Below are 54,626 nucleotides of genomic sequence, written 5' to 3' on the forward strand. Positions count from 1 at the left end.
TACCAGTTATCCACAAGGTTATTCAGCAAATCTGTGGATAACTTTGGGTGCTACCGGGTTATCCACCGGTTGCAACTTTCCAGATGGGTGCCTGCGCAGCCAGAAGCGGGCGTTTGGGTACCCGCTGCCGCCATCCCGTCCCGCTTTTGCCTATGATGGACAGTTCGTACCCTTTTGCGCGTCCAGCGCCTCACCTCAAGGAAGCGAACATGGCCTATCACATCGCAGTCGTTGTCGGCAGCCTGCGCCGCGCATCGTTCAACCGCCAGTTGGCGCAAGCCGTGATTTCACTCGCGCCCGCGGACTTCACGTTCGAATTCATCGAGATTGGCTCGTTGCCGCTTTACAGCCAGGATTACGACGCCGACTATCCCGACGTCGCCAAGCACCTGAAGCAACGCGTCGAAGCCGCCGACGGCCTGCTGTTCGTCACGCCCGAGTACAACCGCTCCATGCCGGGCGTCCTGAAGAACGCACTCGACTGGGGCTCGCGGCCGTGGGGCACCAACTCCTGGGCCAACAAACCCGGTGCGGTGCTCGGTACATCGGTCGGCGCGACCGGCACGGCGCTGGCGCAACAGCATCTGCGCAACGTGCTGGCGTACCTCGATGTCGCCACGCTTGGCCAGCCTGAAGTGTTCATCAAGCACGATCCCGCGGCCATCAACGAGAAAGGCGAGATCGTGAACGACGGCACCCGAAAGTTCTTGCAGACGTTCGTCGACCGTTACGTCGCATGGGTCAAACGTCAAACTGCTGCCTGACGGCCAAATTCAGGCGCCTTTGCAAAGGCATCTCCATACCGAAAGCGCCGGCATGCCGCAACTTCACGACACGCCGGAGCCTGCACGGCGTCCACCTATACGTGGTGATGCCCTGTCACCCTTTCCCAGCCATGCCGCACGGCGAGCTTGAAGCGCTCCCACGTGCTGTCGGGCGAGGTGGTCTCCCAATGACGCCGGGCTTCCGGCTCGACGTCGTCCCACGGCCGGTCGCGATAACGCACGTCCCGACCGATCTCCGCGCCGTAACGATAGGCCGGCACGTAATCTTCATAGCGCGAGGTCTCGGCCGCGTACTGCTCCTCGTAGTGCGTGCGGAAATCCTCCTCGTATTCCAGATACTCGTTCGGAATCTGGCCGCCTGAACCCTCGGTCGGCTGCTCCGCTTCGGAGATGACTTCCGGCGGCTGCATGATCGCGCCCGAGCCGGGCATCGAACCGGCCGCGATCGCGGTCCGTCCCGCATCGCCAACCAGCGGGTCCGTGACGGGCTCGTTGACCGGGTCGCGCATCGGCCGCTCAGCCGGCGGCGGTGGGACGAACGGCTCGGCGTCGGTGCCCATGAGCGGCGGCGGATAGCGTGGATCGGCCGCGGTCGCAGGCTGTGTGGTTGAACGGGCAGTCGCCACGCCGGGCGTCGCCACGCTCGATGTATGCGGCGTGCCGGGCGTCGCTGCGCCGATGCCGAGTTCGTCGAGTATTGAATGATCGCGGCTCGATTCCACTGGCGTGTCCCAATCGGGCGAGCGCTCGCCGATGTCGGTCGCGCCCAGCCTCTTCAAGGTATTGCGAGCGAGTTCCGCGTGCGATTCGCTGGCTGCGCTGACGCAGACCAGGACGGCGCCGCGGCGGACGGCTTCTGTGTAGCGAGCTGTTTCCGACGCGCGATGGCCGGTCGCAAACAGGCTCGAGATAAAACGCTCGATATTGGCGAGCACGCCGGAATTGGCAACTTCATCGGTTGCGGATCCGACAGAGGGTTCCGGATTCGCCTGCAACTCGATCGTTTCGCGTGCAAAGCCGGTCTGCACAAGCGTGTCGCGTGCGGTTTCTGCTTGAGAATAGGTGTCGAATAAACCAATCACAGTGTGTCGCATGGCTGTCTCCCGGCGGTTTCAGTTGGGACAGACGGCGCAAGCGCGCGTCGGCCTCCTCCCCTGGAAGCACCGCAACGATCATGCCGGGCCTACGCGATATGCCCGTATGCCCGCTGCTGGCCGCCCGCACCGATCTGGTTACGTAGAAACCGCGGCATACCGCTGCTGCGCTTTTACAACCGCCGGTAATGAGCGGCGACCCTGACAAGATGGGCTTTAGCCGGCTGGATGCGCCGCCGCGGCCGGATCGGTGCCCGTCTGCGTCAGATCGCGCTGGATTGCTTGCAGGAGCGTTTCCAGCAACGCGATATCGAAAGGTTTGGACAGCACTCGCACATTCACATGCCGCGCCCGGTCGAGTTCTTCCGCGTAGCCGGTGACCAGAATGACAGGCAGCCTGGTGTCGAAAGCCAGCACGGCTTCGGCCAGGTCGATGCCGTTCATCGTGCCGGGCATGTGGATGTCCGACAGCACCAGATCGAACGGCAGGGGCTCGCCAGTGCGCGCCTGTCTCGCGTGGGCGTCGTCGAACAGGCGCAGTGCGGTATCGGCGTTGAACACGCAGGTGACCTGGTGGCCCATCATCTGCAATAGAGCTTCGGTGCCGGCGGCGACTTCGTCGTTGTCCTCGACCAGCAGGATGCGCAAGCCCTGCGGCGCACCGCTTTCCTCGACGCCCGGCTCCGCCGGCAATTCGGCCTCGGGCGCCGCCATGGCGCGCGGCAGGTAGAGGCGCACGGAGGTGCCCGCGCCGATGGCGCTATCGATCGCGGCGAGCCCGCCAGAGCGCTCGCAGAAGGCGAAAACTTGCGGCAGCCCGAGACCGGTGCCCAGGCCTTTGGGCTTCGTCGTGAAAAGCGGTTCGAAGGCGCGCGCGAGCACGCCAGGCGGCATGCCGCCGCCGGTGTCTTCCAGCGACAGTTGCACGAAGTCGCCGGTCAGTGGAAAGCCGTCCTCGCGGCGAAAGCTGATATTGGCGGCTCGAACCGTGAAGCGGCCGCCGTTGGGCATGGCGTCGCGCGCGTTCACGGCGATGTTGATCAGCGCCAGTTCGAGCTCGGCGACGTCGACACGCATCGGCCAGATAGCGACGCCGATGTCCATCACCAGCGAAATCTTCGCGCCCAGCGATGCGCGCAGCAATTCGCGGCACGCCGGCAGCCAGCGCTCGAGCGCCAGCGTCTCGTTGCGCAACGGCTGCTTGCGCGCGACGCCGAGCAATTGCCGGGTGAGCGACTGGCCGCTCTTGAGCGCCCGCTCCATCGCCGACAATTCGCGGTCGAGCCCCGGCGTGCCGCGCCGCCGGGCGATCTGCACGTTGGCCGAGACGATCATCAGCAGGTTGTTGAAATCATGCGCCACACTGCCGACCAGATTGCCGAGCGCCTCCATCTTGCGCGACTGGCGATACGCGGATTCGATCGAGCGGCGCATCGAGGCTTCGGCCTGCCAGCGCTCCCACGCTTCCTCTTCGGCGCCAAGGCGGCGCAGCGACAGCCAGATCACGCACCACAGCACAAAGGACGGCGTGAACATCGACAGGATCAGCACGCTCAGATGCCGGTACCACGCGGCCCAGATCGCGGAGGTGCGATAGGCGCACGACACGTACACCGGATAAGCGCCGACGCGCCGGAATGCGAGGATCACATTGTCGCCGTCGATATCGGAATGCATCCGTACGACGCCGGCTCGCCGCCCTTGCGCCAGCGCTTCGGCCAGTGGCGAAGTCGGCGCCATCGCCGCCGGTTCGCGCGGGCGGCGCGGATAGTGCGCGAGGATCGCGCCGTCGGTGCGGATGAGGCTCATGATCATCGGCGTGCTGTCGGTGCCGCCGAGCAGTTCCCTGTAAAACGCGTCGAAATAGCTGGGCCGCAGTGCGACCGAAACGACCCCGGCGAACGAGCCGTCGGCGGCGACGCGCTCCACGCCCGTGTTGAACACCTGTTCGCCCACGACGTGTCCCGTCATCACCTTTGAGACATGTTCGAGGCCCTTGCCGTCGCGAATGCCGACAAAATCGTCGCGCTCGGCAATCGACAACACCGGCGCGGGATAGAAGCGGCTGGTGGCGAGCAGATCACCCTCAAGGCCGAAAATCGACACGGCCGCCACCTGCGGATAGCCGCCGCCCATCGTGCGCAGCTTTTCGTGAATCTCGCCTTCTTTAGCGCGAACGCCGTTGTCGTCCAGACCTTGTGTCAGATCGACGATGCGCGCGTCCAGCGTCTCATTCATGTCGAACACTTTCAGCGCGTGTTCTTCCGCCACGCGCACGGTGCGCAGCGTCACGTCGGTCGCGTCGGCCATGCGTCCGCGCAGGTCGCTGAACGCCATCGCCGCGACGTACACGCACGGCAGCACGATGGCTGCGATCAAGAGCGCGATCAGCGTGATGCGCCGGACGTGGAAATTCTGTTCCGGCACGGCCGGAAAGCGCGCCTCGTCCTGGCGGCTAGCGGGAAGGCGGCTCGCTTCGGGCGGGTCGAACCGGTCTGGTGTCATGGTCGATAACGCTAAGGTCGTTCGGGACGAAAGGGCCGGGAGTCGGCTTCATACGAAAAGCATAGACACGTAGCGGCGGTACTGGTTATGTGACAAATGGCCGGCCCGTGATTTGTCTGCTGTCTAAATCAGTGACAAATCGAGAAGCGCAAACGTACACAAAAGTATAATTGCAAAATAAAGCGGGAAGAATCTACCAAAATTTTTTCAAAAATAGTCATTGATGGGAAAAATTCTTTAATCAAATCGAAATTGGCGAGTTGCCTTTCCGCCGTTTTGCTTCGAGAATCGATGCCATTACAAATAATGCGTCCGCCATGTTCGGACGCATCTGCCGCGAGGGCCGCCAGATAACGCGCACAACGCGTGACCGAAGGCGCTCGTGGAAACAGGCGCGCGGCAAGGGGACCACCCCGATCCGTGAAGCCGCGGGGATTCATCTACGGGGTAGGCTCGAACATGCCGGTCATAGCCGTTGTCCACCGTGCTCGCACGCATCCATGCGCGCTCACGGGTTCCGTCAAAAGCAGCCTCGCTGCGCGCTCCCCCCGCTCGTTTGAAAGCCGCATTCTCGCAAGCTTCAGCCCGCTTTGCCGCTGGTCGACAGACCACGCGTTAAAGAAACCCACTCTACCCGCCGTTAACGCGTAAGAGCTAATTTCGCTTATTGACCCGCCCATGTCTCTGCCTATTGTGATCGCCGACGATTCGTTGCTTGCCCGCAAGGTGCTCACCAAGGCATTGCCGCCGGACTGGGATGTCGACGTGTCCTACGCGGCGAACGGGCGCGAAGCGCTCGGCCTGTATCGCGAAGGCAAAGCGTCGGTGATGTTCCTCGATCTGACGATGCCGGACATAACCGGCTACCAGGTGCTGGAAGCATTGCAGCATGAGGACCTGAACACCTTCGTCATCGTCGTCTCCGCCGATGTTCAGCCGATGGCCCAGGCGCGCGTGCGCGCGCTCGGCGCCGCCGCGTTCATCGCCAAGCCCGTGACGCCCGAGGCGGTACTACCCATCCTCAAGGAGTACGGGTTGTATGTCTGAGCCAGTCCTCAACGAAGACCAGCGCGACGCGCTGCAAGAGCTCGCCAATCTGGCGATGGGCCAGGCCGCGACGCGTCTCGCACGCCTGCTCGATGCGTTCATCGAATTGTCGGTGCCGCGTGTGAAGGTGGTGGCGGTGAGCGAGGCGGCAGAGGCGCTGCGCGAGATGACCGGGATCGACGACACGGTGAGCGCGGTGCGTCAGGGCTTTCGCTCCGACATCAAGGGCGAAGCGCTGGTGATCTGCCGCAGCGACAGCATCGACAAGCTGTGTTCGCTCGTGAGCGATCCGTATTCGCGCTCGAGCTACGAGACGGTGAGCCAGAAAGAACTCGTGTTCGACGTCGCGAACGTGCTGACGGGCGCGTGTGTCTCGTGCATTCTCGACCAGCTCGGCCGCACGCCGGTCTTCTCCGCGCCGGGCTTGCTCGGTGAAGCGATGACGCTCGACGAAGTGTTCCAGCCCGGCGTGCTGCAATGGGAAGTCGCGCTGCTGGTCGAAGTCAATTTCGCGCTCGAGGACCAGAGCTTCCGCGCACACCTCGTGATCCTGATGGCCGAAGAGTCGATTCGCCACATGAACGAGGCGCTCGACGAACTGCTGTCCAGCCTATGAATGCGCCCGTGGACTCGTTGAGCGATCTGGTGGTCGAACGTGTCGGTTTCGGCATCTTCGTGCTCGATCGCGAGATGAACGTGCTCATGTGGAATCGTTTCATGCAGGATCACAGCGGGTTGTCGCCGGACCAGGTGGTCGGCAAATCGCTCTTTACGCACTTTCCGGAATTGCCGCGCGTGTGGCTGTCGCGCAAGATCGAAAGCGTGTTTCAGCTCGGCAGTTTCGCGTTCAGTTCGTGGGAGCAGCGCCCGTATCTCTTCAAGTTCGATCACGACCGGCCGATTACCGGCGGCGTCGATTTCATGCAGCAGGACTGCACGTTCATGCCGCTCACGCGCAATCGTGAAGTGGTGGCCGTGTGCGTGACCATCTCCGACGTCACCCATGTCAGTATCGTGCAGCGCGAACGTGAAGAAGCGGTTGCCAAGCTGCAGGAATACGCGGACCGCGACGGCTTGACGGGCATCGCCAACCGGCGTTACTTCGAAGCGCGCCTGCACGATGAGTACACGCGCTGGCAGCGCTACGGCGGCGAGATGTCCGTGTTGCTGTTCGATCTCGATCACTTCAAGAAAATCAACGACCAGTTCGGCCACGGCGTTGGCGATACGGTGTTGCGCGTGATGGCGCAGCGGGTCGCCGGGGTGGTGCGGGCGCAGGATACCTTCGGGCGTTTCGGTGGCGAAGAGTTTGCCTTGCTGTTGCCGTGCACGCCGCTCGAAGATGCCATGCGGGTCGCGGAAAAGATCCGCTGCACGATCGCCGACACGCCGGTCGAAGTGCAGGGCACAAGCGTGCCGGTGACGGCCAGCGTCGGCGGTGCGGCGGCGCGCGTGGGCGTGCCGGCCTACGACGTGCTCATCAACGAAGCCGACGCGGCGCTGTATAGCGCGAAGCGGCAGGGACGCAACCGCTCGGTGGCTTTCTCCTGAATTCGGCTTGCCGAAACCCTTCTTCCGGCCCCCTATTCACCCCCAAAACTGCGGCATCTCACAAACGTTGTTATACTTTTCGCCGTTTCCGGCATCCCAGCCGGGTGTTTCGCGCGTGCCCGCGCGCGCGGGCCGCTTGCCCTGCGGGTAAGCATTAAAACTTCTTGAACGCCTTTCAGCGGGCGCCTCCAGCGGAGATCGTCTTGGCTGTTTCCAATCTTGTCGTGGACGAACCAGAAATCGACGCCGCTGCCGCCACGTCCGGCAGCTCGTTTTATCTCGCGATGCGCATCCTGCCGGCCGCGCAGCGCGACGCGATGTATCAGGTCTACGCCTTTTGCCGCGCTGTCGACGATATCGCCGACAGCGACATGCCGCGCGCCGAACGCGCCGCCGCGCTCGAGCGCTGGCGCGCCGACATCGACGCGTGCTATGCGGGTGCACCGCGCGCTTCCTTGCGCGCGCTGACGCGGCACATCCATACGTTTCACCTGCAACGCGAAGATTTTCACGCAATGATCGACGGTATGGCGATGGACGCCGCCGCCGACATCTGCGGGCCGGACGAAGCCACGCTCGACCTGTACTGCGACCGGGTCGCGAGTGCGGCGGGCCGGCTATCGGTGAGGATATTCGGGATGCAGGAAGAACCGGGCCATTTGCTCGCGCACCATCTGGGCCGCGCGCTGCAACTGACCAACATCCTGCGCGATATCGACGAAGACGCCGGTATCAACCGCTGCTATTTGCCGCACGAATTGCTGGCGCGCGAAGGCATCGCGGTGTCGAGCCCGGCGCAGATCGCCGACGATCCGTCGCTGCCGCGCGTCTGCGCCACGCTTGCCGAGCGCGCCAAGGCACACTTCGCCGCCTCCGACGCGATCATGGACCGCGAGCCGCGCAACCACGTGCGGGCGCCGCGCATCATGTCGGGCGTCTATCGCGTGATGCTCGAACGAACGCTTGAGCGCGGATTCGACATTCCGCGTACGAAGGTCAGCAAGCCGAAACTGCGCCTGCTGTGGATCGTCGCGCGTTACGCGCTCTTCTGAGCTGATGCCCAAGCTCATCCATGTGATCGGCGCCGGCCTCGCCGGCCTGGCCGCGGCGGTGCAATTGCAGCGCCGCGGCGCGCAAGTCGTGCTGCATGACGCAGCCCCGCAGGCGGGGGGCCGTTGCCGTTCGTATTACGACCCCAAGCTGGGCGCGACGATCGACAGTGGCAATCACATGGTGCTATCGGGCAATGTCGCCACGCTCAACTATGTGCGCGCGATCGGCGCCGCCGACGAGCTGGCCGGTCCGGCCCAGCCCGAGTATCCGTTCGTGGATCTGGCGACGCGGGCGCGCTGGACCGTGCGCATGTCGCCGGGCCGTCTGCCCTGGTGGATCTTCGACCCGAACGCGCGCGTGCCGAACACCGGCCCGAGCGATTATCTGGCGCTCGCGCCGCTGCTGTTCGCCAAGCCCGGGCGCAGTCTGGTGCAGACCATGCGCTGCAATGGCCCGCTGTGGGACCGCCTGCTGCGACCGCTGTTTCTCGCGATGCTCAATGTCGAGCCGCGTGAAGCGTCCGCGGAGCTGACGGGCGCGATGCTCAGGGAGACGCTGGTCGCCGGTGGTCTGGCGTGCCGGCCTCTGGTGGCGAAGAACGGTCTGGGCAGCGCCTTTGTCGACCCGGCGCTGCGGCTATTGCAGCATGGCGGCGCGGCGATCCGGCTCGAATCGCGCCTGAAGGACATGGTGTTTGCCGACACTGGCCCCGGTCGTGTCTCGGCACTGAATTTCGCGGACGAAAGCATCGCGATCGATGCCAACCAGGCCGTGGTGCTCGCGGTGCCGCCGGAGATTGCGCAGACGCTCGTGCCTGGCTTGCGCTCGCCGAATCGCTTCGCAGCGACCGTCAATGTGCATTTCGCGGTCGAGCCGCCGTTCGGTATGGCGCCGATCACGGGGCTGCTCAATGCGACAGCCGATTGGCTATTCGCCTCCGAAGGCCGCGTATCGGTCACGATCAACGCTGCGGAGCGCCTGCTCGATACACCGCACGAAGCGCTCGCGAAAACCATTTGGGCCGAAGTGGCTCAGGCTGCCAACTTGCCAGCCGAGCGGATGCCGGCCTGGCAGGTCGTGATGGAAAGACGCGCAAGCTTTGCCGCGTTGCCGGATCAGGAAACGCTGCGCCCCGGCACGCGCACTCGCTGGAACAACCTGATGCTCGCGGGCGACTGGACGGCCACCGGCCTGCCCGCGACGATTGAAGGGGCGATCCGCTCGGGCCAGAAGGCCGCGGACACGCTGCTGAATCAACCGATGGAACGCCGATGAACGACTTATCTCAAGCCCAGCCGCTGGACGCCGTCCTGCCTGAATTTGCCGAAGCGGCGCCGACTGTGCCAGACGCGGTGTCGAACGCTGCGCCCGTCGCTGCGCCGCAAGGCGCCGCAACGTCGCTCGACGCCGCGATCACGCGCGCCACCGACGCGATCCTCGGCGCACAGAAGCCGGACGGCCACTGGGTCTACGAACTCGAAGCCGACGCGACGATTCCCGCCGAATATGTGCTGCTCGTCCACTATCTCGGCGAAACGCCGAACCTGGAACTGGAACAGAAGATCGCCCGCTATCTGCGCCGCATCCAGCTGGCGGACGGCGGCTGGCCGCTCTTCACCGACGGCGCGCTCGACATCAGCGCCAGCGTGAAGGCGTATTTCGCACTGAAAATGATCGGCGACTCGCCGGATGCCGAGCACATGGTTCGCGCGCGCGAAGCGATTCTGGCAAACGGCGGTGCGGAAACTGTGAATGTGTTCACGCGGATCCTGCTTGCGCTGTTCGGCGTGGTGTCGTGGCGTGCCGTGCCGATGATGCCCGTGGAAATCATGCTGCTGCCCCAATGGTTCCCGTTCCATCTGTCGAAGGTGTCGTACTGGGCGCGTACTGTGATCGTGCCGTTGCTGGTGCTGAATGCTAAGCGGCCGGTGGCGCGCAATCCCCGCCGTGTCCGTATCGATGAGCTGTTCCGCGGCGCGCCGGTCAATACCGGCATGCGCGACCGGGCGCCGCATCAGCACCTCGGCTGGTTCCGCTTCTTTCGCGGCGTGGACGTGATGTTGCGCATGCTCGACGGTCTGTTCCCGAAGGCGACGCGCGAACGGTCGGTGCGCGAGGCCGTGCGCTTCGTCGACGAACGGCTGAACGGCGAAGACGGCCTCGGCGCGATTTTCCCAGCCATGGCCAACTCGGTGATGATGTACGACGTGCTTGGCTATCCGGCCGATCATCCGAACCGCGCGATCGCCCGTCAGTCGATCGAAAAGCTGCTCGTCATCAAGGATGACGAAGCATATTGCCAGCCCTGCCTTTCACCGGTGTGGGACACCTCGCTTGCGGCGCACGCGCTGCTCGAGACTGGCGAAGCGCATGCCGAGCAAGCGGCTGAACGCGGGCTCGCATGGCTGCGTCCGCTGCAGATTCTCGACGTGCGCGGCGACTGGATCTCGCGCCGTCCGGACGTGCGTCCTGGCGGCTGGGCGTTCCAGTACAACAACGCGCACTATCCGGACGTCGACGATACGGCGGTGGTGGTAATGGCGATGCAGCGCTCGGCGGCGCTGACGCAATCGGATGTCGATCGCGAAGCTATTGCGCGGGCGCGCGAATGGGTGGTGGGCATGCAAAGCAGCGATGGCGGCTGGGGTGCCTTCGAACCGGAAAACACGCAGTACTACCTGAACAACATTCCGTTCTCCGATCACGGCGCATTGCTCGATCCGCCGACCGCGGACGTGTCGGGCCGCTGCCTGTCGATGCTCGCGCAACTCGGCGAATTTCCGCAGGGCAGCGAGCCGGCGCAGCGCGCGTTCGACTACATGCTGAAAGAGCAGGAATCGGACGGCAGCTGGTACGGCCGCTGGGGCCTGAACTACATCTACGGCACGTGGACCGCGCTGTGTTCGCTGAACGCCGCAGGCCTGCCGCACGACGACCCGCGCATGAAGCGCGCCGCGCAGTGGCTCCTGTCGATCCAGAACGAAGACGGCGGCTGGGGCGAGGGCGGTGAGAGCTATAAGCTCGACTATCGCGGCTACGAGCGCGCGCCGAGCACGGCTTCGCAAACCGCGTGGGCGCTGATGGGCCTGATGGCGGCGGGCGAGGTGAATCGCGAGGCGGTGGCGCGCGGCGTCGAGTATTTGCAGCGCGAACAGCGCGAGCACGGTCTGTGGGACGAAACGCGCTTCACGGCGACCGGTTTCCCGCGCGTGTTCTACCTGCGTTATCACGGCTATCGCAAGTTCTTCCCGTTGTGGGCGTTGGCTCGCTTCCGTCATCTGAAACGCAACGGGCTGACGCGCGTCGCGGTCGGGATATAACGGATGGCGCTTTCGACAACACCGGCAGTCGACGCCGGCCGCAGCGTCTTGCCGGTGATCGTGGTGACGGGTATGGCGTTCGAAGCGCGTATCGCGCGCGGCAAGGGGGTTGAGGTGGTCTATGCCGCGCGCGCCGATCTGCTGGAGCGGGCGTTGAGCGAGGCAGTCGCGCGTGGCTGTTCGGGAATCGTCAGTTTCGGGACGGCGGGCGGGTTGGCGCCGGACCTGGAGCCGGGCGCGCTGATCGTTGCGGAGGCCGTCGAGGGGCCGTTTGGGTTTGGGCGGCTCGAGGCCGATCGGGCATGGGCTGACAGGCTCGCCGCGGCGTTGGCGGCGGGGCCGCTGGCGGCGCGTCTGCGGCGTGGGCTGATGGCTGCTGTGACCGCGCCTTTGGTTTCCGCTGACGACAAGCGTGTGCTGCATCGCTCGACGGGGGCTTTGGCTGTTGATATGGAATCGCATATTGCCGGTGCGACGGCCGCTGCGCATGGGTTGCCGTTTGCGGTGTGCCGCGCGGTTGTTGATCCGGCTTGGCGCACGTTGCCTTCCGCTGCGACTGCTGGCTTGCGGGACGATGGCACCACGGCGCTAGGGCCGATTTTGCGGGAGCTGCTGCGGCAGCCGTCGCAGCTCGGGGCGCTGATTCAGGTCGCCGTCGATGCGAGAGCGGCGCGGACCTCGCTGGTGCAGGCGCGGCATGCCATGGGGGAGGCGGGGGTTTTGCGGTTGGGGGTTGGCTGACGGCGGTTGCTCGCTGCCTGTGGCTAGTCGGCGAGCGGTGCCGGCGCTCTTCGGGCGGAATTCAGTGAGTATTGGAGTATTAGGGAAAACGTGGATCGCGCAGTCGCGGCGGAAGTAGCGTTTTCTCTCATTACAACCGACACGCAGTACCTTCTCGGCACCGATGTGCGGGCCGACATTCTGCGGCGCGGCAACGCCGAGCGAAAATCATCGACCGCGAAATGCGCCATCGCCCTCAAGCGGTGACCGCGCAGCACGGGTTACCACTAGCGACTTCACGCCGCAGCAACGAAGAAGGCACGATTTCTCGCGCCTTCTTCGCTTCAAGATGCTTGCCGCCTTACCAATCGTCACCGCTAGCTAAGATTTCTTCATGATAGGCCCGGGCCCGCTTCGATATTTCGTCCCATTGCTCGATGTTAAGGGACACCGGACTGTCTGTTTTATAGACAGTAAGAGCTAGACGGTTGTCTTTCTCAACAGCAAGCTCCATAAAGGGATTGAAGCGTCCAGGATCATAAGATTCGCCGTCCTCCAAGAGATAAACGGTAAGGTATGGATGTGCAGCGTTGATATCGCTGAATAACTCAAATGCAAGGTGGGTCATTTACTTTGTCCTCTGAATCCAATAATGTCACCGTTTGGCCGGAAAGTCGCCGACGGTCCATTCACTGGAGTGTAGGTTACCCAGCCATCCGGATACCTGCCCCCGGCACCATTAGTTCTTACTCCGTTTTCTACGGCGTTCTTGACAGCATTGGATGCCATTTCGTTTAGCTGCTCCGTGGTCCGATAAATCTATCGCATGTCCTCGGCCGATTTATAACCAAAATACTCTGGATGCTTCGTAGCGGCTCTGCCCGCTGCGGACATGGGTTGACCATTCGCAAACGGCTTATTCGCTGACGCCTGCAGTTCATCTTTAGTAACCTGCGTCGGCTTACAGAGATTGGCAATCCCATTTACGGCGCCGCGAAGTGTGCCAGCGATACCGATAATACCGAACGGGTCGTCGTTGTCCGACGACATCGCCCAACCCCAACTGAGCACGGGATTGAACATGCACTCGATACAGATCGGTATGAGCCCCGGCTCGGAAGATGCCCGAAGCAGTGAGCGAGCCCATCCAAGCGTGCCCGGTGGCGGCCCAACCGGATCGATACCGGCCTCGTAGTTATCGAGCCACTGGTCAATCTCAACCTGGGACCGCGCAAAACTGACGCAAGAAAGCCGATATGAAGAAAGGCCGCGAATCTTCGCGCCCTTTCTGTTGCCGCACCTCTAACTGTTCGGGCATTCGTCAGGTGGCTTCTTCCACGTGGCTCCTTTCATTCCATCGCGTCACGGCGTTCGATGAGCACGGCAATTAAGTGGTCGAGAGAAATTTTGTGCACAAGTATCCCGATTGGAATCGCAGCGAATTAGTTCAACCTGAGATAGTCGATCACGCTCTTGCGTGGAACTTGGCTGCGCGGTCAATATTAGTCATCGCCGCGTTCCAGCACGAATTCAAGAAATTTATGAGACTTGTCCATTATTTCCTGCCACTGTAACTTGGTGAGTCTGACAGTATCGTGCGTAGGGCACAATACGAACTCAAGTTCGTTGTTTGGTTGGATGAATATCTCCAGAAATTGGGTAAATTTCCCCACCCAATACGTTTGGTCGTCTTCGAGTAGAAATACGAATAAGTATGGACGGTCAACATTCATGTCCTCAATTCGTTCGAAAAAAAGTTTTGTCACGGTTTATTGCCTCTGAAGCCAATGAATGTGCCGTCTTGACGAAATGACACTGCAATGCCGTCAGACCGAGTATAGGTCACCCAGCCCTGCGAATTTCCCACTGTGCGCCCTTCGGTCCTTACGCCGTTTTCCAGCATATCTTTTACCTGCCTGGAAGCGAAGTCATTGAGCTGCTCGTTTGTTCGATAGATTTGCCGAACGTCTTCGGCCGTTTTAAATCCAAAGTAGTCTGGGTGCTTCGTCACGGCCCTGCCAGCCTTGCTCATCAACTGCCCAGCCGCGTGCGCTTCATTCGCCGCAGCCAGCAACTCATCAATCGTAACCTGCGTCGGCTTGCAGAGATTGGCGATTCCATTGACCGCGCCGCGAAGTGTGCCAGCGATACCGATAATACCGAACGGGTCGTCGTTGTCCGACGACATCGCCCAACCCCAACTGAGCGCGGGATTGAACATGCACTCGATGCAGATCGGTATGAGCCCAGCACGGACGATGCTCGAAGCAGTGAGCAGGCCCATCCAAGCGTGCCCGGTGGCGGTCCAACCGGATCGCTACCAGCCTCGTAGTTATCGAGCCACTGGTCAATCTCACCGCTGCTGATCGAAACGGGCGCGCCTCCGTTCGTTGCAACCGTGCCGCTACGGAGACCAGGTCACCATTAGCCGCACAGCGATAGTTCACGGTGAGAGCGCGAGCAGCACGGCCGTTTGCTGGCGCGATTGCTCGCGCCTTTCTCTACCGCTGAAATGCCGGACGCCTTTCAGTCATCAGGCTCCTGTTCAAGCATGGTTTTGCGTATGTCGATCAAAGCATCGATCAATTCATCCAAGGGTATTTTTCGCGCCATCTCTCCGTTCGACTCGGGGCCGCCCAGTTCAGCCACGAGATTTTGGATGCCACTTTCCTGGTTCACCCTCACAACTGGATATCTATCTAGCAATATTTCCAGAGTCAGCTTTTCATAATCGAGCATGGCCGAGGACCAAACTATTTCAAGCTCGTTCAAACCTCCGGGTCGTTGCTGGGTATTTCTTTCCATGTGGATTCCTTCATCGCATCACGACATTCGATCAATGTGTCAATCAGATGGTCTAGCGGAAGCTTATAGAGCATCCAGCCGGACGGCAGTGGGCCAAAAAGCTCTACTTCGAGATTTTCAATGCCTGCTTCCCGATTTATGACGACAATCGGGTTCGCGTCCAGCAGTACCTCAAGCGTCACGTAGTCGTAATCGTGGGGGCCGGATGACCAGGCCAACTCCACGGTCTCGACTACACGCACAATTGGTCTATCCATTTCCACCACCTCAGGTTCAATACATGCGCAAAACTTCCATCGTTTTCAAATCGAAGGCCCGTACCGTCCGGTCGCCGGAATTGAACCCCTCCGCCGCAGCAAAGAAGAAGCGCGATTGATTGAGCTTCTTCCGCTGTTGGCTGCTACTCTCCGCTATCGCGAGAACGAAGGCGGCCCCTCGGATCTCCTCGTTTCGAGTCCGCTATTGGTCGGAGTCGCTGTCTGGGATGCCCGTCCAGGGTGACTCCAGCATTCCCTTGCGACCATCTATCAGGGCATTGATAAGGCGATCTAATGATAATTTATAGACCATGGTGCCGTCCGGGGTCGGTCCGAATAACTCAACTTCAAGGTTGTCCAGTCCTTTCTCGCGATTGATGACGACAACTGGATTTCTGTCTAGCAATACTTCCAATGTCACAAAGTTGTATTCGTCAGGTGCCGATGACCAAACCGTCTCCACTCGTTCGACAAGCTGAGTTTTCATAGCGAATTCCTTGGGTTGAGTACGCCAACAAACTTACCATCCGCATCATCGTTCCTGTCGGCGTCGGGCCAAATAGTTCAACTTCAAGATTGTCCAGTCCTTTTTCTCGGTTGATCACGACCACCGGGTCCCTATCTAAAAGGATCTCTAACGTTACGTAGTCGTATTCCAGAGGGGCAGACGACCACGCGAGTTCGACGTTATTTACCATCTGCGTTTTCATCACGGCACCAGTTTTGGATTTAGACCACCGACAAACCTAAAGAAAAGGTGGGATTGCTCACGCTTTCGCTAATCGTCTTCAATCGGCGCCGCGGTTCAATGTTTCGTCTAGAAACGTTTCCGCAGTTTGCAATATCTCCTTCCACTGCTCATGGCTTAGGCAGACCGGGCTTGCGGACGGATAGAATGCGAAACACAGCTTGTTGTCATCGCTAATAGATATGTAAAGAAACTGACTAAATTTTCCAACCCAGTATGTTTCTTCATCTTCAAGAAGAAATACGAACAAATAGGGGCGGTCAACGTTGACGTCTTCAATCTGTTCAAACGCGAGCTTTGTCATCGCTTCGGACCTCTGAATCCAATAAAACCGCCATCAGTGCGCCAACTTGCGGCGACTCCGTCTGAACGGGTATATGTTACCCAACCCGCACTACCGGGCAGGCCTGCTCCTTCGGTTCTGACGCCGTTTTCCAGCATATCTTTTACCTGCCTGGAAGCGAAGTCATTGAGTTGCTCGCTTGTTCGATAGATTTGCCGAACGTCTTCGGCCGTTTTAAATCCAAAGTAGTCTGGGTGCTTCGTCACGGCCCTGCCAGCCTTGCTCATCAACTGCCCAGCCGCGTGCGCTTCATTCGCCGCAGCCAGCAGCTCATCAATCGTAACCTGCGTCGGCTTGCAGAGATTGGCGATTCCATTGACCGCGCCGCGAAGTGTGCCAGCGATACCGATAATACCGAACGGGTCGTCATTGTCTGACGACATCTGCCAACCCCAACTGAGCGCAGGATTGAACATGCACTCGATGCAGATCGGTATGAGCCCCGGCTCGGACGATGCCCGAAGCAGTGCGCGAGCCCATCCGAGGGTGCCCGGGGGCGGCCCAACCGGATCGATACCGGCCTCGTAGTTATCGAGCCACTGGTCAATCTCATCGCTGCCGATCGAAACGGGCGCGCCGCCGTTTGTTGCCACCGTGCCGCTGCGTGAGACCAGTTGACCGTCCGACGCATACCCATAGTCCACGGCAAGAACGCGTGCCACGCGGCCGTTGGACGGCGCGGCTGCCTCGTCGTATCTGAATCGCGTTATCCGGCCTCGCGGATCATAGGCAATATCGGCGTTGAAACCGTTGCTGGACTGCCTCGTCACGCGATGCGCCGCGTCCCGTCCGAAGTTCCCACGAAGCCACGGCGACCTGAGGTTCTGCGCAGTCTCCAGATTGCCGGTGGTGTCGTAGAAATAGACCCAGTCCTCGGTAAGCTGGTTGTTGACGTAGACGCGCGCGCCGGTCACGCGATTCAGTGCGTCGTAGCGGATGCCGGTGGTGCGCTGCTGCTCACCATCCCACGCAGCGTCGAAGGCGCTCGCGCCTGTCGGGTCGCTGGTCTTGCGTTCGCTGTAGCCGGTAATGTTGCCGCGATCGTCGTAGACGAACGTGCGCAGCTTGCCGGGCGACGCGATCATGTAAGGCCGGATACCTGTCGCGTCGGCATAGCGTGTCGACACGATCCGCGTGCCGGTGGCCGGGTTCTGCGTGGTCCAGCGGACAGGCCGGCCTGCATCGTCGTAGCTGTAGTCGGCAGTACCGCCGCTCGCTGTCGTCTCCCTGAGCACGTTGCCCGAGGTGGTCCACGTCGTGGAAGTTGTCGCCGATGCTGAACTGCTTGCGGTAGGCCGGAGCATGCCGCCTATCGACGAGAAGCCCAGCGTCGTTGTGCCCCGGCTGTCGGTAACAGCAGTCGAGCCACTGCTATAGGCGAACTGCACGTTGCGCGTCGTGTCCGGGTGACTGACCGCAGTGGCCTTGCCATCCGCGTTATAGGTCCACGTAGCGATGCGCGTACCGGTTTCGTCAATCTCACCTGTGAGCGCATTGGCGAACCGGTTGTCGTCATACACGTAGCGGCGGATGTTGCCATCGGGCCAGGTAACGGAAACGAGGTTATTGTTCGCGTCGTACGCATACTGGGTGATGCCACCTGTCGGATCGGTCAGCCTGTAGATGCGGCCCTTGCTGTCGTAATCGAGGCGGAGCGTCAGATCGAACTTCACCAGCGCATCGTCACCGTGCTGCGCAATCGTGTTGAGGCGTCCCGAACCGTCATAGTTCAGGGTTCGCGTGAAGCCATTTTTTGTGCGCTCCGAAAGCAGAACGCCTTTGGAGGAGTACGTTTCGGCGGTGCCGGCAAGCTGGTCGGTCAGAAGCCAGTCCGAGCCGTTCTGTGCCAACGTGAAGCCGGTGAATGCCGCCGTGCGCCAGTAGCCACCCGACCAGTTGAAGGTGACCGGTTCGCCGTTTTCGCGGAAGGCGACGACCTTCGAGGAACCGCCGTTGTTGGCGCTCGCGAGGTTCAGTTGACGCTGCCAGTTGTGGAACCAGACGGGGCCCATCGCATTGCCGGCAGCGCCGAGAGAAACTGAACGGTAGGTGCGGGAGAACACCATCGGCATGTCGTCGCCGCTGACGAAATCCGTGCTGCCGAGCGTGACTGCGCCGCTGCCCGGATAAACAGGATCGGCAACCGGGCAGGACTTTTCAGGCTGCGGATCGGTTTCGCCTGCGCACCACTTCTTGATGAGGTCGATGTCGTTCAGGCATGCATAGCCACCCGGCCCACCTGGAGAATTGCTCGCCGCGTCGAGGGCACACCATTTAGTGCCTGGTATCGCACCGGACTGCGCGTAGCGGCTGGTGCAGTCGGACGTATAGTCAGCTCTTGCGCCGAACGCGACCAGTAGCAGCATGAATGCCGCCAGTACACGGGCCAGGTTGCCTGCTGGCCCGCAAGACGGTTTGTTTATTCTCATACATCTCCCTTTTGTAATGCGTCGTTAGAAATGCGTAATAAACGACACTGCATCGGGGAGTTGGGAGTCAAAATGGGATAATTCTGAAAAACGCCGTCGCGCGACACATCTTCACAGACCGGCTGAAACTGGCAGCGTTAAAGCAGGACCGGCGCTAATCTGTGCGTCAACAACGCCCGCCGTGCGGGCATCCAGAGGAGGCGCAAACCATGAAAGGTACGATCTACAACGAAGGGGAACATCCGGTACGCGCCATCGTTGACGGAGACACCATCAACGATTTGCAGATTGAAGCGGACGCAACGGAAGAGCTCGATGCACTAGGCGGCATCATTGAACTGCATGGACTTGAGATGGGCGTAGATGGTGGTGAGACGGCCCGAAAACTCACAAGAAAACTGCGGTGGAACGGGCGCAGGAATGACCCATTCGCGGTGAGGCACGCAAATGAAAGACGTTTGTAGGGTGGCTCTCACTCGCTGGCGGACTTGTTCTTCAGGCGAAGACAGCCTTTCCAGTTTGTCCATACGGAACGTTTGACCAATGTCACTGTGATGCACCGCAAACCATAGGTTCACGTCATACTCGCGAGCCGGTTCGCGGTCGGTCATGGTGGTGATTGCACGCAGGCATGATCGGCACGCAGATTCATTTGTGTCAGGCTTCAACAAAAAAGTCACAACGCTCAAGCTGCTCAACCGGCCACGTGAGACAACCGGCGACAAGCTCACCCGCTCCGCTGCCCGAAGCAAGGAGCGGCCCCGGCGACTCTCAAATTGTTCGTTGCTCATCCGCTCGCTCCGGTTTGGTCACTGAAGCCCGACATGATCCGGCGCTCGCGTCCCTCATCGATCAGGCCAATACGGCGGCAGAACCTTGCAAAGCGTTTGGTGCGCTCGGCGAACTTCCCGCGTAGTGTTCGGGCGTCATTCTTCAGGCGGCGCTCCGCGTGCCGAAGGGTACTTCATAAAACCGCCAGGTTCGCTCAGACACGCTAGCCGTGGGCTTTTCGGGCTGCCCGGCACGCTTTGCGCGTGCCGGGGCGTCTGACTCAAATCCCTTATTGGGTCGCCGGGACTGCTTCCTGCGGTTTCTTGTCCGTCGGCGCGGTTTGCTGGAGCGGCGCCGGGGCCATTGCGCCCGACGCCGCTGCAGGCGCCGTCGCTGGGGCGCTCGGCATCTCGCCCGGATCGGAATAGTTCGGCGCACCCGCCGGGGCGCCTGTGGTGCCTCCCGATGCCGCGTTCGGGGCGTCCGCTGCGTCGCCCGGGTCCGTGTAATTCGGTACGCCCGCCGCCGCGCCCGAAGCACCCTTGGCGGGTGCGGCGGCGCCGGAGTCGTCCTGGTCCTCGTAGTTCGGGGGCGGCGCGGCGTTTTCGCCCGTGCCGCGCAGGCGCGCTTTACGCTGCTGTGTGTAGGCGTCGCGAACGAACGAATACTTGTCCAGCGCGGCCTGCTGCAGCAGGTTGGATGCGCCCAGCAGGTCGGAGCGCACGCTCACGAACTGCAGCACGTACAGCGGATTGCGTACCGCCGGCTCAATGTAGTTCAGCGGGTTGAACTTCACGTCCACGATCAGACCCATGCTGTCACGCACCGTGCTCGGACCAAACAGCGGCAAGACAACGTAGGGGCCCGACGGGACGCCCCAGTGGCCCAGCGTCAAACCGAAGTCCTGGTGGTGCTTCGGCAAGCCAGCCGGCGTCGCCCAGTCGAGCAGGCCGCCGAGCCCAAAGGTCGAGTTGAACGCGAAACGCACAAAGTCTTCAGTCGCGTCCGTGAACTTCAGCTGCAACAGGTTGTTGGCGACGTTGGTCAGGTCGCCCAGATTCGAGAAGAAGTTGCTCACCGCCGTGCGCAACGGCTGCGGTGTCACCTTCTGGTAACCCTTGGCGACCGGAACGGCAATGAAGCGGTCCACGCCGTCGTTGAAATTGAAAATCACGCGATTGGCCGGTTCGAACGGGTCGCCCGGTTTGCGGTCGGGGCCGGTCGCGCAACCGGAGATCAGACCGGTTGCGGTCAGCGCCAGCACGGTGGTTCGCATCTTCATACTTATATTCCTTTGTGCTTCGCGCGACGTGGGCGCGGCTTGCCCATAAGTACAGGTTGGAACACCACAGCGCCGATCAGCGTACAAAACAACGAGAGCGCCAGCAAGCGTCCCATACTCGACGTACCCGGATGGTGCGACAGCCAGAGGCTGCCGAACGCCGTTGCCGTGGTCGCTGCGCTGAACAACACAGCATGCGTGAGGCTCGACTGCAAAAGGCCAGTCTGCCCGTTGCGCCACGCCATGACAAAATAAATCTTGAATGCTACGCCGACGCCCAGCATCAGGGGCAGCGCAATGATGTTCGCGAAGTTCAGCGGCATGCCGAACACCACGCACAACTCCAACGTTACCAGTGCTGACACCAGTAGCGGAACCAGGGTGCGCAGCATGTCGCTGAGCCGCCGCAGCGCAATCCACAACAGCACGGCAATCGACAGCAACGCGTAGCCGGCCGCCTGCAGGAACGCCTTGATGATCGTATCCGCGGAATTCAGGATCGAAATCGGGCCGCCGATCGCGTCCGGCTCCGCTTTCTTCACCGAGTGGACGAAGCGGGCGAGCATTGCGTCGTCGTTTGGATCGGTGCCGGGTTTTACCTTCGGCGCGATGTCGACGAGCGCGCGGCCGTCCTTCGAGACCCAGCTTGTGGTGATCTCCTTGGGCAGGTTGTCGCGAGTAATCTCGGTTGGCTGCAGCAGATCCGCCAGTTGCTGCAGCGCGATGCGCAGCGGCTCGGACATCGCGGTTTCGGCGTGCTCGCGCGTGGCGGCGTCGGCGGCGGCCAGCTTTTGCAGCGTCGCGGACAGATGCCTGGCTTCGGCGGCGCCCGGGCCCGGGTGGTCGTCGGCGGCGAGCGAGAGCTGGTTCGACGCGCGCTTTAACGCGGCGACGCGCACCGCGTCCGTGGCTTGAGGCGCGGACTGTTGCTGCAGTGCGGGCAAGAGTTGCTGCGCGGCACTGGCGATCAGCATCAGCTTTTGCTGCTGCTCGTCCGGGATGAAGGTGTCCAGCGTGGTCACGCGGCCCACGTCCGGCAGCGTGCGCAGACGTGCGGCCTTCTGGTCCGCGTCGGCCAGCGTGGGCGCCAGCACACTTACATTGTTGACCGCAGCTTCCGGCGAATCCTTCAGCGACAGCAGCGTCGCCATCGATTCCGTGTGCGGGTCCTTCAGATGCAGCGGGTTGAAGTCGAAGTGCAAATGCGTGAGCAACGGCGAAGCGCCGATCACCACAATGAGCGTTCCGATCAGCACCGGCCTGCGGTGATGATCGAGGAAATCGTCGACGGGGGCCAGTTGCTTGAAGCCGGGCGAAACGGCTTCGACCGGCGGGTTGAAGACTTTCAGCAGCGCCGGCAGCAGCGTCATGTTGGTGAAGTACGCGACGAACATGCCGACGCCGGCGATCTCGCCCAATTCCGACACGCCGCGGTAAGCCGTCGGCAGGAACGAGAAGAAGCTCAGCGCGACCGCCACGGCAGCGAGCGTCAGCGGCACGCCGATGCTATGTGAGGTATGCATGAGGGCGGCGGAAAGACGGTTGTCGCGATTGCGCTCCTCACGATATTTGACACCGAACTGCACGCCGAAATCGACCCCGAGCCCGACGAACAGCACCATGAAGGCGACCGAAATCATGTTGAGCGCGCCGACCAGCAGCAGGCCGAGCGCCGCGGTGATCGCGAGCCCGACGAACAGCGTGATGAACACGGCGACGATCATGCGGCTCGAACGCAGTGCCAGCCACAGAATGACCAGCACGACGATGAAGGTGCCGATGCCGTTGAGCGCGGCGCCGTCCTGGACCGACGCGAATTCTTCGTCCGCGAGCGGCTGTTCGCCGGTCAGGCGGACCGTGGCGCCATAGCGCGTATCGAGGTGCAGCGAGGCGGCGGTGGCGCGGATCGCTTTCGACGCGCTCGCGCCCGGTTCCAGCGCGTCGTAGTTCACGACCGGCTGCACCGTGACGAAGGCGCGCGCCGGATCCGTGGCGGCGCCCTTATCGACCAGCGCGCGCCATGAGAAGGCCGCCGGTTGGCCGGCCAGCACGCGGTCGAACGTGGTTGCGCTTTGCGACAGCAAATGGCTCATGTCGGCCAGCTTCACCTGACCGAGCTGCAGCGGCAGCAAGAGGCTCGTGGTGAGCGTGCCGGCGAGGCCGGTCAGGCTCGGATCGTGCGCAAGGGCATTGACGAGCGGGCGCGACTGGACGAGCTGCGAGGTGGTCGAGAGGACCTCGTCGGTCGACGGGAACAACAGGCCATTGTGTTCAAAGAACGGGCCGCCGGCGGGCTGCGAGACCGCGATAAACTCCTTCGGATCGGCTTTGAGCGCGGCTGTCAGGGCATTGGCGGCGGCATCGGCAAACTCCGGTGCGCGGGCTTCGACCACCACCAGCACGGTTTGACCGCGATCCGGGAAGGCTGCGTCCATGGCATTTTCGAGCGACGACCATTGCTTGTTGGTCTCGACGAGACGGCCGATATCCGTGTTGATCTTGAAGTTATAGGCAACGTAGAAGCCGCTCAAAACGGCGAGCACGAGCGACACGGCGATGATCCGTGATGGATGGCGCACCGAATAGGCGACGAGGCGGACAATAGATGACTTCAGCATGTAGGCGGAGGTGGCCTTATCACGGATAGTGTTTTTGACGAAAGTGCACAAGTATACAGAGCCAGAGCGACTCGGTTCCACTTCGGTAGCAAGGCCGGCTCCCAGATGGCGTGGATGGGGCGGGAACGCAATATCGGTATACTGGTCTATCCTGCATTCGCTGTGGGCTCGTGAGCCTGCCAGCGCTTACTTCTTGGGGATTTGGCGAGCGTATGAAACGTTATCTGTCTGCTTTTCTGGCTGCGGCTGTGGTGTCCACTGCGGCCTATGCGCAAAGCGCGCCCGATGCGGTGGTGAAGAGTGCCGTCGAAGGCACGGTGGCCGCGATGAAGGCCGATCCACAGGCGCGCGGTGGCGATATGGCGAAGATTACCGAGCTGGTTCAAACGCGATTTGTGCCGGCTACCGATTTTCAGCGCACCACGCGGATCGCGGTCGGGAAGGCATGGGGCACTGCAACCCCTGAGCAGCAAAAGCAGTTATATGACCAGTTTACGCTGCTGCTGGTGCGCACTTATGCATCATCGCTTTCGCAGTTGCGGGATCAGGACGTGAAGTTCAAGTTTTTGCCTGTCAATGAGGCGGCCGGCGCCAAGGATCTGGTGGTGCAGTCGCACGTGATCAGCAACGGCGGTGACGATGCCATCGACTACCGGCTGACCAAGGGCGCCAACGGCTGGAAGATTTACGACATCAACATGATGGGCGCCTGGCTGATTCAGGTGTATCAGACGCAGTTTGCCGATCAGATTTCCAAGGGCGGCATTGACGGCCTGATCAAGTTCCTGACTGCGCATAACGCACGCAGCGCAGGCTGAAGTCAGCCAAAAAAGAAAAAGCGCGGTGGCAATCGGGCCACCGCGCTTTTTTGCGAAACATGCGCGTCAGTCATGGGGCGGACATAGCCGCCCCAATGCCAGAAGTTCTCAGTGTGCGGAAGCGGAAGCCGCCGTCTGCACCTTCTTACCCTTTCCAGCGCGCCCAATTTCTTCGAGCTTGATCTCGACGTGCCGCGAGAACACGTACTCAGCGGGACGCTGCTTGTCCAAAGCAATATCCTTGGTAAAGGCGCCGGAAGTCTTCGGGCCGCGCAAGCTGACCTTCAACGCCTTCAACGGGTGCGCCACCGTATCCATCACGGCAGTCGCTTCGAAACCGCAGTGCACCATGCAATCCGCGCACTTCTCATAGTTACCCGTGCCGTACTTTTCCCACTCCGTGGTTTCCATCAGTTCCTTGAAGGTCTTCACGTAGCCTTCGCCGACCAGGTAGCACGGCTTCTGCCAGCCGAACACCGTACGCGCCGGGTTGCCCCAAGGCGTGCACTCGTACGTCTGATTGCCGGCCAGGAAGTCGAGGAACATGCCCGACTGGCTGAACGACCAGTTCTTGCCGTTGTTGCCGCGCTTGAAAATCTCGCGGAACAGTTGCTTGGTCTTGTCGCGGTTCAGGAAGTGCTGCTGATCCGGCGCGCGTTCATACGCGTAACCCGGCGAGACGGTGATACCGTCCACGCCCATCGGGCCGAGCGTGTCGAAGAACGCGGCGACGCGTTCCGGCACGGCGTCGTTGAACAACGTGCAGTTGATGTTCACGCGGAAACCGCGGCGCTTCGCTTCCTTGATGGCGGCGACAGCCTTGTCGTACACGCCTTCCTGCGACACCGAGTGATCGTGCGCCTGTTGATCGCCGTCCAGGTGAACCGACCAGACGAAGTACGGATTCGGCTCGTAGTCGTCCATCTTCTTTTCCATCAGCAACGCATTCGTGCACAGGTACACGAACTTCTTGCGCGCGATGATGCCCTTCACGATCTGCGGCATTTCCTTGTGCAGGAGCGGCTCGCCGCCTGCAATCGAAACGACCGGTGCGCCGCATTCGTCGACTGCGCCAAGGCATTCTTCGAGCGACAGACGCTGATTCAGGATGGGATCCGGATAATCGATCTTGCCGCAGCCATTACAGGCAAGATTGCAGCGGAACAGCGGCTCCAGCATCAAGGCGAGCGGGTAGCGTTTGTTGCCAGAGAGATGCTGACGCATGATGTATGCGCCAACCCGGACTTTCTGTAGCAGCGGAATAGACAAGACGTCCTCCTTAAACTTCGCGTGCAGCGAGTGGTTGCATCAGTTTCGATGGCAACTTGAATTCGACTTTCTCTTCACGGCCCGCCATCGTCGTGACATCGACAGGCCCCAATGCGCGCAGCGCATCGATTACGTTCGTTACCATCTCTTCCGGCGCGGAAGCACCAGCCGTGATGCCGACGGTCTGCACGTTCGCAAACCACTCCGGCTTCACTTCCGAGCCATCGGCGACGAGATAACTCGCCACGCCGGTTTCGCTGCCGATCTCGCGCAGCCGGTTCGAGTTCGAACTGTTGGTTGCGCCCACCACCAGCAGCACCTCGACCTCTTTGCTCAGCTCACGCACCGCCGCCTGACGGTTTTGCGTGGCGTAGCAGATGTCGCGCGTGTCGGGACCGACGATGTCGGTGAAGCGGCGCAGCAAGGCGTCGATGATGCCACGCGTGTCGTCGACCGAAAGCGTGGTCTGCGTGACGTACGCAAGCGGCGTATCGAGCGGCAGGTCCAGATGCGCGACTTCGGCCTCGCTCTGCACCAGCAGCACCGTGCCGGGAATCTGGCCGATCGTGCCTTCCACTTCCGGATGGCCTGCGTGGCCGATCAGGATCAGGGTACGGCCCGCAGCCACATATTGGCGCCCCTGCACGTGAACTTTGGTCACGAGCGGGCAGGTCGCGTCGAGCACGTCGAGGCCGCGCTGTTCCGCGTCGCGCTCGACGGTCTGCGCGACACCATGTGCGCTGAAAATCGCCACGGCGCCATGCGGCACCTCATCGAGTTCTTCGACAAAGCGCGCGCCTTTCTGGCGCAAATTGTCTACCACGTGGCGATTGTGAACAATCTCGTGGCGGACATACACGGGCGCGCCGTGTTGCTGTAACGCGCGATCGACAATCTCGATGGCACGAACAACACCCGCACAAAAGCCGCGGGGCTGAGCAAGGATGACTCGCATAAATTGGCGAACTCCGACTGACGCGGGTCTCGAAGAAGTCGGTAATTATGACTTTATCGCCGCGACCATCTATTTAGTTGACGTCTTGAGCCCCGGCGATGAGGCCGGTACAGCAAAACCAAACGCGCATTCTAACGCTATCAGGCCGGCTTTGCTCTGCACGCCTGCCAAGGTGTTGGGCAGCCGCCGCACCGAGGGCTCGCCGTTCGGCACCGCATCCGTGGCGCAGGCGGCAATGCGCGGGTGGCAATGCGCGGATGGCAATGATTACACGCTGCACCGGTTTGGCGGAACCCTTAAACTACGTGGTCCTGCGGTGCACGTTTGCGACCGCATTACAGAAAGGTTTCAAGGCTCGCTGGATGGGCGTCGGATCAGAGCGGCGCGCGGCGCCGGTGCACCCACTCCTGTTCGGCAAGCTCGCCGGCGCGATTGCGCAGTATAAACTGCCGCTCGCGTTGCGTACTCCCGGGCGGCTGCGAATCGAGCTGTGCGGCGCCATCCGGCGGCTTGCTTGACTGGTGCGTCGTCGCGGCACGCACTGTGGTGATGCGTCTGTCGCGACGCGTCGGCGTCCACGCGGGTTCACTCGAGGGTAATGGTTAATGGCGGTGGTTCTGTTTCTTCTTTCGTGTCTTTCCCTGCTGATCTGGTGCGTGTTGTTGTTCGCGCGTGGCGGTTTCTGGCGGGCGCGTCCCGCCACGCCGCTCACGCTCGAACCGCGTGAAACCTGGCCTGCGGTTGCCGCCGTCGTGCCGGCACGCAATGAGGTCGATGTGATCGCGCAAGCAGTCACAACTCTGCTCGAGCAGGACTATCCGGGCGAGTTCCACGTCATTGTCGTCGACGACCACAGCACCGACGGCACCGCCGACGCCGCCCGCGCGGCCGCGTTGCAACTGCAATGCCCCGATCGCCTGACGGTCCTGAGCGCGAAGCCGCTGCCGCCGGGCTGGTCCGGCAAGGTGTGGGCGCAGTCGCAAGGTATCGAGGCGGTGCGCACGCTCGGCCTGCCGGCCGATTTCCTGCTGCTCACCGACGCGGACATCGGCCATCCCGCCGACGCCGTCGCACAACTCGTCGCCCGTGCGGATGCGGAAAAGCGCGACCTCGTCTCGCTGATGGTCCGTCTGCGCTGCGATTCGTTCTGGGAGAAGGCGCTGATCCCGGCCTTCGTGTTCTTCTTCGCGAAGCTGTACCCGTTTTCGTGGGTCAACAACCCGCGCAACCGCACGGCCGCAGCTGCGGGCGGCTGCATGCTGGTCCGGCGCAGCGCGCTCGAAGAAGCGGGCGGCATCGAGTCGATTCGCGCCGAACTGATCGACGATTGCAGCCTTGCTGCGCGGATCAAGCATCGCGGCACGGGGCGTCACCCGATCCGTCTGGATGTGGCGGCGCGCAGCGTGTCGCTGCGTCCTTACGACAGCTGGCGTGAGATCTGGAACATGATCGCGCGCACGGCCTTTACCCAGTTGCATTACTCGCCGCTGCTGCTGGCAGGCACGCTGTTGGGCATGACGATCATCTACCTGATGCCGCCGGTGGCTGCGCTGGTGCTCGGTCCGCAGGGCTGGCCGGCGTGGCTTGCCTGGGCGCTCATGTGCTGCGCTTATGCGCCGATGCTCGGCTATTACCGCCGCTCGCCGCTGTGGGCGCCGTTTCTGCCGCTGGTGGCTTTGTTCTATGTCGGCGCGACGTTCGCGTCGGCGGTGCGCTACTGGCGCGGCAAGGGCGGCCAATGGAAGGCGCGGGTGCAGGCGCCGGTGCAGGAGCGCTGAGACGCGCATTCAGAGATTTATCAGACGAAAAGAAAAGCGGCGCACTCTAAACTGAACCCCAAAAATTTGGACACCCGTCCACGCTTTTTGGGGTTCAGTTCATTCAGGCGCCGCTTTTTTAAATCGACCTTTATATCAGCCCTTGGTGAGCATCATGTACATCTGGATCACCATGTCGGGCGAGAACGTGAACGGCACCCAGCCGTGGCCGGTGTGGCGCATCACCAGCAGACGGTCGCCATTCGACTGTTTCTGCACGGCCATGACGGGGTTTTTCGTCGAGACGAAGCGCCAGCCCGGCGGGATGCCGGGCGGCGGTTCCGGCTTCATCGAGGCACGTGCGTTCGACAATTCCTCGATCAATTGCCCGATCTGCTCAGCACCCAGCGCGACCGTCTGACCGCCGATGGTCATCGTGATCTCGTTCTGCGCGGGGCGGTTGATTTCGAGCGTCGGCTGCAACTGGGCGGCCGGTTCTTCGCCAGGCGCCGGTGCCGGCTCCGCTGCCTCTACCGCGACCGCCGCTGCTTCAGGCGCAACGTCTTGCGCTTGCGATTCGGATGAGACGTGATTGGCCACCGGCGCTGCCTGCGCTGCGGCCTCTGCGGGTGTCTGGGGGATGTTTTCGGCCTGTGGGGCCACGACAGCCTGGATGAGCTGATCGACGCCCATTTCCAGCGCGCCGAGCTGTTCATGAAGATTCATGCGAGGTTTCTCTGGTAAGACCCACGATTTTAACTGCTGCGCGTAGGCTTTTACCTGTCGCAAACACAGTGACGTTGTAACAAAGTGCGTGCAGGCCACGCCGGAGCGTCCGGCGTGGCCTGCACGACCTGGGTGATGCGGCTTGCGCGGCCCGGCGCGGAGTATCGTGTCCGGGTTAGGACTTGATCAGGGCTTTAAATACCCGGCTTGCCTGAACCATTCGATCGCATCGCTCAAGCCTTCGCGATAAGGTCGCGCGCGATAGCCGAGCTCGCGTTCCGCTTTCGCCGACGTGAAGTACATTTTGTTCTTCGACATTTTCAAACCGTCGACGGTGAGGAACGGTTCGCGCTTCGTGATCTTGGCGACTGCTTCGGCGCCCGCGGCGAGCGGATAAAGCGGCCAGCGCGGCAAACTCAGCGTCGGCGCTTTGCGGCCGGTCAGCGCCGCGATATCCGCCAGCATTTGTTGCAGCGGCAGATTTTCGCCGCCGAGAATGTAGCGTTCGCCGATCTTGCCACGTTCGAGGGCGAGAAAATGGCCGGCGGCCACGTCATCCACATGCACGAGGTTCAGCCCCGTATCGACGAACGCGGGAATCTTGCCGAGCGCCGCCTCGACGATGATGCGACCGGTCGGCGTCGGCTTGACGTCGCGCGGACCGATCGGCGTGGACGGGTTGACGATTACGGCCGGCAGGCCGTCCTCGGCGATCATGCGCTCCACCGCGCGTTCGGCCAGCACCTTGCTGCGCTTGTACACGCCGATCGCCTGGTCGGCTTTGAGCGGCGAGGTCTCGTCCGCGGACTGACCGGAACTGGTGACTTTCAGCGTGGCCACGCTGCTCGTGTAGACGATGCGCTCGACCCCTTCCTTCAACGCCGCGCGCATGGTCGCCTCGGTGCCTTCGAGATTCGAGCGCTCGATTTCGCTCGGGTCTGGCGCCCACAGGCGATAGTCTGCCGCGACGTGCAGCAGATAGCGCACGCCGCGCAGCGCGTTGCGCATCGACGCTTCGTCGCGCATATCGCCGACGACGATTTCCGCATCCAGCGCCTCGACGTTTTTGCGTGGACTGGTAGCGCGCACCAGCACGCGCACCTTGAAACCCTTCTGCTGCGCGATGCGCGCCACCGACGAGCCCACGAAGCCGGATGCGCCGGTCACGAGCACGAGATCGCGATTCTGTTCGGTCATTCTCTTTCATTCCCTGCGTGACAGTCGACGGATTGTACGTGTCGCGCGGGCCGCGTGTCGCGCCGGGCGGCCTGGACGCGCAGGCGAACTGAGACATCGCCGAGCATTCTCGTCGCGACGCGACTAGAATGCCGGCTTGAAAGATTTGCGTTGCATGGGACACAGGAGAGGACGGCATGGCCCCGGATCTGGATCAGCGGATCGAAACGTATTACGTGCGGGTGCGCGGGACCGTACAGGGCGTGGGCTTTCGCCACGCCACTGTGCGGCAGGCCCACGCGCTCGGTATCAAGGGATGGGTGGCGAATCTCGACGACGGCTCCGTCGAAGCCATGTTGCAGGGCTCGGCCAACCAGGTCGACCGGATGCTGTCGTGGCTGCGGCACGGGCCGCCGGCGGCGCGCGTGACCGAAGTGACCGGCGAGGAGCGCGCGACCGAAAAGCGTTACGAGCGCTTCGAGCAGCACTGAGGCCACCGAGGCCACCGAGGCACGACTGAGCGCCTAGCGCGCCACCAGCAAACTCTCAGCGAACCCCCATCCATCTTCGACCCACTGATGGCTGCACACGAAGCCGGCATCGTCGGCGATCGCGGGCATCTCGTCCGCGCGATATTTGTGGCTGCTCTCGGTCCAGATGGTTTCGCCTGCTTTGAGCGAGACCGTCAATTGCGCGGCGCCCACGTGTACGGTGACATTGCGTTTCGCGCGCAGATGCATCTCGATGCTGCGCGCGTCCGGATTGAAGCGCGCGACGTGCTCGAACGCATCGAGCGGAAAATCGCCGTCGAGTTCGCGATTGACGCGCGCCAGCAGATTCAGATTGAACGATGCGGTCACGCCGATCGCATCGTCGTAGGCGGCCACGAGCACCGGCGTCGGCTTGATCAGGTCCGTGCCAAGCAGCAGCGCGTCGCCGGGCGCAAGCATGTTGCGGATATCGCGCAGAAAACGCGTCGCCGCGAGTCGGCCGAAATTGCCGATCGTACTGCCAAGAAACAGCACGAGTAAGCGTTCGTCCGCCGCGCGGTTCTTGCTCACTTCAGCCAGTCCGGCCAGGTAATCGCGTTCATAGCCGACGATCGAGATGCGCTCGATGTCGCCGAGTTCGCGCCTGCACAACTGCAGCGCGCTGCGCGAAATTTCAATCGGGAAGTAAGAAGTGGGGCGCTTTTTACACAGCGCTTCCAGAATGCGCCGCGTTTTACGGCCGCTGCCGCTGCCCAGTTCGGCGACGGTCACGTCGTGCGGCAGGTGCGCGACGATATCCGCCGCGTGCTTCGTGAGCAGCCGCTCCTCGGCGCGTGTCACGCCGTATTCGGGCAGCACGGTGATCACTTCGAACAGCGCGGAGCCTACTTCGTCATACAGATACTTCGACGGCAGCTCTTTCTGCGGCGTGTGCGTGAGTCCGGCGCGTACGTCGGCGGCGAAGGTAGCGCGAAGCAGATCGGGCGATGCGTCGTGCGAGAGGGCTGGCTGGGTCATGCTGGCTCCAGTAGTCACATTCGATGAGCGGGATTGCTGGCCGGGCGGCGGCATGCGCGGCGAAACGCAGTTGATGCATGCCGTGAGGAAGAAGGGCTGGATGCGCGGCGAAACGCAGTTGATGCATGCCGTGAGGAAGAAGGGCTGGCCCGGTCCGCGTGGACTGCCTTTGCCAGCCCGGCTCATTGATGCTGCAGAAGACGGTTGCAAATGACGGTTGCAAATGACGGTTGACGGTTGACGGTTGCGACGGATATCCAGGATCTCCCAGATGACGTTGCAAACGGTGTCGCCAGACTTCGTAGCAAGATTCGCGCTTGAGCAACTGCACGGGAAATGGCCGGCGTTGCAGTTGCGGATTTGCCTGGCGCACGTGAAGTTATGTTCTAGTGCATCGGCGCGCGATGCGCACGGGAAAAATTGCTGCCAATCGCAAGGAATGAGCGAGCATGTTGGCGTGGAACCCGTCTAGAATGCCCGCTTGCATCGCTTATCGAAGATAAAAGCGCAGCGCCTGATACGCACTACCCGCTGCACTGCCAGCTTGTGAGACTTCACTTCTAATGACAACAACTCGAGGCGTGCAGCCGTATGCTGCGCCGCACACACCTGTTTCTGCATCTGCTCGCGCCCCCGCACCGCATGCCAAAGGGATTGAGCCACGAGCCGCGCGATGAACCAGTATGACCCAAAGCGCGGGATCGCGTTGTCACTCGGCGCGTCGGCGATGTTTGCTTTACTGTCCGCTTACGCCAAGTTGCTTGCGCCGCTGAGCGGTCTCGACATCTTCGCGTGGCGTGTCGTGTGGACCGTCCCCGGGGCGCTTCTGCTGATCGTGCTGCGCAAACGCCTGCCTATTCTTCGGCAACTTCTTTACCGTATGGTGACGGAACCGAAGCTCGGCGCCGCGATGGTTGTCAGCGCAGGTTTGCTGGGCGCGCAGCTGTGGGTGTTTCTATGGGCGCCGCTGCATGGGCGCATGCTTGAAGTCTCGCTCGGCTATTTTCTGCTGCCGCTCGTGATGGTGCTGGTGGGGCGCTTCTACTATCACGAGAGTCTCGACGGTCTGCAGTGGCTCGCTGTTATCTGCGCCGCTTTGGGCGTCGCGCATGAACTGTGGATGACGGGTGCCTTTTCGTGGCCCACCTTGCTCGTCGCACTCGGCTATCCACCGTATTTCGTGCTGCGCCGCAAAATCAACCAAAATTCGCTGGCCATGTTCACGGTGGAAATGGCGCTGCTGCTGCCCGCGGCGGCGGTGTTTGTCGTCATCGGCGGGTCGCTTGCGACGATCGGCAACCGTATCGACATGTGGTGCTTGCTGTTGCCAGGGCTCGGCGCGCTCAGCACCATTGCGCTCGCTTCGTATCTGAAGGCGAGCCGGTTATTGCCGATCGCATTGTTCGGCATCCTCGGGTATGTCGAACCGGTGTTGCTCGTGTTTGTCTCGATCACGTTGCTCGGCGAGACGCTCAGTGCCGCACAATTAGTCACGTATATTCCGATCTGGATTGCGGTTGCGCTGACGGCATTGCATAGCGTGCGGCTCGTTCGCTTTGCGACGCGCTGAGCCTCGCTTCAGCGATGCGCCGCCGCGCGATCCGCATTGATGCGCGTCGCGCCGACCTGCGCCTCGATCGCTTCGCGCAGCGCCGGCCGCCAGCCGAAACCGAACAATGCTTCAGCGAGGACGAAGAGCGGCCCGATCAGCAGGCCGATCACATCGTCGACAAATGCCGGCTTGCGATGTTCATATGCGACGTGGCCAATGAACTGAAACACCCAGCCGACCACGAATAGTCCGATGCCCGAGGCGAGCCAGGTGAGCGTAGCTTGCGCAGCGAGCCACTGTCCGCACGCGACGCACAACACCGATACCACGGTCATCATTACCCCGAGCGGCACGTCGAGCACGAGGTAATAGACGCTCGCCGCGGCGAACAACACCCACGCGGGCGATAAGGCAAACGGCAACGAAAACGGCAGCGCACCGAAGCCGAAAGCCGGCCGGCTCAACAACACCGCCAGCGCCAGCACGATCATCGGAATGCCGATGAAATGCGTGGCGATATTGCGCCGGTCACGATGGTAGGCCGCGTATTGCGTAAGCTGTTGCGTCAGCGTTCTCATGGGTGCCGCTCCTCGATCAAAGTCAGCATAATCGCGGGCAGCCGAATTTGAAACCATCGGGTAGCCGACAATCGGGCACGGATGCCGTCCTATGACTGTGAGTTTTTCATCGAATGAGCTTGCCACGCTGCTTGAGCGCAGTGCGTGGTTTCGCTCGGCGCCCGCTGCCATGCAGGCGCAGTTGATCCAGGCGGGGCGTGTCGAGCGCCTCACGGCCGGTGAACGGCTCTTTACGCGCGGCGATTCCGACGACGGCCTCTATTGCGTGCTGGACGGTCTGGTGCGAATTGGCGCGGCGAGTTCGGCCGGCAAGGAAGCGTTGCTTGCGGTCATCGAGCCGGTCAACTGGTTCGGTGAGATCGCGTTGTTCGATAACCGCCCGCGAACCCATGACGCGTATGCCGAACGCGATGCCGAGCTGTTTCATGTGCCGCGCGCCGCGCTTGCCGCGCTGCTCGAACGCGCGCCCGAGTATTGGCATGTCTTCGGTTTGTTGTTGACCCAAAAGCTGCGCCTCGCGTTCGATGCCATTGAAGAAGCCGCCTTGCTTCCGGCTGCGCAGCGCGTGGCGCGCCGCTTGTTGTTGATGGCAGGCGGCTACGGCGAACCCGGCGCACTGCGGCGTGTGCTCAAAGTGCCGCAGGAGGACCTGGCGATGATGCTGGCTTTGTCGCGGCAGACGATCAATCAGGTGCTCAAACAGTTCGAAACGCAGGGTGCGTTGAAGCTGGGCTATGCGGAAATCGAAATCGCCGATGCGCAAAAGCTCAACGCGCTAGCTGAGCTGAACCCAGCGGGGGATTGATCGAACCGAGTTCCCAGCAAGCAGAGCAAAAGATGCGTATAAGTCGCGCCGCGGTCCCGCGCGATGCTGGATCTTTATAAGCATTTTACGGCGCACCCCTATTTCTTTGGCGATTCGCTACACCAAGCCCGGTAAGGTCGAGGCACCCCCGGTCAGGAAGCGAACACATGCATGGAAAGAGCGCTCTGAATGGTGTGAAAACACAACGAGACCTTCGCCCGAAAGTCGGCTTGAAGGTCATGTTCGCGGCGATCGTCTTCTCGCTTGCGGCGGCGGTGCAGGCCGCCGACGCACAATCGGCATTGGCCGCGCCAACTGTCGCGAGCGACGCCGCGCCTGACGCCGGCTTGCCGGCGCTCAGCGATATCACCGCCATGCTGCGCGCGCAGTTTCGCGTTGCGCCATTGGAATCCATGAAGATCGCGCGCGCGGTATTGATCGAAGCCGAGCGCCAAGCCATCTCGCCGGTGTTGCTGCTTGCAGTGATGTCGGTCGAGTCGAGTTTCGATCGCCACGCGGTCAGCATCGCAGGCGCGCGAGGACTTATGCAGGTCTTGCCCGCTGCGCATCCACAATTGATTGCGGGCACAACTGACTTGTCCGATCCGGCGATCAACGTGCGGATCGGCTCGATCATCTTGCGCGGCTACCTCGATGAGAGCGGCGGCGATCTCGACGCCGCGCTGCTTCGCTACAGCGGCGGCGGCCGCGGCTATGCGCAGCGCGTCGTGCTGCGGATGCAGCGCCTGGACGCAAGTTTGCGCCACGAATGATGAACTGATTCGCGGCGCATTCTTCCTCGGACCTTCCTGTTCTTGCTTTAGCCCGTTAGCTCATCACCCCGGCAAACTCGGCGCGCAGGTCTTGCAACCGGTCGCGCGCGGTGCTCAGGCGCTCGACGAGTTGTGCCGAAGCGCGTGTGATCGGCATGCGCGTTTCGTCCGTCATTGAATGATCGAAGGCCAGCAGGGCTTTGATCGCGGACGGATTGGGCGCGGCGAACAGCAGACGCAACACGGGCAGCAAGCAGGCGAACAGACTGCGGGCGTCCGGGGCGCGATCGGCCCGGATCAATTCCTGTACGGCAACCAGAAGATCCGCGCAAACATGTGCGCTTGCCAGAATGCCGCCTGTGCCGCCGTTGTTCAGACAGTCGTCCAATGCTTCGTCGGTGCCGCACAGCACGTTGATCGGCAGGCCGCTCAGCTTGCTGAAGTGCTCCTTCACGCATTCCTTGATCGCGACGATGTTGCCGTGCTCGGTGAGGCGCGCAACTGTATCCGGCGCAATCGTTACGCCGGTCCGATGCGGGACGTTGTACAAAACAATGGGGCGCTCGGTGGCGAGTGCGGCCTGTTCGAAATGCCATTGCACGCCGGCCTGATCCGGACATACATACGATGGGGGTGACACTAGGTAACCCGCACAGTCCCGGCGCTCATAGCGTTGAATATCGTGCAGGACGTCGCGCGTATTGGCGCCGCCGACGCCGATCAGCATCGGCAAACGGGAGCCGATCACATCGGTCAGCGCCTGCAACACGGTGAGGCGTTCCGATTCCTGTAACAAAGCGGCTTCGCCCGTCGTGCTCAAGGCGACAAAACCGCTGATCTCCGTGCGCAGATAGTAGTCCGCGAGGCGCTGCAACGCGTCGACGTCGACTTCGCCATTCCGCAACGGGGTAACGATGGGTAACCAGATCCCTGAAAACATGATTAGTGTGCCTTTGCGACGGCTTGGTGGCGCTTCAATGGTCCGATCAGTGCTGCCGGGAGTGTCGAGACCAGCGTATGCAAGGTGAAATCGAGGTCGTCGAGCGCAATGTCGAGTTGCACCCGTACTTCTTCGCGCACGGCCTCTGTGCTGATCACATACACGCCGAGCGGAGAATGAAGCAGGGTGCGCAGCTGGGTGCCAGGAAGATCGTGCGGAGGGTGGGGCAGGGTCACCTGCAAGCGGGCGCGAGCCGCGGGGAAGGGAATCACATTGTTGCGTTGGGCCGGCGGCGCGCTGAGCGGCTGCATTTCGAAGCCGTCGATTGATTGCGTGAGAGCCATTTGATGCGGCGTTCGTTGACGCCATGGTTGATCAAGACAGTTCGAGATTAGACGTCTACGGGTAAACGCAGTGCAAAAATTGGGGTGTCTGACGAAAAAAAGGCGAGTCATTAGACTCGCCCTCCCTGAACGGCACAGTTCGGCTTCGATTAACTACGCATGCCTGGCCGGTGCGTGCCGAAAACCGATCACGTGTTATTGCGCTTTCGTCGTGTCGGTTTTTGCGCCGTCGGTTTTTACCGGGGCAGTGCTGGCCTCTTTCGTGCTGTCCGTCTTGGTCTTGCTTGCGCTTGTGTCGACCGGAGTCTTCTTGGTGGCTTTGTGCGTCTTCGCCGTGTGTGTGGCGGAAGCCTTTTTCACATGCGCTTTCGTAGCAGCTTTAGTCGGCGCATTCGTCGTCGCCGTGCCATTGTCGGCGGCGCCGGTTTGCGCGGCGGTGCTCGCCTTCAGATTCGCTTGGCCGGCGGGCTGCGTTTGTGCGGGTTGCGCGGCCGCCGGCGCGGCGGTTTGTGCGAATGCGGTCGACACGACGAGAGCGGAAGCGAGAGCAGCGAAAAGCGTCTTCATGATGTAACTCCTGGTTAAACCGGTTGTTCTTTGTGCAGCGGCTGAAATATTTCAGCGCTGCCGGTTTAACGTTGGCCGGAGGACAGCAGTTGACGGTGCTCTGGTGACAAAACGTAACGGCGGATACATATCGGGGTCCTGAATCCGCCGGCGCCGATCAGCCGGCACATCACCAGACCGCCCATCGGCACGTAATTCGACGTCAGACCCTTAGTAATACAGATCATATCTGGTTAGAAGCCGAAGTGCCGATGCGCGAACCACTCGCCGGTGCGCCCGAAACCCCCAATCACTTCGTCCGCGCACAACAGCACGTCGTACTGACGGCAAATGCGCTGGATCTCAGTCCCGCCACGCCGGCGGGGGCGGTCTCGGCCGTTACACCAGCAACAGCCTAACGTCGTGTTCCGTGAGCGCGCTATTGAAACGGATTCTGCACAATGCCCGGTTTCGCATCGGGCTCGTCCTTCACCTGCGCCGGCAGACTGGCCTGCGCCTGCAGCGCAGCCACCACCGCATCGATCGCTTCCTTCAGCGCCAGCGCAGCCTTCAGGCCGCGCTGGTCCCGAGTCAGCTCCAGCGTTCCGTTCAGCACCACGCGCGTGGTGCCGTTGCTGACGGTGAGTGCATCGCCCTGGATGTTGAGCACGTCGTCATCGTTCGAATAGGGTTTAAACACCTTTCAGTCCTCCCGGCCGCTGATCTTTGAGATTCTCCGGAATACCCGGAAAACGGATACCCGAGGCCGCCTCGAGTTCGTGAATCGTCCTCATGTCGTAACGGTTGGTCGAGATGTTGTCCACGATCACCGCGAACGCCATCTGCCGGGACGGTACGTAGACCACCTTGAACAACTGAGTCGGCACGAAGACGCGCGTCGGTCCGATGGTCTGCAATTGCTGGCCGCTGAAAATCGGCCCGGTGACCACATAGGTATCGTCGTACGACATTGCGATCTTACGCACCGACGTTTCGATGCGCGCCCACAAGCGCTGATTGTTCTCGCGGTTCTGTGGCACGACGTTGGCCAGCGAAAACGATTGTGCCATCGCTTCCTGATTCCAGCGATTGCCTGCCGGGCTCATATGCCCGCGATCGAAGCCGCTGCGCTTATAGTCCGCGAGCGTTGCGCCTTCACCGTCGGGCAAACGCGCATCTTCGAAGAATTTGTTGGTACGAACCATGTCTTTGGCGGCTTCGATATGGTCGCGCGTCAGATGCTCGGCGGACCACAGCGGACCATGCGTGATACCCGAATGCAGCACCGCGAAATCGCTATAGCAAAGCATGCGCGTTTTCGGGGCCATCTTCTGATTGGTCAGAACCGGCCATTGCGCATTCGGGGTGAACTGGGTGCAGGAAGGCGCCGCGCTCGCGTGAGCGGCAACGGCGAATAACAGACAGGCAAACCACTTCTTCATGTGTCGGTCAGTCGAGGGATGGGGGCGCAAGTATAGCGTCGCGAACCCATATCGAGCGACGTGAAACACAGGAAAACACGGGGGAAGGAAGAGGCTTTTTGCGCCGCGCCCACAGCGATGAAAATGATGCTAGCGCATGGAGCGCATGGAGCGCATGGAGCGCATGGAGCGCATGGAGCGCATGGAGCGCATGGAGCGCATGGAGCGCATGGAGCGCATGGAGCGGATAACGCCCACACCAAAAAAGCCCACACCAAAAAAGCGGGCCGCTTTGCAGCGACCCTAATGCGTGGACTTAAAACTCTACGCGCGCAAACTTAAGACCGGCTTAAGCGCGCGCGATGCAGCGTATGGCGTGTGTTGAAGGTTGAACTCGCGCACGAAGCTACCCACGCTCAGGCGGCGCGGTATGTGTGAGTAAAAATTTCGACTGGCGAAAAAGCGCCGGAACTTAATTACCGAATACGCTGTGCTCGGCGTGCACGTTCTGGCGGTCGACAGCTTGCAAGCGCCAGAAGCCGCGGGTCGGCGCGCGCGTAGGCAAGGCGGTCCACGCTGCGGCGCCTTGCGCCGCGCTCACGCGCTGCTTGCGATCAACATGCAATCCGCGCAGCGTACACAGCGGCGCGTCCGTGCTCGGCGCACAGAGGGTGGTCACGCCATTGTCGTCGTCGTGTAACTCGCCCCACGGGGGCAGATCGATCCCTTGATGCGCTTCTCTCGACCACCGGTGTTCATCGGTGTCGAGCCATAACACAGCGTAATCGTGGCTGACGGTGGGATCGGAACCGTTGATGAGGATGGTCAGGCGCATAGCAGTTCCATACAAATTGCGAAGCATGGCTTTAACAGTCTATGCCGCAACGCGTGTTATGCAAGGCAAAAAGGTATGACGATCGGGCACGAAAAAACTTACGCACCGCGCATACGGCTGTACGATAGCCGCGTCGATGAGACATTCGCGGAGGCGCGCCATGCTGGGTCGATTTCTGCAACTCACGATGGTGGCGGGATGCCTGGGCGCGGTATCGACGCTCGGTGCGGCGGCGGACAGCATCCCCTTTGCAGCGCCGGCGCCGATCGTCTATGTGTCCGACTTCGAACTCGACGTGGCCAACGTGAAACCTGACAGCGGACCGGGTCAACGTGTGCGCCGCCTGCGCGGTCTGCTGCCGAGCGGTCCGGGACCGTTGGGCCAGGACAAGAATCCCGAGGATCACGCCAGGGACATCGTGAACGAGATGGCGGACGCGCTGACTGCGGATTTGAAAAAAGGTGGCGTCGACGCGCGTCGCATTGCACCCAGTCAGCCACTACCCGCAGCGGGTTGGCAAGTGCGCGGCGTGTTTCTGAGTGTCGACGAAGGCAATCGTCTAAGACGTGCGATGGTCGGTTTTGGTGCGGGTCAGAACGATATTCAGGTAGCGGTATCGTGCGACAGCCTGGGGACGGCTGATTTGCCGCCGCTCTATCAGGCCGTCGAAGAGGCCGACAGCAAGGGAAAGCCTGGTGCGGCGATCAAACTCAATCCGTACGTGATCGCGGCCAAGTTCGTGATGGCGAGCGGCGACGAGAAAAAGACGATCAAGAAGACCGCACAAGAGATTTCGGACTCGGTAATTGCGAAGCTGCACGGGGTGGCGCAGTGATTGACGTGCTGCTGCCCACCCCTGAGATAGTTAGGCGGCTCAGGCCAGATCCAGCGTACCCGTCAAATCCCCAAGCGGCGCCAAGCCATTCTGTGCAAAAGCCCGATCTCGTGCGACAACCCCGTCGAGCGGCGCGAGCCCATGCACGCGGCTAATCAGGCGAAGAATCGAATTGGTGTCGTACACCGTATGATCGACATAGCCCTTCTTCGCCAACGGCGAAATCACCAACGCGGGAATTCGCGATCCCGGCCCCCAACGGTCGCCCTTCGGCGGTGAGACCGGATCCCACCAGCCGCCGTTCTCGTCCACCGTGACGACCACGACCGTATTGGCCCATTGCGGGCCGCGCTGAATATGCTCGATCACATTCGCGATGTGACGATCCCCCGATGCGACGTCGGCATACCCCGCATGCATGTTCAGATCGCCCTGCGGCTTGTAGAACGTGACTGGCGGCAAACGCCCCGCATCGATATCGGCGATCAGGCGGTTGGTGGAGGCGTCGTCGCCGAGGCCCGCATCGCGCAGATACTTGCGCCGCGCGGCAGTGCCCGGTGCGTAATGGATGAAGTAGTTGAACGGCTGATGGTGGTACTGGAAGTCAGGCACTGCGCCCGTGTCCTGATGCTCCAACGCGTACTGCCACGCACCGCTGTACCACGCCCAGTCGATGCCCTTGTCCGTTAGACGGTCGCCGATCGTCGCGAAGTTTTGCGGCGGCAGCACGCGCGGATTCGACGGGTCGGCAAAGGCGGGATTGCCGCCTTCGGCCGGACGCACGTTGCTCGGCTGGTAGGGCGGCGCCATCGTGTTGACGGCGTAGCCGTCAGCGGTAAACGCGCCGTCGTTGACGAACTTCGGCGGACCGTCGAGCGCGGAAGGGGGAGAGTCGGCCGCCAGCTTGAGTCGCGTGCCGGTCGGATCGTCTCCGTCCACCACCGAGACCATCTTCTTCGCCGGACTGTTGTGGATGTCGGGATAGAACGGCGCCTGCGCCGCGATCAGAAAGATGTGGTTCAGCCACGAACCGCCGAAGGCGGCCATAAAGAAGTTGTCGCACAGCGTGTATTGCTGCGCGAGATTCCACAGGCGCAGCGTGTCGGCGGAATTGCGGTAATGCCCCATGACCAGGCCGCCTGAATCGCCCCATGCGGCGAACTGATTGTTGCGCCCGGCGTTGATCTGCATCTGGTTCTGATAGAAGCGATGCACCAGATCGCGCGTGATTACGCCGTTCGGCAGCGGCGCGCCTTGCGCGTCGGCGATGTGGAACGGCCCGTTGCGCAAGTTGCCAATGTCCTTCTGACCGATCATGTAGCGCTTGCCGTCCACCTCCTGCGCTTGCGGCACGAGGCCGCCCCAGATTGCCGGCAGGCGCGGCAGCGGCGTCTTGCCGTCGCGATCGAGTTGCAGATAACGCTCGGCGCTCACCGCGTCGAGTGGATGCTGAACGCCGGGAAAGTTGCCGTACAGGTTCGCGAAGCTGCGGTTCTCGGCGTAGATCACCACGATCTGCTTGACCTGGTCGCGTAGCGCGGCGTCGAGCCGCAAGTCTGCGGCACTGCGCGGCGCCGTGTCGCTCGCGGTACTTTGCTCGGTCTTGCAGCCGGTTAGCGCGAGTCCGATGCCGACCGCCGCAAGCCCGGTCAGGACACGGCGGCGCTCGGGATCGTCGGGGGCGTTGTCGGGGTTCGGCGGCAGGGTGGAGTCGTTGTCTGTCATCGGTAGGTTTCGTGGTTAGCGTGACGGGCGCATAACAGCCAGATAGAGCGAGATAACTGCGGCTCGGGGCGGCGTGCGCGCGGCACCGGGTTCAGAGTCTCGGAGTCGAGGTGGCCGGAAGGTTCCTGCACAGCTAAGGTAATCGTCGCTTCACGCGCCAACTGTTGTGCGTCGAATCGACGGCGAGCAGAAGCCATTGTCGGGCGTCCACAGGATGACGCCTCCGCGTAGCGTAACCGTCAACGGTCAATTCGAGTTCGTCGAAAGTCCGCAGATGGCAGGTGGCATGCGCGCCGGAGCCGTCCGCGAATTCGACTATAGCCTCGGCCTCGCGGGCCGGTTCGGGCAGGTGCGCGATATGCACTGCGCAGCCCGGATAAAGATGTGAGTCGGCAACCTGGATCTGAACGGAATCGGACATGAGCGTGGCCTCCGGACGCCTGGCGGGAGTCAACGCGCGGCAGTGAGACCTTGCGCGATGGACCGCACCAAAGGATAGCACCGAGCGAAACGATGGCGGTGGCGCGGAAGGCCGCATGCTTCGCGCTATCATGTTGACCTGTACCCGATGAACAGCAGAAACGGCAGCCAAGATGGCAAAAGAAGAGCAGACAGGAGCGGGACGCAAGCACGCAAGGCCACGTGGTGCGACAGTCCCGGCTTCGCAGGACGATGCGGCATTGTCTCGCGCGGATGGCGCCGATGCCCCCGATTCCAGCGATGAAGAGAGCACCGGCGGATCGACTTATCTCGTGCCGGGGCTGGAGCGCGGCCTGCGCATCCTCGCGGAATTCAGCGCGCGCGAGCCGATTCTGGGTGCGCCCGAATTGTCGAAGCGCATCGGCATTCCGCGCACCACCACATTTCGTCTATTGCAAACGCTCGAAGCTTTAGGCTTTCTCGAGCGCGTGAACGGCGACCGCTACTTTCGTCTGAGCGTCGCGGTGCTGCGGCTCGGTTTCGAATACTTGAGTTCGCTCGAACTCACCGACGTCGGCACGCCGATTCTCGAACGTTTGCGCGACGCGACCGGCCTCAGCACGCATCTGCTGATCCGCGACCAGCGCGACGTGGTGTTCGTCGCCAAAGCGCAAACCCATGAGCCGATGTTCAGTTCGGTGAAGGTGCATGTCGGGACGCGTCTGCCGGCGCATGCCACAGTCCATGGTCAGGTGCTGATGGGCGATTTGAGCTTCGACGAATTGCGCCAGTTGTACCCCGAGCCGCAACTCGAACGTTTCACCGAACGCACGCCGGCGACTGTCGAAGAACTGTATGGGAAAGTGCGCGAAAGCGCGGCGCTCGGTTATGCATTGAGCGAAGCGTCTTTCGAACGAGGGATTTCGGTCGTGAGCGCGCCGGTGCGCGATCAAAGCGGCAAGATCACGGCCGCGCTGACGGTCACCATTCCACGTTCCGATATCGGCGAAGCGGAAGAACGGGAGCCGCTCATCATCGCGGTTTGCCAGGCGGCGCTCGAGTTGTCCGAGCGGCTCAGCTATCGTCCGCGGCCGGATGATCCGACTGCGGCTCAAGCGCGTCGCAAGCCGGTTGCGGCGAACTGAACCGGCTTCTGTTTTCGCTTATATAAAACGGCCCGGGTGCGTAAGCAGCCGGGCCGTTTGCTTTACGGCGTCGACGTTGGCAGCGACACCGACATGACTGACATCAGAACGAGTGGTGGATACCCGTCAGAATAATCGTCTGGTTCCGGCCGCTCGACACACCCGCCGTAAAGAACGCGGCGTCCGTATTTGAGCCTGCGCGCTCATACAGCGCATTCACATACAACTGCGTCGACTTCGACAGCGCGTAGATATCGCCGATCTCGAACTGCGTCCAGCGATGGCCGGCCAGGGTCGTGGTCGCGGCGCCGCCGGCAACGCTGTTGAACGGCGTGAACTGGTAGTTCGCACCCACGTCACAGCTCTGATACGTGTCCGAATGGCCGGGCGACTCCAGCTTCACACGCGTGTACAAACCATGCACCAGCAGCTTGCCGAATTGATATGACGCGCCCGCGCCCATGTTCTCGACCTTGTCCGCCGTGTAGTTTGCCGCGGCGACACCCTGGAAGTGGGTGATGCCCGTCGTCACGATCGAGGGTGTACGGTCGTGCTCGTTCGCATAGGTCGCGCCGGCTCTGAACGGACCATTCGCATAACTAAGTGCAAAGCTCAGTGTCTTGCCGGTCGAGAAGTTGGTCGTGTTGCCAAGACCCATCATCGCGCCGACCGAGAAGCCGGCGAAACTCGCCGAGCGGAACTTCACCGAATTGTCGAATGGCACCACGCCCGTGTCGGCGAGTTCGTCGATGTTGCCCGGGTGGAACGCGTACCAGCTCGCGGCCTGATAACCCGTGCTAAACGGACCCAGCACGTCGAAGCTGAACGGCGTTTGATGGCCGAGCGTCACAGTGCCGATCTGGTCCGAACTCAAGCCCACGAACGCCTGGCGATTGAACAGCGCGCCGGCTTTGGCGAACGCCCCCGTGTTCGTATAGAAGCCGTTTTCCAGCTGGAAAACCGTCTTCAGACCAGCGCCCAAATCCTCAGCGCCCCTCAGGCCCCAGCGGTCCGGCTGAATGTTGCCTTGCTCCTCGATCCACTTCGAATGGCCGCCTGCATTGCTGATATACGCGATACCGGAATCCAGGCTGCCGTATAACGTCACACTGCTTTGCGCCCATGCGCCAGTCGTTGCGCAGATTGCCGTCAAGCCGGCCGCCGCAATGATGTGCTTCACCGTTGGTTCTCCTGATCACACGACGGATAGCTCGCGCCGATTTCGTCGTCCCTGATCCTTGCTTTGGGTTGAATGCAGCTTCGGGTTTATGCGCCAAAACCGCACCTCTTTATGTTCCACCTATGGGCTTTTGTATCGCCTATGGAAAATTATAGTGAGTCTAGGCGTGGTCAAAGTAAATTTTCGGACCCCGTACAAACCCGTATGCGGGCTTGGCTATTCGTCTGAAAATTATGGCAAAACCGAAGCCCATAAAGGCTTTCAAGCAAATTCGGCCATTCACGTCAGTTCACGGAAAGCTGTCTTGTGGATGCCACAGTCGGTGTTTTCCCCTACCGGCCCAGATTTCTATTTTCTCTAGTCGAAGCCACTCCTATAATTATCCATACACGAACTGATGTTCCGTATATGGAACATATAGCTTCAGGAGAAGGCGAGAAATGACTGAACAATGGCGCTGCGCCGGCCATGCCGGCGACCTGTCCGAAGACGCGCCGCTCGAGTTCAAACTCGACGGCACCGAAATCGGCATCTACAAGGTGGGCGATGCGCTGTACGCGCTGGAAAACGTCTGCCCCCATGCGTACGCGTTGCTGACGCAGGGCTTTGTCGACGGCGACACCGTCGAATGCCCGCTGCACGAAGCCGTGTTCCATATCCCGACCGGCAAGTGCTTGAAAGAGCCCGGTGGCCGCGACCTGAAGATGTACTCGGTACGTCTCGCCGGCGAAGAAATCCAGATCAAGGTGGAATGACATGCGAGAGCAAACCGTGAACTTCAATCCCTTCCTGAAGCCGTGGCTCGCGCCGCAGCCGAACAATGTCGCCGGCAAGGGCGTGATCGAGAAGCCGGGCGAGGCCGAAAACTTCGTCTGGCAAACGCGTAAAGCGGAGCCGACCCAATACGAAAACGATTTCGGCGATGCGCTCGAACAGGTTTTCGAAGCCGGCGCGAATGAGTTGCAAGAAGTCGTCGACGGATTGAACCGCATGGGCTTCCGCACCCCGGAAGGCAACACGTGGGACGCCGACCGCCTCGCCGCCGAATTCCGCCTGCTCGCCGAATAAGCGCGCTTTCCCGAACACGTTTCACCGCTTTCGCATCCGGAGTCTCTTCATGACGTCCCCCAATACAACGACTCAAGCCGCGGCCGACCCGATCCAGTCCTATCTGAACCGTGGCCTGCGCAACTACTGGTATCCCGTTGCACCGAGCTGGCAAGTCGGCGGCGCGCCGGTCGGCATCACGCGCCTCGGCGATCAGATCGTGCTGTGGCGCGGCAAGGAAGGCAAAGTCCGCGCGCTCGAAGACCGCTGCCCGCACCGTGGCGCGCGTCTGTCGCTCGGCTGGAACCTTGGCGGCAGCGTTGCGTGCTGGTATCACGGCATTGAAATCGACGGCGGCGGCACGGTTACCAAGGTCCCGGCCGTCTCGAACTGCCCGCTGGAAGGCCAGAAGTGCGTGAAGTCTTATCCGGTCGAAGAGCATGCTGGCGCGATCTTCCTGTGGTTCGGCGACGACGCCCATCAAGAACCCGCGCCGCTCGTGCTGCCGGAAGAACTGGTCGGCGAGGAATACGCGAACTTCCTGTGCATGTCGAACTGGAAGTGCAATTACCAATACGCGATCGACAACGTGATGGACCCGATGCACGGTGCCTATCTGCACGCGACCTCGCACTCGATGGCCGAAGGCGACAAGCAGGCCGACATGCGCGTGCGCAAGACGGAAACCGGTCTGATGTTCGAAAAGGTCGGCCAGCGCGACGTGAATTTCGACTGGGTCGAACTCGGCGAAACCGGCACGCTGTGGATGCGCCTCGCGATCCCCTACAAGAAGAAGTTCGGCCCGGGCGGCAACTTCGGGATCATCGGCTTCGCGGTGCCTATCGACGAAAACAATTGCCAGGTTTACTTCTGGCGTACCCGCAAGGTGTCGGGCTGGCAGCGCGACGCATGGCGCTTCATGTACCGCAACCGCCTGGAAGGTCTGCATTGGGACGTGCTCGAGCAAGACCGCTACGTGCTGGAAAGCATGGCGCCGAATGCGCGCAATCACGAATTCCTCTATCAGCACGACGTCGGCATGACGCGTGTGCGCCGCATGCTGCGTCAGCGCGCGCAGCAGCATTTTGCCGATCTGGACGCGCATCGCGCTCGGGCTGCTCAGGCCGGCAGCGCTCAAACCGAAGCAGCAGGCCACAGCCATGCATAACGAAGCGTCACCGGCATTGTTAGCACTCAAAGACCGGCGTGTCCTTGTGACCGGCGGCGCGCGCGGTCTCGGCGCAGCGTTTGTTCTGTCGCTGGTGCAAGCCGGTGCGCAAGTCGTATTCGGCGACGTGCTGCATGACGAAGGGCGTGCGCTCGCTGCGTCGCTGGTCGAGCAAGGACACGCGGTGACGTATCTGCCGCTGGATCTCGCTGATCCCGCCAGCATCAAGCAGTTCGCGGGTCAAGCCGCGGCTCGACTCGGCGGCCTCGACGCACTGATCAACAACGCGGCGATCACCAACTCGGGCGGAAAGTTTGCCGACGAGTTGTCGGTCGATACGTGGGACGCCGTGATGAACGTCAACGTGCGCGGCACGTGGCTGATGAGCACCGCCGCATTGCCGTATCTGCGCGACTCGGGCCGCGGCAGCATCGTCAACATTGCGTCGGACACGGCGATGTGGGGCGCGCCGAAGCTGCTCGCGTATGTCGCGAGCAAGGGCGCCGTGATCTCGATGACCCGCTCGCTGGCGCGCGAGTTCGGCGCACATCAAGTGACGGTCAACGCGATCGCGCCGGGCCTCACCGAAGTCGAAGCCACCGCTTACGTGCCCGCCGAGCGTCACGAGTATTACCTGCAAGGCCGAGCGCTGACGCGCGCACAAGTGCCCGACGACGTTACCGGGCCGGTGCTGTTCCTGTTGTCCGATGCCGCGCGCTTCGTGACCGGCCAGTTGCTGCCGGTCAACGGCGGCTTCGTGATGAATTGATCTTGTCGAATCGAAAGGAGAAAGAGATGGCGGATGCCGAACTCGAACGCAATTCCTGGGACCAACCCGCGGACGCGAGCTTCGCACAATGGTTGGACAGCCGCGTCGCGCGCCTGGAAACGCGTCGCTATGACTGGGACGCGCTGAAGTTTCAGGCCGACTACGACCCGAAATATCGCCGTGCGCAAATGCGCTATGTCGGCACGGGCGGCACGGGTGTCGCGAAGGACGTGAACACGGTGCCCGCGGGCGGCTTCACGTTTTCGACGATGGTGATCCCGGCCGGCAACATCGGCCCAAGCCATATTCATATGGATGTCGAAGAAATTTTCTTCGTGCTGCGCGGCAAGATGAAAGTGATCTGCGAGAAAGACGGTGAAACGTGGGAAGCCGTGCTTGGCGAACGCGATCTGATTTCGGTGCCGCCGGGCGTGTATCGCACGGAAGTGAATATCGGTGAGGAAGACGCGTTGATGTGCGTGATGCTCGGCGCAGCCAAACCGATCACGCCGACGTATCCGCCGGATTCACCGCTGGCCAAGCTCAAGCGCTAAGCCCTCAACGTCGCTTTGAAATCACCCGCGAAGGAAATCATGTCCGCAGTCCCGTCCGCTACCGTCGATCAGAACGCTACGCTCGAAGCATGCCTTGCACGCTTTCCCGCGCAGCAAATCCGGCTGGCATCGCAACGTGCGGTGAGCTATCGCGATGTGGATAGCGCCGCAAGCGAAGCACTGCCTTTGGTGCTGCTTCACGGTATCGGCTCGGGCGCGGCTTCCTGGGTTCAGCAGTTTGAAGTGCTGGGTGAGACGCGTCGTGTGCTGGCATGGGATGCGCCAGGGTATGGCGCATCAACACCTGTAGAAGCCGATTCGCCCGCTGCAAGCGATTACGCAACTGTACTAAAGGATTGGCTCGACGCGCTTGGCATTGAACGCTGCGTGCTGCTGGGGCATTCGCTTGGCGCGATCATGGCTGGTGCGTTTGCCGTGACGAATCCGCAGCGTGTGGACGGCTTGCTGCTGTTGTCGCCGGCTCGCGGTTATGGCGCTTCGTCGGCGGAAGTGCGCGAGACGAAACGCGATCAGCGTCTCGCCATGATTAACGAACTCGGCCCGCAAGGTCTCGCCGAACAACGCAGCGCCAACATGTTGTCCGCGCATGCGAGCGACGAAGCGCGCGCATGGGTGCGCTGGAACATGTCGCGCGTGATTCCGCACGGTTATGCGCAGGCAACGCATCTGCTAGCCAATGCCGATCTCGCCAGCGATCTTGCGCGCTACCGAGGCCGCATCAACATCGCGGCCGGTGCAGACGACGCCATTACGCCCCCCGAAGCCTGCGAGCGACTTGCTCTCGCCGCCAGCACCAAACTGCAGGTCGTGCCACGCGCGGGGCATGCAGGTTATATCGAAGCACCCGCCGCGTACACCGCGATCATCGACACGTTCTGCCGCGCGAGCGACGGACAACGGAGCCAATGAATGACGTCCGACACGCATGACATGGTTAGCGCCGAGCGCGACGCGGACGACGACCGCAACGATGCAGACACCAGCAGCGAGATCAGCTATCGCGTGCCGGGTCTGGAGCGCGGTCTGAAGATTCTGACGGAGTTCTCGCCGCGCGAGCCGGTTCTCGGCGCACCGGAATTATCGAAGCGCCTGAAGATTCCCCGCACGACGGTGTTCCGTCTGCTGCAAACGCTCGAATCGCTCGGTTTTCTCGAGCGCGCCGACAAGGACCGCAACTATCGCCTCGGCGTCGCGGTGCTGCGGCTCGGTTTCGAATATCTGAGCTCGCTCGAATTGACCGACCTCGGTTTGCCGATCATCGAAGCGCTGCGTAACGACACCGGCCTCACCAGCCACATCGTGATTCGCGACGGACGCGATGTCGTGTTCGTCGCCAAAGCGCAAAGCCATGCGCCGATCTTCAGCTCGGTGAAGGTGAATGTCGGCACGCGCCTGCCGGCTCACGCGACGACGCACGGCCAGGTACTGATGGGCGACATGACGCTCGACGACTTGAAAAAGCTCTACCCCGAGCCGGAACTCGAACGCTTCACAAAACAAACGCCCGCCACGATCGACGACCTGTACGAACGCGTTCGCGACGACGCACGGCGCGGCTTCGCGATCAGCGAGTCGTCATTCGAACGCGGCATTTCGGTGGTAAGCGCGCCGGTGCGCAACGACGCGGGCCGCATCGTCGCGGTGATCACAACGACGATTCCGCGTCACGAGATCGACGCTTCGCTGCTCGACAGCGGTCTGATCGACAAGGTCCGCCGCGCGGCTGACGAATTGTCGCAGCGGCTCAACTATCGGCCGAAGGGCAGCCCGAACGCGGGCACGAAATACATGAAGGCACTGGGGCTCAAATGATCCAAATCGACTTGACCGGACAGGTGGCGGTGGTGACGGGCGGTTCGTCCGGCATCGGCCTTGCGACTGCCGAACTGTTTCTGCGAGCAGGCGCTTCGGTCGCGATCTGCGGACGCGACAGCGAACGGCTTGCGCAAGCGGAAACCGCTTTGAAGGCGCAGTTTCCCCAAGCGCAGCTGTTGGCGCAAACCTGCGACGTGCTGAACGCGGAAGAAGTGAACGCATTTGCGCAAGCGGTGCAAACACGCTTTGGCCGCACCGACATGCTGGTGAACAACGCAGGCCAGGGTCGCGTGTCGACGTTCGCCGACACCACCGACGACGCCTGGCGCGAAGAACTCGACTTGAAGTACTTCAGCGTGATCCGCCCGACCCGCGCGTTTATGCCGATGCTGCGCGATGCGTCAAACCCCGCCGTGGTCTGCGTGAACTCGCTGCTCGCACTGCAACCCGAGCCGCACATGGTGGCGACTTCGTCGGCACGTGCCGGCGTGCTGAGCCTCATTAAATCGCTCGCGGTCGAACTTGCGCCGCAGCGTATCCGCGTGAATTCGATTTTGATCGGCATCGTCGAATCGGGTCAATGGCGCCGCCGTTACGCGAAAGAAGCGCAGCCGGGCCAGAGCTGGGAAGACTGGACCGCCGAACTGGCACGCAAGAAAAACATTCCGCTAGGCCGCTTCGGTCGCCCCGAAGAAGCCGCACAAGCACTCTTTTACCTGGCTACGACGCTGTCGTCCTATACGACGGGCAGTCACATCGATGTTTCTGGAGGCGTTGCACGACATGTCTAACAAAACCACCGTTGGCGAACTGATCGCCGCTTTTCTCGAGCAATGCGGCGTTCAAACCGCATTCGGCGTGATCTCGATTCACAACATGCCGATCCTCGACGCGATCCACAATCGCGGCAAGATTCGCTATGTCGGCGCACGTGGCGAAGCGGGCGCGGTGAACATGGCCGATGGCCTGGCCCGTGTTTCCGGCGGCCTTGGCGTGGCATTCACGAGCACGGGCACTGCAGCAGGTAATGCTGCCGGCGCGATGGTCGAAGCACTGACCGCGGGCACCGCGTTGCTGCACGTCACCGGCCAGATCGAAACCGAATACCTCGACAAGGACCTCGCTTATATCCACGAAGCGCCGGATCAATTGTCGATGCTGTCGTCGATCTCGAAGGCCGCGTTCCGCGTGCGCTCCGTCGAAACCGCATTGCCGACGATCCGCGAAGCCGTACGTGTTGCGCAAACCGCGCCGAGCGGGCCGGTCAGCGTCGAAATTCCGATCGACATTCAAGCGGCCGAAATCGAATGGCCTGCCGACCTGGCCGCGCCGCATGTCACCACGCTCACACATTGCAGCCAGCGTGTCGTGCAACTCGCGGATCAACTGGCGAATGCAAAGCGTCCGCTGTTGTGGCTCGGCGGCGGCACGCGTCATGCACGTGCTGCGGTTGAACGTCTCGTGGCCTTGGGCTTCGGTGTGGTGACCAGCGTGCAGGGTCGTGGCGTGTTGCCTGAAGATCATCCGGCGACGCTCGGCGCGTTCAACGTGCATGCCGCTGTCGAAAGCTTCTACAAGACGTGCGACGCGTTGGTGGTGGTCGGTTCGCGTCTGCGTGGCAACGAAACGCTGAAGTACAAGCTGGCGTTGCCGCAACCGCTGTATCGCATCGACGCCGACGCGCTCGCCGACAACCGCGGCTATCGCAACGACATGTTCATTCATGGCGACGCATCGTCGGTGCTCGAAGAACTCGCGACGTTGCTCGAAGGCCGCTTGAAGGTCGATCCCACTTTCGCACATGATCTGGCCGCCGCACGCGAAAGCGCAGTCGCCGATGTGGGCAAGGGCCTGGGCCCGTACAAGCGCCTCGTCGACGCGCTGCAACAGGCTGTAGGCCGCGACTACAACTGGGTGCGCGACGTCACGATTTCGAACAGCACGTGGGGTAACCGCCTGCTGAAGATTTTCTCGCCGCGCGCGGGCGTTCATGCACTCGGCGGCGGTATCGGCCAGGGCATGCAAATGGGTATCGGCGCGGCACTTGCCGGCAATGCGGCAAAGACCGTGTGCCTGGTCGGCGACGGCGGCCTGATGGTCAACGTCGGTGAACTCGCGACGGCCGTGCAGGAAAACGCCAACGTGATGATCGTGCTGATGAACGACCAGTGCTATGGCGTGATCCGCAATATTCAGGACGCGCAATACGGCGGCCGCCGTTGCTACGTCGATCTGCACCAGCCGGATTTCGCGCAGTTCTGCGAGAGCCTGAAGCTCACGCACTACCGCATCAAGTCGCTCGACCAGGCCGAGGAGATCATCCGCGAAGGCATGGCGAAGACGGGCCCCGTACTGGTCGAAGTGGACATGCTGTCGGTCGGCTCGTTCGCCACCGCGTTCGCAGGGCCACCGGTCAAGGAAAAGGAGCCGGAACATGCGTGAGACCGGCTACGCGGGGCATCACGCGCCCATCGACGTCGCGATGATCGGCTTCGGCGCAATCGGCCAGGCGGTGTATCGCTCGGTCGAGTCGGATCCGACGGTGCACGTGTCGCACGTGATCGTGCCGGAACGCCACATGGCGTCGGTGCGTGAAGTGGTGGGCGAGTCGGTCGATGTGGTGGCGTCGGTGTCCGCGTTGAGCAGCCAGCCGCATTTCGCACTGGAATGCGCGGGGCACAGCGCACTCGTCGATCACGTGGTGCCGTTGCTGAAAGCCGGTACGGATTGCGCGGTGGCCTCGATCGGCGCGCTATCCGACATGATGTTGCTGGACGCGCTCTCCGCGGCGGCCGATGAAGGCGACGCAACGTTGACGCTGCTGTCGGGCGCAATCGGCGGCGTGGATGCGTTGTCGGCCGCCAGGCTCGGCGGTCTCGATGAAGTGCTGTACACGGGCCGCAAGCCGCCTTTGGGTTGGCTCGGCACGCCCGCGGAACAGGTCTGCAATCTGCACACACTGAGCGAAGAGACCGTGATTTTCGAAGGCAGCGCACGTGAAGCGGCGCGCCTGTATCCAAAGAACGCCAACGTCGCCGCGACGATCGCGCTTGCCGGCCTGGGGCTGGACCACACCACGGTGCGCCTGATCGCCGACCCGAACGTGTTGCGCAATGTGCACCGCATTGTGGCGCGCGGCGCATTCGGCGAGATGTCGCTGGAAATGTGCGGCAAGCCGCTGCCGGACAACCCGAAGACGTCCGCATTGACCGCATTCAGCGCGATTCGTGCGCTACGCAATCGCGCGGCCCGTTGCGTGATTTAAGACATTAGCTGATTAGCTGAAGCAAACCGGAACGACCGACATGACTCACTTCGATACCAGCCTCGTGCCCAACGGCAATATTTTCATCGGCGGCGAATGGCGGCAAGGGCGTGGCAAGCCGTATAAAAGCCTGTATCCGGCGGATCAGTCGGTCAACATGGAAATCTCGACGGCCAATGCCGATGACGCCCGCGAAGCCGTGGAAGCCGCGGATATCGCATGGCGCAAGGCGAATTGGTCGGGTCTGAAGCCGCATCAGCGCGCGCTGATTCTGTACCGCATTGCCGATCTGATCATGGTGCGTCACGAAGCGCTCGCGCAATTGCAGCGCCGCGACAACGGTAAGCCGATCGGCGAAACGCGCGTGCTGGTGGCGAGCGCCGCTAACACGTTCCGCTACTTCGCGGCGTGCCTCGAAACGCTCGACGAAGAAGTCACGCCCTCGCGTGGCGACTATCTGACGATGAGTATTTACGAGCCGATCGGTGTGATCGCGGCGATTACGCCATGGAATTCGCCGATTGCTTCGGACGCGCAGAAGCTGGCCCCGGCACTGGCAGGTGGCAACGCTGTGGTACTGAAGCCGGCGGAGGTCACGCCGCTGGTCTCCTTGGCGCTGGCTCGTATCTGCGAAGAAGCCGGTGTGCCGAAGGGCATCCTGAGCGTGGTGCCGGGTAAAGGCTCGGTGATCGGCGACGTGCTGGTGCGCCATCCGTTGGTCAAGAAAGTGTCGTTCACGGGCGGCACCGAAGTCGGTCGCGGTATCGCGCGTATCGCAGCGGACAAGCTGATGCCGGTCTCGCTCGAACTCGGCGGCAAGTCCCCGACCATCGTATTCGACGACGCCGATCTCGACCACGCAGTGAACGGCGTGCTGTACGGCATCTTCAGTTCGTCAGGCGAAGCGTGCATCGCGGGTTCGCGCCTGTTCGTGCAGCGTTCGATCTACGACGCGTTCATGAAGCGTCTCGCGGAAGGCGCACGCAAGCTGCGCGTCGGCGATCCGTCGCGTGCGGAAACACAGATGGGTCCGCTGATTACCGCGGCGCATCGCGAAACAGTCGAACGTTACGTCGCATTGGGTCTGGAAGAGGGCGGCCGCCTGCTGTGCGGCGGCGAGCGCCCGGTCGGCGATGGCCGCGAAGCAGGCACCTACTTCCAGCCGACGATTCTCGAAGGCCTCACGAACGACGCCCGCATCTGCCAGGAAGAAATCTTCGGCCCGGTGCTGGTCGCGATGCCGTTCGACGACGAAGCCTCGCTGCTGAAAGAAGCGAACAATAGTGTGTTCGGCCTTGCCGCCGGCATCTGGACGCGCGACTACAAACGCGCCTACCGGATCGCCCGCGCG

61 protein-coding genes and 1 pseudogene (1 of these 62 cut by a window edge) are annotated in these 54,626 nt (G+C 61.9%); 32 read left to right on the forward strand and 30 right to left on the reverse strand.

What is annotated here, in order from left to right; genetic code table 11:
* The first annotated feature begins 209 nt into the window (after nt 1-209).
* Nucleotides 210-764 (forward strand): NADPH-dependent FMN reductase, encoded by a 555-nt coding sequence (locus P3T22_RS00740; protein WP_063500575.1) that lies wholly within the window; start codon nt 210-212, stop codon nt 762-764.
* 95 nt (nt 765-859) lie between these two features.
* Here the strand turns inward: P3T22_RS00740 and P3T22_RS00745 are convergent, their stop codons facing one another.
* The 3 genes from P3T22_RS00745 to P3T22_RS00755 all read right to left on the reverse strand — a co-directional run bounded on the left by P3T22_RS00745 (nt 860) and on the right by P3T22_RS00755 (nt 4,824).
* The gene (locus P3T22_RS00745) at nt 860-1,879 is read right to left on the reverse strand and encodes a hypothetical protein (protein WP_063500574.1); all 1,020 of its coding nucleotides are present in this window, start codon (nt 1,877-1,879) and stop codon (nt 860-862) included.
* 216 nt (nt 1,880-2,095) lie between these two features.
* The gene (locus P3T22_RS00750; protein WP_429323936.1) at nt 2,096-4,384 is read right to left on the reverse strand and encodes an ATP-binding protein; all 2,289 of its coding nucleotides are present in this window, start codon (nt 4,382-4,384) and stop codon (nt 2,096-2,098) included.
* A 128-nt stretch (nt 4,385-4,512) separates the two neighbouring features.
* Nucleotides 4,513-4,824, reverse strand: a complete 312-nt coding sequence (locus P3T22_RS00755) for a hypothetical protein (RefSeq protein ID WP_148662406.1) — start codon at nt 4,822-4,824, stop codon at nt 4,513-4,515.
* A 238-nt stretch (nt 4,825-5,062) separates the two neighbouring features.
* On the opposite strand from P3T22_RS00755, the gene P3T22_RS00760 reads away from it, so the two are divergent.
* The 8 genes from P3T22_RS00760 (at nt 5,063) to P3T22_RS00795 (ending at nt 12,342) form a co-directional block, all read left to right on the forward strand.
* Nucleotides 5,063-5,431, forward strand: a complete 369-nt coding sequence (locus tag P3T22_RS00760) for a response regulator (protein WP_063500571.1) — start codon at nt 5,063-5,065, stop codon at nt 5,429-5,431.
* Nucleotides 5,424-6,047 carry a chemotaxis protein CheC gene (locus P3T22_RS00765; RefSeq protein WP_063500570.1) on the forward strand — a complete coding sequence of 208 codons (624 nt, stop codon included), beginning with the start codon at nt 5,424-5,426 and terminating at the stop codon, nt 6,045-6,047. The genes P3T22_RS00760 and P3T22_RS00765 overlap by 8 nt, the downstream gene beginning before the upstream one ends.
* On the forward strand, nt 6,044-6,982 hold the full coding sequence (locus tag P3T22_RS00770; protein ID WP_429323937.1) for a sensor domain-containing diguanylate cyclase: 939 nt from the start codon (nt 6,044-6,046) through the stop codon (nt 6,980-6,982). The genes P3T22_RS00765 and P3T22_RS00770 overlap by 4 nt, the downstream gene beginning before the upstream one ends.
* A gap of 203 nt (nt 6,983-7,185) precedes the next feature.
* Nucleotides 7,186-8,034, forward strand: coding sequence for a presqualene diphosphate synthase HpnD (hpnD, locus tag P3T22_RS00775; protein WP_063500568.1), 849 nt, complete (start codon nt 7,186-7,188; stop codon nt 8,032-8,034).
* A 4-nt stretch (nt 8,035-8,038) separates the two neighbouring features.
* A complete protein-coding gene (hpnE, locus tag P3T22_RS00780; protein ID WP_429323938.1) occupies nt 8,039-9,310 on the forward strand; it encodes a hydroxysqualene dehydroxylase HpnE in 1,272 nt (423 codons plus the stop codon).
* On the forward strand, nt 9,307-11,355 hold the full coding sequence (gene shc, locus P3T22_RS00785; RefSeq protein WP_429323939.1) for a squalene--hopene cyclase: 2,049 nt from the start codon (nt 9,307-9,309) through the stop codon (nt 11,353-11,355). The genes hpnE and shc overlap by 4 nt, the downstream gene beginning before the upstream one ends.
* Nucleotides 11,356-11,358: 3 nt before the next feature.
* Entirely contained in the window at nt 11,359-12,096 is a 738-nt protein-coding gene (locus P3T22_RS00790) for a phosphorylase (RefSeq protein WP_429323940.1), read from the forward strand.
* Between the two features lie 90 nt (nt 12,097-12,186).
* A complete protein-coding gene (locus P3T22_RS00795) occupies nt 12,187-12,342 on the forward strand; it encodes a hypothetical protein (protein WP_429323941.1) in 156 nt (51 codons plus the stop codon).
* A gap of 94 nt (nt 12,343-12,436) precedes the next feature.
* On the opposite strand, the gene P3T22_RS00800 is transcribed toward P3T22_RS00795, so the two are convergent.
* The 9 genes from P3T22_RS00800 to P3T22_RS00840 form a co-directional block, all read right to left on the reverse strand.
* Nucleotides 12,437-12,703, reverse strand: a complete 267-nt coding sequence (locus P3T22_RS00800; protein ID WP_429323942.1) for a hypothetical protein — start codon at nt 12,701-12,703, stop codon at nt 12,437-12,439.
* A 191-nt stretch (nt 12,704-12,894) separates the two neighbouring features.
* The gene (locus P3T22_RS00805) at nt 12,895-13,158 is read right to left on the reverse strand and encodes a hypothetical protein (RefSeq protein ID WP_429323943.1); all 264 of its coding nucleotides are present in this window, start codon (nt 13,156-13,158) and stop codon (nt 12,895-12,897) included.
* Between the two features lie 679 nt (nt 13,159-13,837).
* Nucleotides 13,838-14,296, reverse strand: a complete 459-nt coding sequence (locus P3T22_RS00810) for a hypothetical protein (RefSeq protein WP_429323944.1) — start codon at nt 14,294-14,296, stop codon at nt 13,838-13,840.
* A 305-nt stretch (nt 14,297-14,601) separates the two neighbouring features.
* Nucleotides 14,602-14,847 carry a hypothetical protein gene (locus P3T22_RS00815; protein ID WP_429323945.1) on the reverse strand — a complete coding sequence of 82 codons (246 nt, stop codon included), beginning with the start codon at nt 14,845-14,847 and terminating at the stop codon, nt 14,602-14,604.
* Nucleotides 14,844-15,137: a hypothetical protein gene (locus P3T22_RS00820; RefSeq protein WP_429323946.1), complete on the reverse strand. Its 294-nt coding sequence runs from the start codon at nt 15,135-15,137 to the stop codon at nt 14,844-14,846. Before P3T22_RS00820 ends, P3T22_RS00815 begins: the two co-directional genes overlap by 4 nt.
* A gap of 202 nt (nt 15,138-15,339) precedes the next feature.
* A complete protein-coding gene (locus P3T22_RS00825) occupies nt 15,340-15,624 on the reverse strand; it encodes a hypothetical protein (protein ID WP_120306283.1) in 285 nt (94 codons plus the stop codon).
* Nucleotides 15,572-15,847, reverse strand: a complete 276-nt coding sequence (locus P3T22_RS00830) for a hypothetical protein (protein ID WP_429323947.1) — start codon at nt 15,845-15,847, stop codon at nt 15,572-15,574. The genes P3T22_RS00825 and P3T22_RS00830 overlap by 53 nt, the downstream gene beginning before the upstream one ends.
* Nucleotides 15,848-15,925: 78 nt before the next feature.
* Entirely contained in the window at nt 15,926-16,189 is a 264-nt protein-coding gene (locus P3T22_RS00835) for a hypothetical protein (RefSeq protein ID WP_429323948.1), read from the reverse strand.
* Nucleotides 16,186-18,594, reverse strand: a complete 2,409-nt coding sequence (locus tag P3T22_RS00840; RefSeq protein WP_429323949.1) for a DUF6531 domain-containing protein — start codon at nt 18,592-18,594, stop codon at nt 16,186-16,188. The genes P3T22_RS00835 and P3T22_RS00840 overlap by 4 nt, the downstream gene beginning before the upstream one ends.
* A gap of 272 nt (nt 18,595-18,866) precedes the next feature.
* Between P3T22_RS00840 and P3T22_RS00845 the strand changes: the two genes are divergently transcribed.
* A complete protein-coding gene (locus P3T22_RS00845) occupies nt 18,867-19,121 on the forward strand; it encodes a hypothetical protein (RefSeq protein WP_120306287.1) in 255 nt (84 codons plus the stop codon).
* 596 nt (nt 19,122-19,717) lie between these two features.
* On the opposite strand, the gene P3T22_RS00850 is transcribed toward P3T22_RS00845, so the two are convergent.
* Nucleotides 19,718-20,710 carry an MlaA family lipoprotein gene (locus P3T22_RS00850; protein WP_429323950.1) on the reverse strand — a complete coding sequence of 331 codons (993 nt, stop codon included), beginning with the start codon at nt 20,708-20,710 and terminating at the stop codon, nt 19,718-19,720.
* 2 nt (nt 20,711-20,712) lie between these two features.
* Entirely contained in the window at nt 20,713-23,328 is a 2,616-nt protein-coding gene (locus P3T22_RS00855) for an MMPL family transporter (protein WP_063500564.1), read from the reverse strand.
* Nucleotides 23,329-23,540: 212 nt separating this feature from the next.
* Here P3T22_RS00855 and P3T22_RS00860 point away from each other — a divergent pair, with 212 nt between their 5' ends.
* Nucleotides 23,541-24,146 (forward strand): MlaC/ttg2D family ABC transporter substrate-binding protein, encoded by a 606-nt coding sequence (locus P3T22_RS00860; RefSeq protein WP_063500563.1) that lies wholly within the window; start codon nt 23,541-23,543, stop codon nt 24,144-24,146.
* A gap of 108 nt (nt 24,147-24,254) precedes the next feature.
* Here the strand turns inward: P3T22_RS00860 and hpnH are convergent, their stop codons facing one another.
* Together hpnH and ispH are read right to left on the reverse strand one after the other, a co-directional pair.
* Complete coding sequence (gene hpnH, locus P3T22_RS00865) at nt 24,255-25,415, reverse strand: adenosyl-hopene transferase HpnH (RefSeq protein ID WP_063500562.1); 1,161 nt, start codon at nt 25,413-25,415, stop codon at nt 24,255-24,257.
* A 10-nt stretch (nt 25,416-25,425) separates the two neighbouring features.
* Nucleotides 25,426-26,370 carry a 4-hydroxy-3-methylbut-2-enyl diphosphate reductase gene (ispH, locus tag P3T22_RS00870; RefSeq protein ID WP_063500561.1) on the reverse strand — a complete coding sequence of 315 codons (945 nt, stop codon included), beginning with the start codon at nt 26,368-26,370 and terminating at the stop codon, nt 25,426-25,428.
* Between the two features lie 257 nt (nt 26,371-26,627).
* Between ispH and P3T22_RS00875 the strand changes: the two genes are divergently transcribed.
* Entirely contained in the window at nt 26,628-26,888 is a 261-nt protein-coding gene (locus tag P3T22_RS00875; protein ID WP_063500560.1) for a hypothetical protein, read from the forward strand.
* Between the two features lie 87 nt (nt 26,889-26,975).
* Nucleotides 26,976-28,148, forward strand: a complete 1,173-nt coding sequence (locus P3T22_RS00880; RefSeq protein WP_063500559.1) for a glycosyltransferase — start codon at nt 26,976-26,978, stop codon at nt 28,146-28,148.
* A 135-nt stretch (nt 28,149-28,283) separates the two neighbouring features.
* Here the strand turns inward: P3T22_RS00880 and P3T22_RS00885 are convergent, their stop codons facing one another.
* Entirely contained in the window at nt 28,284-28,853 is a 570-nt protein-coding gene (locus P3T22_RS00885) for a hypothetical protein (RefSeq protein ID WP_063500558.1), read from the reverse strand.
* Nucleotides 28,854-29,039: 186 nt separating this feature from the next.
* Nucleotides 29,040-30,050, reverse strand: a complete 1,011-nt coding sequence (gene hpnA / locus P3T22_RS00890) for a hopanoid-associated sugar epimerase (RefSeq protein ID WP_063500557.1) — start codon at nt 30,048-30,050, stop codon at nt 29,040-29,042.
* 176 nt (nt 30,051-30,226) lie between these two features.
* Here hpnA and P3T22_RS00895 point away from each other — a divergent pair, with 176 nt between their 5' ends.
* Nucleotides 30,227-30,520, forward strand: coding sequence for an acylphosphatase (locus P3T22_RS00895; protein WP_063500556.1), 294 nt, complete (start codon nt 30,227-30,229; stop codon nt 30,518-30,520).
* A 33-nt stretch (nt 30,521-30,553) separates the two neighbouring features.
* On the opposite strand, the gene egtD is transcribed toward P3T22_RS00895, so the two are convergent.
* On the reverse strand, nt 30,554-31,537 hold the full coding sequence (egtD, locus tag P3T22_RS00900) for an L-histidine N(alpha)-methyltransferase (RefSeq protein WP_429323951.1): 984 nt from the start codon (nt 31,535-31,537) through the stop codon (nt 30,554-30,556).
* Between egtD and P3T22_RS00905 the strand changes: the two genes are divergently transcribed.
* Together P3T22_RS00905 and rarD are read left to right on the forward strand one after the other, a co-directional pair.
* Nucleotides 31,536-31,751 (forward strand): hypothetical protein, encoded by a 216-nt coding sequence (locus P3T22_RS00905; protein ID WP_429323952.1) that lies wholly within the window; start codon nt 31,536-31,538, stop codon nt 31,749-31,751. The genes egtD and P3T22_RS00905 overlap by 2 nt on opposite strands.
* 459 nt (nt 31,752-32,210) lie before the next feature.
* On the forward strand, nt 32,211-33,107 hold the full coding sequence (rarD, locus tag P3T22_RS00910; protein WP_429323953.1) for an EamA family transporter RarD: 897 nt from the start codon (nt 32,211-32,213) through the stop codon (nt 33,105-33,107).
* An 8-nt stretch (nt 33,108-33,115) separates the two neighbouring features.
* Here rarD and P3T22_RS00915 read toward each other — a convergent pair whose 3' ends face one another.
* The gene (locus P3T22_RS00915) at nt 33,116-33,667 is read right to left on the reverse strand and encodes a DUF962 domain-containing protein (RefSeq protein WP_429323954.1); all 552 of its coding nucleotides are present in this window, start codon (nt 33,665-33,667) and stop codon (nt 33,116-33,118) included.
* 91 nt (nt 33,668-33,758) lie between these two features.
* Here P3T22_RS00915 and P3T22_RS00920 point away from each other — a divergent pair, with 91 nt between their 5' ends.
* The gene (locus P3T22_RS00920; RefSeq protein WP_429323955.1) at nt 33,759-34,472 is read left to right on the forward strand and encodes a Crp/Fnr family transcriptional regulator; all 714 of its coding nucleotides are present in this window, start codon (nt 33,759-33,761) and stop codon (nt 34,470-34,472) included.
* A gap of 194 nt (nt 34,473-34,666) precedes the next feature.
* Nucleotides 34,667-35,245, forward strand: coding sequence for a lytic transglycosylase domain-containing protein (locus P3T22_RS00925; protein WP_429323956.1), 579 nt, complete (start codon nt 34,667-34,669; stop codon nt 35,243-35,245).
* Between the two features lie 55 nt (nt 35,246-35,300).
* Here the strand turns inward: P3T22_RS00925 and P3T22_RS00930 are convergent, their stop codons facing one another.
* The 6 genes and pseudogenes from P3T22_RS00930 to P3T22_RS00955 all read right to left on the reverse strand — a co-directional run bounded on the left by P3T22_RS00930 (nt 35,301) and on the right by P3T22_RS00955 (nt 38,517).
* Nucleotides 35,301-36,185 (reverse strand): 4-hydroxy-tetrahydrodipicolinate synthase family protein, encoded by an 885-nt coding sequence (locus P3T22_RS00930; protein WP_429323957.1) that lies wholly within the window; start codon nt 36,183-36,185, stop codon nt 35,301-35,303.
* A 2-nt stretch (nt 36,186-36,187) separates the two neighbouring features.
* Nucleotides 36,188-36,529: a hypothetical protein gene (locus P3T22_RS00935; RefSeq protein WP_429323958.1), complete on the reverse strand. Its 342-nt coding sequence runs from the start codon at nt 36,527-36,529 to the stop codon at nt 36,188-36,190.
* 195 nt (nt 36,530-36,724) lie between these two features.
* Nucleotides 36,725-37,096 carry a hypothetical protein gene (locus P3T22_RS00940; RefSeq protein ID WP_063500550.1) on the reverse strand — a complete coding sequence of 124 codons (372 nt, stop codon included), beginning with the start codon at nt 37,094-37,096 and terminating at the stop codon, nt 36,725-36,727.
* 167 nt (nt 37,097-37,263) lie between these two features.
* Nucleotides 37,264-37,440: pseudogene (locus P3T22_RS00945) on the reverse strand (aminotransferase class III-fold pyridoxal phosphate-dependent enzyme); the annotation flags it as partial.
* A 74-nt stretch (nt 37,441-37,514) separates the two neighbouring features.
* Nucleotides 37,515-37,775 carry a hypothetical protein gene (locus P3T22_RS00950; protein ID WP_063500548.1) on the reverse strand — a complete coding sequence of 87 codons (261 nt, stop codon included), beginning with the start codon at nt 37,773-37,775 and terminating at the stop codon, nt 37,515-37,517.
* Nucleotides 37,768-38,517, reverse strand: a complete 750-nt coding sequence (locus P3T22_RS00955) for a DNA/RNA non-specific endonuclease (protein ID WP_429323959.1) — start codon at nt 38,515-38,517, stop codon at nt 37,768-37,770. The genes P3T22_RS00950 and P3T22_RS00955 overlap by 8 nt, the downstream gene beginning before the upstream one ends.
* 136 nt (nt 38,518-38,653) lie before the next feature.
* Here P3T22_RS00955 and P3T22_RS00960 point away from each other — a divergent pair, with 136 nt between their 5' ends.
* Nucleotides 38,654-38,803: a hypothetical protein gene (locus P3T22_RS00960; RefSeq protein WP_429323960.1), complete on the forward strand. Its 150-nt coding sequence runs from the start codon at nt 38,654-38,656 to the stop codon at nt 38,801-38,803.
* Between the two features lie 165 nt (nt 38,804-38,968).
* On the opposite strand, the gene P3T22_RS00965 is transcribed toward P3T22_RS00960, so the two are convergent.
* A complete protein-coding gene (locus tag P3T22_RS00965) occupies nt 38,969-39,331 on the reverse strand; it encodes a DUF3564 domain-containing protein (protein ID WP_063500499.1) in 363 nt (120 codons plus the stop codon).
* A 160-nt stretch (nt 39,332-39,491) separates the two neighbouring features.
* On the opposite strand from P3T22_RS00965, the gene P3T22_RS00970 reads away from it, so the two are divergent.
* The gene (locus P3T22_RS00970; RefSeq protein WP_429323961.1) at nt 39,492-40,166 is read left to right on the forward strand and encodes a DUF4410 domain-containing protein; all 675 of its coding nucleotides are present in this window, start codon (nt 39,492-39,494) and stop codon (nt 40,164-40,166) included.
* Nucleotides 40,167-40,205: 39 nt separating this feature from the next.
* On the opposite strand, the gene P3T22_RS00975 is transcribed toward P3T22_RS00970, so the two are convergent.
* A complete protein-coding gene (locus P3T22_RS00975) occupies nt 40,206-41,891 on the reverse strand; it encodes an acid phosphatase (protein ID WP_063500497.1) in 1,686 nt (561 codons plus the stop codon).
* A 133-nt stretch (nt 41,892-42,024) separates the two neighbouring features.
* Nucleotides 42,025-42,312: a hypothetical protein gene (locus tag P3T22_RS00980; RefSeq protein ID WP_429323962.1), complete on the reverse strand. Its 288-nt coding sequence runs from the start codon at nt 42,310-42,312 to the stop codon at nt 42,025-42,027.
* A gap of 172 nt (nt 42,313-42,484) precedes the next feature.
* On the opposite strand from P3T22_RS00980, the gene P3T22_RS00985 reads away from it, so the two are divergent.
* Nucleotides 42,485-43,456: an IclR family transcriptional regulator gene (locus P3T22_RS00985; protein ID WP_429323963.1), complete on the forward strand. Its 972-nt coding sequence runs from the start codon at nt 42,485-42,487 to the stop codon at nt 43,454-43,456.
* A gap of 103 nt (nt 43,457-43,559) precedes the next feature.
* On the opposite strand, the gene P3T22_RS00990 is transcribed toward P3T22_RS00985, so the two are convergent.
* Nucleotides 43,560-44,636, reverse strand: coding sequence for a porin (locus P3T22_RS00990; RefSeq protein WP_429323964.1), 1,077 nt, complete (start codon nt 44,634-44,636; stop codon nt 43,560-43,562).
* A 440-nt stretch (nt 44,637-45,076) separates the two neighbouring features.
* Here P3T22_RS00990 and P3T22_RS00995 point away from each other — a divergent pair, with 440 nt between their 5' ends.
* The 11 genes in view from P3T22_RS00995 to P3T22_RS01045 are tightly spaced (at most 49 nt apart) and all read left to right on the forward strand, a layout consistent with a single transcriptional unit that may run on beyond the window.
* Nucleotides 45,077-45,391, forward strand: coding sequence for a non-heme iron oxygenase ferredoxin subunit (locus P3T22_RS00995; RefSeq protein ID WP_020068683.1), 315 nt, complete (start codon nt 45,077-45,079; stop codon nt 45,389-45,391).
* Between the two features lies 1 nt (nt 45,392).
* On the forward strand, nt 45,393-45,704 hold the full coding sequence (locus P3T22_RS01000) for a recombinase-like helix-turn-helix domain-containing protein (RefSeq protein WP_063500493.1): 312 nt from the start codon (nt 45,393-45,395) through the stop codon (nt 45,702-45,704).
* A 49-nt stretch (nt 45,705-45,753) separates the two neighbouring features.
* Nucleotides 45,754-46,851 carry an aromatic ring-hydroxylating oxygenase subunit alpha gene (locus P3T22_RS01005; protein ID WP_063500492.1) on the forward strand — a complete coding sequence of 366 codons (1,098 nt, stop codon included), beginning with the start codon at nt 45,754-45,756 and terminating at the stop codon, nt 46,849-46,851.
* Entirely contained in the window at nt 46,844-47,620 is a 777-nt protein-coding gene (locus P3T22_RS01010) for an SDR family oxidoreductase (protein WP_063500491.1), read from the forward strand. The genes P3T22_RS01005 and P3T22_RS01010 overlap by 8 nt, the downstream gene beginning before the upstream one ends.
* Nucleotides 47,621-47,646: 26 nt before the next feature.
* The gene (locus tag P3T22_RS01015; protein ID WP_063500490.1) at nt 47,647-48,174 is read left to right on the forward strand and encodes a cupin domain-containing protein; all 528 of its coding nucleotides are present in this window, start codon (nt 47,647-47,649) and stop codon (nt 48,172-48,174) included.
* 39 nt (nt 48,175-48,213) lie between these two features.
* Nucleotides 48,214-49,104, forward strand: coding sequence for an alpha/beta fold hydrolase (locus P3T22_RS01020; RefSeq protein WP_429323965.1), 891 nt, complete (start codon nt 48,214-48,216; stop codon nt 49,102-49,104).
* A gap of 21 nt (nt 49,105-49,125) precedes the next feature.
* On the forward strand, nt 49,126-50,007 hold the full coding sequence (locus P3T22_RS01025; RefSeq protein ID WP_429324163.1) for an IclR family transcriptional regulator: 882 nt from the start codon (nt 49,126-49,128) through the stop codon (nt 50,005-50,007).
* Complete coding sequence (locus P3T22_RS01030) at nt 50,004-50,801, forward strand: SDR family oxidoreductase (RefSeq protein WP_429323966.1); 798 nt, start codon at nt 50,004-50,006, stop codon at nt 50,799-50,801. Before P3T22_RS01025 ends, P3T22_RS01030 begins: the two co-directional genes overlap by 4 nt.
* Nucleotides 50,794-52,452, forward strand: a complete 1,659-nt coding sequence (locus tag P3T22_RS01035; protein WP_429323967.1) for a thiamine pyrophosphate-binding protein — start codon at nt 50,794-50,796, stop codon at nt 52,450-52,452. The genes P3T22_RS01030 and P3T22_RS01035 overlap by 8 nt, the downstream gene beginning before the upstream one ends.
* Entirely contained in the window at nt 52,445-53,275 is an 831-nt protein-coding gene (locus tag P3T22_RS01040; protein WP_429323968.1) for an aspartate dehydrogenase, read from the forward strand. The genes P3T22_RS01035 and P3T22_RS01040 overlap by 8 nt, the downstream gene beginning before the upstream one ends.
* 40 nt (nt 53,276-53,315) lie before the next feature.
* On the forward strand, nt 53,316-54,626 hold the 5' portion of the coding sequence (locus P3T22_RS01045) for an aldehyde dehydrogenase (RefSeq protein WP_429323969.1). It continues 180 nt past the right edge of the window; 1,311 of the gene's 1,491 nt are visible here — the first part of the coding sequence; its start codon is at nt 53,316-53,318; its stop codon lies off the right edge, out of view.

This window comes from Paraburkholderia sp. GAS348 (assembly GCF_050434205.1).
Classification (GTDB): domain Bacteria; phylum Pseudomonadota; class Gammaproteobacteria; order Burkholderiales; family Burkholderiaceae; genus Paraburkholderia.

Coding starts and splice junctions, on each gene's coding strand:
- P3T22_RS00875 (WP_063500560.1), top strand. CDS start 26,628: ATGGCAATGATTACACGCTGCACCGGTTTGGCGGAACCCTTAAACTAC.
- P3T22_RS00825 (WP_120306283.1), bottom strand. CDS start 15,624: ATGAAAACTCAGCTTGTCGAACGAGTGGAGACGGTTTGGTCATCGGCA.
- P3T22_RS00935 (WP_429323958.1), bottom strand. CDS start 36,529: ATGGCTCTCACGCAATCAATCGACGGCTTCGAAATGCAGCCGCTCAGC.
- P3T22_RS00905 (WP_429323952.1), top strand. CDS start 31,536: ATGCTGGCTCCAGTAGTCACATTCGATGAGCGGGATTGCTGGCCGGGC.
- P3T22_RS00970 (WP_429323961.1), top strand. CDS start 39,492: ATGCTGGGTCGATTTCTGCAACTCACGATGGTGGCGGGATGCCTGGGC.
- P3T22_RS01010 (WP_063500491.1), top strand. CDS start 46,844: ATGCATAACGAAGCGTCACCGGCATTGTTAGCACTCAAAGACCGGCGT.
- P3T22_RS00820 (WP_429323946.1), bottom strand. CDS start 15,137: ATGGATAGACCAATTGTGCGTGTAGTCGAGACCGTGGAGTTGGCCTGG.
- P3T22_RS01005 (WP_063500492.1), top strand. CDS start 45,754: ATGACGTCCCCCAATACAACGACTCAAGCCGCGGCCGACCCGATCCAG.
- P3T22_RS00745 (WP_063500574.1), bottom strand. CDS start 1,879: ATGCGACACACTGTGATTGGTTTATTCGACACCTATTCTCAAGCAGAA.
- P3T22_RS00810 (WP_429323944.1), bottom strand. CDS start 14,296: ATGTTCAATCCCGCGCTCAGTTGGGGTTGGGCGATGTCGTCGGACAAC.
- egtD (WP_429323951.1), bottom strand. CDS start 31,537: ATGACCCAGCCAGCCCTCTCGCACGACGCATCGCCCGATCTGCTTCGC.
- P3T22_RS00760 (WP_063500571.1), top strand. CDS start 5,063: ATGTCTCTGCCTATTGTGATCGCCGACGATTCGTTGCTTGCCCGCAAG.
- P3T22_RS01035 (WP_429323967.1), top strand. CDS start 50,794: ATGTCTAACAAAACCACCGTTGGCGAACTGATCGCCGCTTTTCTCGAG.
- P3T22_RS00955 (WP_429323959.1), bottom strand. CDS start 38,517: ATGAAGAAGTGGTTTGCCTGTCTGTTATTCGCCGTTGCCGCTCACGCG.
- P3T22_RS01025 (WP_429324163.1), top strand. CDS start 49,126: ATGGTTAGCGCCGAGCGCGACGCGGACGACGACCGCAACGATGCAGAC.
- P3T22_RS00915 (WP_429323954.1), bottom strand. CDS start 33,667: ATGAGAACGCTGACGCAACAGCTTACGCAATACGCGGCCTACCATCGT.
- P3T22_RS01000 (WP_063500493.1), top strand. CDS start 45,393: ATGCGAGAGCAAACCGTGAACTTCAATCCCTTCCTGAAGCCGTGGCTC.
- P3T22_RS00740 (WP_063500575.1), top strand. CDS start 210: ATGGCCTATCACATCGCAGTCGTTGTCGGCAGCCTGCGCCGCGCATCG.
- P3T22_RS01030 (WP_429323966.1), top strand. CDS start 50,004: ATGATCCAAATCGACTTGACCGGACAGGTGGCGGTGGTGACGGGCGGT.
- P3T22_RS00855 (WP_063500564.1), bottom strand. CDS start 23,328: ATGCTGAAGTCATCTATTGTCCGCCTCGTCGCCTATTCGGTGCGCCAT.
- hpnE (WP_429323938.1), top strand. CDS start 8,039: ATGCCCAAGCTCATCCATGTGATCGGCGCCGGCCTCGCCGGCCTGGCC.
- P3T22_RS00965 (WP_063500499.1), bottom strand. CDS start 39,331: ATGCGCCTGACCATCCTCATCAACGGTTCCGATCCCACCGTCAGCCAC.
- P3T22_RS00985 (WP_429323963.1), top strand. CDS start 42,485: ATGGCAAAAGAAGAGCAGACAGGAGCGGGACGCAAGCACGCAAGGCCA.
- P3T22_RS00895 (WP_063500556.1), top strand. CDS start 30,227: ATGGCCCCGGATCTGGATCAGCGGATCGAAACGTATTACGTGCGGGTG.
- P3T22_RS00790 (WP_429323940.1), top strand. CDS start 11,359: ATGGCGCTTTCGACAACACCGGCAGTCGACGCCGGCCGCAGCGTCTTG.
- rarD (WP_429323953.1), top strand. CDS start 32,211: ATGAACCAGTATGACCCAAAGCGCGGGATCGCGTTGTCACTCGGCGCG.
- P3T22_RS00850 (WP_429323950.1), bottom strand. CDS start 20,710: ATGAAGATGCGAACCACCGTGCTGGCGCTGACCGCAACCGGTCTGATC.
- P3T22_RS01040 (WP_429323968.1), top strand. CDS start 52,445: ATGCGTGAGACCGGCTACGCGGGGCATCACGCGCCCATCGACGTCGCG.
- P3T22_RS00885 (WP_063500558.1), bottom strand. CDS start 28,853: ATGAATCTTCATGAACAGCTCGGCGCGCTGGAAATGGGCGTCGATCAG.
- P3T22_RS00765 (WP_063500570.1), top strand. CDS start 5,424: ATGTCTGAGCCAGTCCTCAACGAAGACCAGCGCGACGCGCTGCAAGAG.
- P3T22_RS00845 (WP_120306287.1), top strand. CDS start 18,867: ATGAAAGGTACGATCTACAACGAAGGGGAACATCCGGTACGCGCCATC.
- P3T22_RS01015 (WP_063500490.1), top strand. CDS start 47,647: ATGGCGGATGCCGAACTCGAACGCAATTCCTGGGACCAACCCGCGGAC.
- ispH (WP_063500561.1), bottom strand. CDS start 26,370: ATGCGAGTCATCCTTGCTCAGCCCCGCGGCTTTTGTGCGGGTGTTGTT.
- shc (WP_429323939.1), top strand. CDS start 9,307: ATGAACGACTTATCTCAAGCCCAGCCGCTGGACGCCGTCCTGCCTGAA.
- hpnA (WP_063500557.1), bottom strand. CDS start 30,050: ATGACCGAACAGAATCGCGATCTCGTGCTCGTGACCGGCGCATCCGGC.
- P3T22_RS01020 (WP_429323965.1), top strand. CDS start 48,214: ATGTCCGCAGTCCCGTCCGCTACCGTCGATCAGAACGCTACGCTCGAA.
- P3T22_RS00880 (WP_063500559.1), top strand. CDS start 26,976: ATGGCGGTGGTTCTGTTTCTTCTTTCGTGTCTTTCCCTGCTGATCTGG.
- P3T22_RS00770 (WP_429323937.1), top strand. CDS start 6,044: ATGAATGCGCCCGTGGACTCGTTGAGCGATCTGGTGGTCGAACGTGTC.
- P3T22_RS00830 (WP_429323947.1), bottom strand. CDS start 15,847: ATGAAAACGCAGATGGTAAATAACGTCGAACTCGCGTGGTCGTCTGCC.
- P3T22_RS00940 (WP_063500550.1), bottom strand. CDS start 37,096: ATGAAGACGCTTTTCGCTGCTCTCGCTTCCGCTCTCGTCGTGTCGACC.
- P3T22_RS00840 (WP_429323949.1), bottom strand. CDS start 18,594: ATGCTGCTACTGGTCGCGTTCGGCGCAAGAGCTGACTATACGTCCGAC.
- P3T22_RS00800 (WP_429323942.1), bottom strand. CDS start 12,703: ATGACCCACCTTGCATTTGAGTTATTCAGCGATATCAACGCTGCACAT.
- P3T22_RS00960 (WP_429323960.1), top strand. CDS start 38,654: ATGGAGCGCATGGAGCGCATGGAGCGCATGGAGCGCATGGAGCGCATG.
- P3T22_RS00920 (WP_429323955.1), top strand. CDS start 33,759: ATGACTGTGAGTTTTTCATCGAATGAGCTTGCCACGCTGCTTGAGCGC.
- P3T22_RS00835 (WP_429323948.1), bottom strand. CDS start 16,189: ATGACAAAGCTCGCGTTTGAACAGATTGAAGACGTCAACGTTGACCGC.
- P3T22_RS00860 (WP_063500563.1), top strand. CDS start 23,541: ATGAAACGTTATCTGTCTGCTTTTCTGGCTGCGGCTGTGGTGTCCACT.
- P3T22_RS00755 (WP_148662406.1), bottom strand. CDS start 4,824: ATGAATCCCCGCGGCTTCACGGATCGGGGTGGTCCCCTTGCCGCGCGC.
- P3T22_RS00975 (WP_063500497.1), bottom strand. CDS start 41,891: ATGACAGACAACGACTCCACCCTGCCGCCGAACCCCGACAACGCCCCC.
- P3T22_RS00750 (WP_429323936.1), bottom strand. CDS start 4,384: ATGACACCAGACCGGTTCGACCCGCCCGAAGCGAGCCGCCTTCCCGCT.
- P3T22_RS00805 (WP_429323943.1), bottom strand. CDS start 13,158: ATGTTCAATCCCGTGCTCAGTTGGGGTTGGGCGATGTCGTCGGACAAC.
- P3T22_RS00980 (WP_429323962.1), bottom strand. CDS start 42,312: ATGTCCGATTCCGTTCAGATCCAGGTTGCCGACTCACATCTTTATCCG.
- P3T22_RS00930 (WP_429323957.1), bottom strand. CDS start 36,185: ATGTTTTCAGGGATCTGGTTACCCATCGTTACCCCGTTGCGGAATGGC.
- P3T22_RS00995 (WP_020068683.1), top strand. CDS start 45,077: ATGACTGAACAATGGCGCTGCGCCGGCCATGCCGGCGACCTGTCCGAA.